54 protein-coding genes (1 of these 54 running past the window's edge) are annotated in these 55,560 nt (G+C 70.5%); 29 read left to right on the forward strand and 25 right to left on the reverse strand.

Annotation, left to right across the window (positions count from 1 at the left end; genetic code table 11):
* The first annotated feature begins 183 nt into the window (after positions 1-183).
* Positions 184-630: a MucR family transcriptional regulator gene (locus C5708_RS02090; RefSeq protein WP_242917320.1), complete on the forward strand. Its 447-nt coding sequence runs from the start codon at positions 184-186 to the stop codon at positions 628-630.
* Positions 631-706: 76 nt separating this feature from the next.
* Here the strand turns inward: C5708_RS02090 and hemA are convergent, their stop codons facing one another.
* Positions 707-1,933 (reverse strand): 5-aminolevulinate synthase, encoded by a 1,227-nt coding sequence (gene hemA / locus C5708_RS02095; protein WP_242918041.1) that lies wholly within the window; start codon positions 1,931-1,933, stop codon positions 707-709.
* A gap of 140 nt (positions 1,934-2,073) precedes the next feature.
* Positions 2,074-2,835: a methyltransferase gene (locus C5708_RS02100; RefSeq protein ID WP_242917323.1), complete on the reverse strand. Its 762-nt coding sequence runs from the start codon at positions 2,833-2,835 to the stop codon at positions 2,074-2,076.
* Between the two features lie 182 nt (positions 2,836-3,017).
* Here C5708_RS02100 and C5708_RS02105 point away from each other — a divergent pair, with 182 nt between their 5' ends.
* From C5708_RS02105 to C5708_RS02120, 4 genes are read left to right on the forward strand one after another with little or no spacing between them, the layout of a single operon-like run.
* Positions 3,018-3,500: a hypothetical protein gene (locus C5708_RS02105; protein WP_242917325.1), complete on the forward strand. Its 483-nt coding sequence runs from the start codon at positions 3,018-3,020 to the stop codon at positions 3,498-3,500.
* Between the two features lie 32 nt (positions 3,501-3,532).
* On the forward strand, positions 3,533-4,534 hold the full coding sequence (hemB, locus tag C5708_RS02110) for a porphobilinogen synthase (RefSeq protein ID WP_242917327.1): 1,002 nt from the start codon (positions 3,533-3,535) through the stop codon (positions 4,532-4,534).
* Complete coding sequence (locus C5708_RS02115; protein ID WP_242917329.1) at positions 4,477-5,403, forward strand: helix-turn-helix transcriptional regulator; 927 nt, start codon at positions 4,477-4,479, stop codon at positions 5,401-5,403. The genes hemB and C5708_RS02115 overlap by 58 nt, the downstream gene beginning before the upstream one ends.
* Before the next feature lie 36 nt (positions 5,404-5,439).
* The gene (locus tag C5708_RS02120; protein ID WP_242917331.1) at positions 5,440-6,570 is read left to right on the forward strand and encodes a serine hydrolase; all 1,131 of its coding nucleotides are present in this window, start codon (positions 5,440-5,442) and stop codon (positions 6,568-6,570) included.
* Here C5708_RS02120 and C5708_RS02125 read toward each other — a convergent pair whose 3' ends face one another.
* Together C5708_RS02125 and C5708_RS02130 are read right to left on the reverse strand one after the other, a co-directional pair.
* Positions 6,571-7,656: an alpha/beta fold hydrolase gene (locus C5708_RS02125; RefSeq protein ID WP_242917333.1), complete on the reverse strand. Its 1,086-nt coding sequence runs from the start codon at positions 7,654-7,656 to the stop codon at positions 6,571-6,573.
* A gap of 29 nt (positions 7,657-7,685) precedes the next feature.
* On the reverse strand, positions 7,686-8,540 hold the full coding sequence (locus tag C5708_RS02130; RefSeq protein ID WP_242917335.1) for an NAD(P)-dependent oxidoreductase: 855 nt from the start codon (positions 8,538-8,540) through the stop codon (positions 7,686-7,688).
* Positions 8,541-8,669: 129 nt separating this feature from the next.
* Here C5708_RS02130 and C5708_RS02135 point away from each other — a divergent pair, with 129 nt between their 5' ends.
* Entirely contained in the window at positions 8,670-9,572 is a 903-nt protein-coding gene (locus tag C5708_RS02135; RefSeq protein WP_242917337.1) for a flagellar motor protein MotB, read from the forward strand.
* Between the two features lie 117 nt (positions 9,573-9,689).
* Positions 9,690-10,451 carry an arginyltransferase gene (locus tag C5708_RS02140; RefSeq protein ID WP_242917339.1) on the forward strand — a complete coding sequence of 254 codons (762 nt, stop codon included), beginning with the start codon at positions 9,690-9,692 and terminating at the stop codon, positions 10,449-10,451.
* Positions 10,452-10,479: 28 nt separating this feature from the next.
* Here C5708_RS02140 and C5708_RS02145 read toward each other — a convergent pair whose 3' ends face one another.
* The 4 genes from C5708_RS02145 to parC form a co-directional block, all read right to left on the reverse strand.
* Entirely contained in the window at positions 10,480-11,571 is a 1,092-nt protein-coding gene (locus tag C5708_RS02145) for a M48 family metallopeptidase (RefSeq protein ID WP_242917341.1), read from the reverse strand.
* Between the two features lie 15 nt (positions 11,572-11,586).
* On the reverse strand, positions 11,587-12,147 hold the full coding sequence (locus C5708_RS02150; RefSeq protein ID WP_242917343.1) for a LemA family protein: 561 nt from the start codon (positions 12,145-12,147) through the stop codon (positions 11,587-11,589).
* 102 nt (positions 12,148-12,249) lie between these two features.
* Positions 12,250-13,578 carry a serine hydrolase domain-containing protein gene (locus C5708_RS02155; RefSeq protein ID WP_242917345.1) on the reverse strand — a complete coding sequence of 443 codons (1,329 nt, stop codon included), beginning with the start codon at positions 13,576-13,578 and terminating at the stop codon, positions 12,250-12,252.
* 59 nt (positions 13,579-13,637) lie between these two features.
* The gene (gene parC, locus C5708_RS02160) at positions 13,638-15,881 is read right to left on the reverse strand and encodes a DNA topoisomerase IV subunit A (protein ID WP_242917347.1); all 2,244 of its coding nucleotides are present in this window, start codon (positions 15,879-15,881) and stop codon (positions 13,638-13,640) included.
* Positions 15,882-16,011: 130 nt separating this feature from the next.
* On the opposite strand from parC, the gene C5708_RS02165 reads away from it, so the two are divergent.
* On the forward strand, positions 16,012-17,850 hold the full coding sequence (locus C5708_RS02165) for an alkaline phosphatase family protein (RefSeq protein WP_242917348.1): 1,839 nt from the start codon (positions 16,012-16,014) through the stop codon (positions 17,848-17,850).
* A gap of 4 nt (positions 17,851-17,854) precedes the next feature.
* Here C5708_RS02165 and recO read toward each other — a convergent pair whose 3' ends face one another.
* The 10 genes from recO to folK form a co-directional block, all read right to left on the reverse strand.
* Positions 17,855-18,586, reverse strand: a complete 732-nt coding sequence (gene recO / locus C5708_RS02170; RefSeq protein WP_242917350.1) for a DNA repair protein RecO — start codon at positions 18,584-18,586, stop codon at positions 17,855-17,857.
* 4 nt (positions 18,587-18,590) lie between these two features.
* On the reverse strand, positions 18,591-19,535 hold the full coding sequence (gene era, locus C5708_RS02175) for a GTPase Era (RefSeq protein WP_242917352.1): 945 nt from the start codon (positions 19,533-19,535) through the stop codon (positions 18,591-18,593).
* 11 nt (positions 19,536-19,546) lie between these two features.
* Positions 19,547-20,242 (reverse strand): ribonuclease III, encoded by a 696-nt coding sequence (gene rnc / locus C5708_RS02180; RefSeq protein WP_242917354.1) that lies wholly within the window; start codon positions 20,240-20,242, stop codon positions 19,547-19,549.
* On the reverse strand, positions 20,239-21,093 hold the full coding sequence (gene lepB, locus C5708_RS02185) for a signal peptidase I (protein WP_242917356.1): 855 nt from the start codon (positions 21,091-21,093) through the stop codon (positions 20,239-20,241). The genes rnc and lepB overlap by 4 nt, the downstream gene beginning before the upstream one ends.
* Before the next feature lie 111 nt (positions 21,094-21,204).
* Positions 21,205-21,615, reverse strand: a complete 411-nt coding sequence (acpS, locus tag C5708_RS02190; RefSeq protein WP_242917364.1) for a holo-ACP synthase — start codon at positions 21,613-21,615, stop codon at positions 21,205-21,207.
* On the reverse strand, positions 21,612-22,373 hold the full coding sequence (locus C5708_RS02195) for a pyridoxine 5'-phosphate synthase (RefSeq protein WP_242917366.1): 762 nt from the start codon (positions 22,371-22,373) through the stop codon (positions 21,612-21,614). Before C5708_RS02195 ends, acpS begins: the two co-directional genes overlap by 4 nt.
* Positions 22,370-22,954, reverse strand: coding sequence for an orotate phosphoribosyltransferase (gene pyrE, locus C5708_RS02200; RefSeq protein ID WP_242917368.1), 585 nt, complete (start codon positions 22,952-22,954; stop codon positions 22,370-22,372). The genes C5708_RS02195 and pyrE overlap by 4 nt, the downstream gene beginning before the upstream one ends.
* A 57-nt stretch (positions 22,955-23,011) precedes the next feature.
* Positions 23,012-25,162 (reverse strand): bifunctional (p)ppGpp synthetase/guanosine-3',5'-bis(diphosphate) 3'-pyrophosphohydrolase, encoded by a 2,151-nt coding sequence (locus tag C5708_RS02205; RefSeq protein ID WP_278253736.1) that lies wholly within the window; start codon positions 25,160-25,162, stop codon positions 23,012-23,014.
* Between the two features lie 140 nt (positions 25,163-25,302).
* Positions 25,303-25,662 (reverse strand): DNA-directed RNA polymerase subunit omega, encoded by a 360-nt coding sequence (rpoZ, locus tag C5708_RS02210; RefSeq protein WP_242917378.1) that lies wholly within the window; start codon positions 25,660-25,662, stop codon positions 25,303-25,305.
* Positions 25,663-25,760: 98 nt separating this feature from the next.
* Positions 25,761-26,300: a 2-amino-4-hydroxy-6-hydroxymethyldihydropteridine diphosphokinase gene (gene folK, locus C5708_RS02215; RefSeq protein WP_242917380.1), complete on the reverse strand. Its 540-nt coding sequence runs from the start codon at positions 26,298-26,300 to the stop codon at positions 25,761-25,763.
* 32 nt (positions 26,301-26,332) lie between these two features.
* On the opposite strand from folK, the gene C5708_RS02220 reads away from it, so the two are divergent.
* The gene (locus C5708_RS02220; RefSeq protein WP_242917382.1) at positions 26,333-26,932 is read left to right on the forward strand and encodes an NYN domain-containing protein; all 600 of its coding nucleotides are present in this window, start codon (positions 26,333-26,335) and stop codon (positions 26,930-26,932) included.
* Entirely contained in the window at positions 26,922-27,572 is a 651-nt protein-coding gene (locus tag C5708_RS02225; RefSeq protein WP_242917384.1) for a uracil-DNA glycosylase, read from the forward strand. The genes C5708_RS02220 and C5708_RS02225 overlap by 11 nt, the downstream gene beginning before the upstream one ends.
* Before the next feature lie 34 nt (positions 27,573-27,606).
* On the opposite strand, the gene smpB is transcribed toward C5708_RS02225, so the two are convergent.
* Both smpB and dapA read right to left on the reverse strand, forming a co-directional pair.
* A complete protein-coding gene (gene smpB / locus C5708_RS02230) occupies positions 27,607-28,080 on the reverse strand; it encodes an SsrA-binding protein SmpB (protein ID WP_242917385.1) in 474 nt (157 codons plus the stop codon).
* Positions 28,080-28,964, reverse strand: coding sequence for a 4-hydroxy-tetrahydrodipicolinate synthase (dapA, locus tag C5708_RS02235; RefSeq protein ID WP_242917387.1), 885 nt, complete (start codon positions 28,962-28,964; stop codon positions 28,080-28,082). The genes smpB and dapA overlap by 1 nt, the downstream gene beginning before the upstream one ends.
* 127 nt (positions 28,965-29,091) lie before the next feature.
* Here dapA and C5708_RS02240 point away from each other — a divergent pair, with 127 nt between their 5' ends.
* Positions 29,092-31,224: a lytic transglycosylase domain-containing protein gene (locus C5708_RS02240; protein ID WP_242917389.1), complete on the forward strand. Its 2,133-nt coding sequence runs from the start codon at positions 29,092-29,094 to the stop codon at positions 31,222-31,224.
* A gap of 35 nt (positions 31,225-31,259) precedes the next feature.
* On the opposite strand, the gene C5708_RS02245 is transcribed toward C5708_RS02240, so the two are convergent.
* Positions 31,260-32,246, reverse strand: a complete 987-nt coding sequence (locus tag C5708_RS02245; RefSeq protein ID WP_242917391.1) for a threonine/serine dehydratase — start codon at positions 32,244-32,246, stop codon at positions 31,260-31,262.
* A 58-nt stretch (positions 32,247-32,304) separates the two neighbouring features.
* The gene (locus C5708_RS02250; protein ID WP_242917393.1) at positions 32,305-32,940 is read right to left on the reverse strand and encodes a TetR/AcrR family transcriptional regulator; all 636 of its coding nucleotides are present in this window, start codon (positions 32,938-32,940) and stop codon (positions 32,305-32,307) included.
* Between the two features lie 130 nt (positions 32,941-33,070).
* On the opposite strand from C5708_RS02250, the gene C5708_RS02255 reads away from it, so the two are divergent.
* Entirely contained in the window at positions 33,071-33,985 is a 915-nt protein-coding gene (locus tag C5708_RS02255; protein ID WP_242917395.1) for a class I SAM-dependent methyltransferase, read from the forward strand.
* Positions 33,982-34,773, forward strand: a complete 792-nt coding sequence (locus C5708_RS02260; RefSeq protein WP_242917397.1) for an RNA methyltransferase — start codon at positions 33,982-33,984, stop codon at positions 34,771-34,773. The genes C5708_RS02255 and C5708_RS02260 overlap by 4 nt, the downstream gene beginning before the upstream one ends.
* Here C5708_RS02260 and hrpB read toward each other — a convergent pair.
* On the reverse strand, positions 34,770-37,238 hold the full coding sequence (hrpB, locus tag C5708_RS02265; protein ID WP_242917399.1) for an ATP-dependent helicase HrpB: 2,469 nt from the start codon (positions 37,236-37,238) through the stop codon (positions 34,770-34,772). The genes C5708_RS02260 and hrpB overlap by 4 nt on opposite strands.
* A gap of 302 nt (positions 37,239-37,540) precedes the next feature.
* On the opposite strand from hrpB, the gene C5708_RS02270 reads away from it, so the two are divergent.
* A complete protein-coding gene (locus tag C5708_RS02270; RefSeq protein ID WP_347566989.1) occupies positions 37,541-39,019 on the forward strand; it encodes an amino acid permease in 1,479 nt (492 codons plus the stop codon).
* Positions 39,020-39,138: 119 nt separating this feature from the next.
* Positions 39,139-39,810 carry an MBL fold metallo-hydrolase gene (locus tag C5708_RS02275; RefSeq protein WP_242917403.1) on the forward strand — a complete coding sequence of 224 codons (672 nt, stop codon included), beginning with the start codon at positions 39,139-39,141 and terminating at the stop codon, positions 39,808-39,810.
* Here the strand turns inward: C5708_RS02275 and C5708_RS02280 are convergent.
* The gene (locus tag C5708_RS02280; RefSeq protein ID WP_242917405.1) at positions 39,807-40,130 is read right to left on the reverse strand and encodes a heavy metal-binding domain-containing protein; all 324 of its coding nucleotides are present in this window, start codon (positions 40,128-40,130) and stop codon (positions 39,807-39,809) included. The two genes, C5708_RS02275 and C5708_RS02280, sit on opposite strands and share 4 nt — an antisense overlap.
* 126 nt (positions 40,131-40,256) lie before the next feature.
* Between C5708_RS02280 and C5708_RS02285 the strand changes: the two genes are divergently transcribed.
* The 5 genes from C5708_RS02285 (at position 40,257) to cysN (ending at position 46,158) form a co-directional block, all read left to right on the forward strand.
* The gene (locus C5708_RS02285; RefSeq protein WP_242917407.1) at positions 40,257-40,994 is read left to right on the forward strand and encodes a response regulator; all 738 of its coding nucleotides are present in this window, start codon (positions 40,257-40,259) and stop codon (positions 40,992-40,994) included.
* Complete coding sequence (locus tag C5708_RS02290) at positions 40,991-42,424, forward strand: HAMP domain-containing sensor histidine kinase (protein ID WP_242917409.1); 1,434 nt, start codon at positions 40,991-40,993, stop codon at positions 42,422-42,424. Before C5708_RS02285 ends, C5708_RS02290 begins: the two co-directional genes overlap by 4 nt.
* 28 nt (positions 42,425-42,452) lie before the next feature.
* Positions 42,453-43,205: an EF-hand domain-containing protein gene (locus tag C5708_RS02295; protein ID WP_242917411.1), complete on the forward strand. Its 753-nt coding sequence runs from the start codon at positions 42,453-42,455 to the stop codon at positions 43,203-43,205.
* Between the two features lie 122 nt (positions 43,206-43,327).
* Positions 43,328-44,275: a sulfate adenylyltransferase subunit CysD gene (gene cysD, locus C5708_RS02300; RefSeq protein ID WP_242917413.1), complete on the forward strand. Its 948-nt coding sequence runs from the start codon at positions 43,328-43,330 to the stop codon at positions 44,273-44,275.
* Positions 44,275-46,158 carry a sulfate adenylyltransferase subunit CysN gene (cysN, locus tag C5708_RS02305; RefSeq protein WP_242917415.1) on the forward strand — a complete coding sequence of 628 codons (1,884 nt, stop codon included), beginning with the start codon at positions 44,275-44,277 and terminating at the stop codon, positions 46,156-46,158. The genes cysD and cysN overlap by 1 nt, the downstream gene beginning before the upstream one ends.
* Positions 46,159-46,179: 21 nt before the next feature.
* Here cysN and C5708_RS02310 read toward each other — a convergent pair whose 3' ends face one another.
* A complete protein-coding gene (locus C5708_RS02310) occupies positions 46,180-46,848 on the reverse strand; it encodes a DUF1345 domain-containing protein (protein ID WP_242917417.1) in 669 nt (222 codons plus the stop codon).
* A gap of 277 nt (positions 46,849-47,125) precedes the next feature.
* Here C5708_RS02310 and C5708_RS02315 point away from each other — a divergent pair, with 277 nt between their 5' ends.
* From C5708_RS02315 to C5708_RS02355, 9 genes are all read left to right on the forward strand, one after another.
* On the forward strand, positions 47,126-47,671 hold the full coding sequence (locus tag C5708_RS02315; RefSeq protein ID WP_242917419.1) for a sigma-70 family RNA polymerase sigma factor: 546 nt from the start codon (positions 47,126-47,128) through the stop codon (positions 47,669-47,671).
* Between the two features lie 308 nt (positions 47,672-47,979).
* Entirely contained in the window at positions 47,980-48,672 is a 693-nt protein-coding gene (locus C5708_RS02320; protein ID WP_242917421.1) for a DUF969 domain-containing protein, read from the forward strand.
* Positions 48,669-49,622: a DUF979 domain-containing protein gene (locus C5708_RS02325; RefSeq protein WP_242917423.1), complete on the forward strand. Its 954-nt coding sequence runs from the start codon at positions 48,669-48,671 to the stop codon at positions 49,620-49,622. The genes C5708_RS02320 and C5708_RS02325 overlap by 4 nt, the downstream gene beginning before the upstream one ends.
* Complete coding sequence (locus C5708_RS02330) at positions 49,603-50,631, forward strand: DUF2891 domain-containing protein (RefSeq protein WP_242917425.1); 1,029 nt, start codon at positions 49,603-49,605, stop codon at positions 50,629-50,631. The genes C5708_RS02325 and C5708_RS02330 overlap by 20 nt, the downstream gene beginning before the upstream one ends.
* 100 nt (positions 50,632-50,731) lie before the next feature.
* A complete protein-coding gene (locus tag C5708_RS02335) occupies positions 50,732-51,148 on the forward strand; it encodes a MarR family transcriptional regulator (protein ID WP_242917427.1) in 417 nt (138 codons plus the stop codon).
* A gap of 7 nt (positions 51,149-51,155) precedes the next feature.
* The gene (locus C5708_RS02340) at positions 51,156-53,195 is read left to right on the forward strand and encodes an FUSC family protein (RefSeq protein ID WP_242917430.1); all 2,040 of its coding nucleotides are present in this window, start codon (positions 51,156-51,158) and stop codon (positions 53,193-53,195) included.
* Entirely contained in the window at positions 53,192-53,401 is a 210-nt protein-coding gene (locus tag C5708_RS02345) for a DUF1656 domain-containing protein (protein ID WP_242917431.1), read from the forward strand. The genes C5708_RS02340 and C5708_RS02345 overlap by 4 nt, the downstream gene beginning before the upstream one ends.
* Before the next feature lie 9 nt (positions 53,402-53,410).
* Positions 53,411-54,331, forward strand: a complete 921-nt coding sequence (locus C5708_RS02350; protein ID WP_242917433.1) for an efflux RND transporter periplasmic adaptor subunit — start codon at positions 53,411-53,413, stop codon at positions 54,329-54,331.
* Positions 54,328-55,560, forward strand: partial view of an efflux transporter outer membrane subunit gene (locus tag C5708_RS02355; RefSeq protein WP_242917435.1) — the 5' portion only. It continues 216 nt past the right edge of the window; only the first 1,233 of its 1,449 coding nucleotides appear in the window; its start codon is at positions 54,328-54,330; its stop codon lies beyond the right edge, outside the window. Before C5708_RS02350 ends, C5708_RS02355 begins: the two co-directional genes overlap by 4 nt.

Consider the following 55,560-nt stretch of genomic DNA (forward strand, 5'->3'; position numbering starts at 1 on the left):
GGGCCTCCGAGGGAGCGGCGAGCGATGGGCCTCTGTTTACTCGCCCGCGCGCGCCGATCAACCGTCGCAATGCGGATGTGACGGAACTCTCAACGGTTTTACGCGTTCGCCACCATCAAGGACGAGCGGTGCGCCCATGCGCCGCCCCCGGACAAAACGCTTAAGGTCGCTGGAACACTCCGCATGAACGCCGAATCAACCCCGAACGCGAACGCCGACCAACTTTCCAATCAGGAAGTTCTGAGGCTGAGCGCGGACGTGGTCGCTGCTTACGTGGCCCAGAACGCCGTCGCCGCCGGAGCCATCCCCGAATTGATCCGCTCCGTGCACGACGCCCTGGCCAACCTGGGACGGGCCGAACCCGCCCGGCCGACCGAAAAGCCGAAACCCGCCGTGCCGGTGGCCCGGTCGATCGGCGACGACTACATCATCTGCCTCGAGGACGGCAAAAAGCTGAAGATGCTCAAGCGCTACCTGCGCTCGCGCTACGACATGAGCCCCGAGGAATATCGCCGCAAGTGGGGCTTGCCGCCGGAGTATCCCATGGTCGCGCCGGCCTACGCCGCGCGCCGGTCGGACTTCGCCAAGCAGATCGGACTGGGTCGCGGCGTGCGTCGGCACAAGGCCTGACCGCTCCTCCTCCGCAACAGAAAAAGCCCCGCGCGTCGCGCGGGGCTTTTTGCTTGGGCCGCTCAGGCCGTCCCGATCAGGCCGCCTGGCCGCCGAGCCGTTTGACGTTGCAGTGCGACCACAGCCGGTCCATCGCCTTGACCAGGTCGTCCATCATGGCGTCGGTGTGGAACGGCGTCGGCGTGAAGCGCAGGCGCTCGGTGCCGCGCGGCACGGTCGGATAGTTGATCGGCTGCACATAGACGCCATGGTCTGCCAGCAGCATGTCCGAGATCAGCTTGCAGTGCACCGGGTCGCCGACCAGGACCGGAACGATATGGCTGACCGACGGCATCACCGGCAGGCCGGCTTCGCGGAAGCGGCGCTTGAGCGTCTCGGCGCGCTCCTGGTGGGCCTGGCGCACCTCGTCGTGCTCCTTGAGCCAACGCACCGAGGCGATGGCCCCGGCGGTCAGTGCCGGCGGCAGCGACGTGGTGAAGATGAAGCCCGAGGCGTGGCTGCGGATGGCGTCGACCAGATCGGCGTCGCCGGCGATGTAGCCGCCCATCACGCCGAACGCCTTGCCCAGCGTGCCCTCGATGATGTCGATGTCGGCCATGACGCCGTCGCGCTCGGCGACGCCCGCGCCGCGCCGGCCATAGAGGCCGACCGCATGAACCTCGTCGAGATAGGTCAGCGCGCCGTACTTGCGGGCCAGGGCGATGGTGCCGGCCAGGTCGGCGATGTCGCCGTCCATCGAATAGACGCTCTCGAAGGCCACCAGCTTGGGCGCATTGACCGGGGCGTCGGCCAGCAGCTGTTCGAGATGCTCGAGGTCGTTGTGCCGGAACACGTGGCGCTGGCAGCCGCCGTTGCGGATGCCGGCGATCATCGAGGCGTGGTTCAGGGCGTCGGAGAAGATGATCAGGCCCGGCAGGATCTTCTGCAGGGTCGACAGCGCCGCCTCGTTGGCCACGTAGCCCGAGGTGAACAGCAGCGCCGCGTCCTTGCCGTGCAGGTCGGCCAGCTCGGCCTCCAGCTCGACATGGTAATGGGTGGTGCCGGAAATGTTGCGCGTGCCGCCCGAGCCCGAGCCCGTGGCGTCGATGGCGGCGTGCATGGCGTCCAGGACGACCGGGTTCTGGCCCTGGCCGAGATAGTCGTTGGAGCACCAGACGACGACGTCGCCGGTCGAACCGTCAGGCCGCGTCCATACGGCCTGGGGAAACGCCCCCCGGCGCCGCTTGAGATCGGCGAAGACCCGATAGCGGCCCTCGGCCCTGACCTGCTCGACGGCGGCCTTGAAAGCGGCCTTGTAGTCCATGCTCTTGAACATCCCTGCCGTGGTCGGTCCTTGCAAGGGATCGGCCGGGTTCAAACTGCGGGCGTTATTGGCCCATCCCTCATCCTATGTCCACACGCGGGCCGTCAACAAATGGACATAATGACCAAGGGCCGCGCCGCCTAGCCCGGCTTGCGGAACTTGTAGACGAACTGGTCCGTCTTGCCGCGGATCGACGGGTCGAAGACGTTGGCGGTGTGGGGGTCGGCCGCCGAGCGCAGCACCGTGGTCTCGCCGACATAGACGAAGCCGGCCTTCTCGACCTCGGCGCGCACCGACTTGGGGTCGATGCGGTGCAGGGTGTCGGTGTCGCGCAGGCCCGAGCCGTCCGCGGCGGCATGGTCCAGCACCACATAGACGCCCCCTGGCTTGAGCGCGTCGAACACGCGCTTGTTCACCACGGCGAGATCGGCCGGCGCGGCGAAGCTGTCGTGCAGGTCGTGGTAGTTCTGCGAGGTCCACACCACGTCCAGCTTCTCCGGCGTCGCGAAGTCGTTCATCGGCGCGGTCAGGAAGGTGATGTTGGGGTTGGCGGCGTCCGGATGCGAGCCGGCGGCCGGCAGCGGCGTCTTGGAGAACTTGGCGAACTCGGCCGGCATGAAGGCGTAGACCGCGCCCTTGGGCCCGACCGCCTTGGCGAACAGGCGCGTGAAATAGCCCTTGCCCGGAATGAGGTCGGCGACCTTGTCCCCAGGCTTGACCCCGGCGAAGGCCAGCATCTCGGCCGGCTTGCGGGCGGCGTCGCGCGCCTTGTCGTCGGCGGGCCGGGCGGCGTCGGCCACGGCGGCGGCGACGTTGGCGGGAACGGATTCGGCCGCGAGGACGGCCGGCGCGGCGGCCAGCAGGGCCGCGGCCGCGGCCGCATGGGCGAGATGACGGAACATTGGAACTCCCCACATCTTCGTTGCGCCGGCCGTTCTCGGCCGGCGGGCGGCAACCTAGCATCGCGGATCGATCGGCGCAGCCGCCATGGCGTCGCGGCCGCGGGGGGTTGAGCCGCGGGCCGTGGTGGCGCACCCTGCCGCCACCAGAGGCCGGTTCGCCGGCGCCGGAGCATCACGCCGCCATGACCACGGCCTCAACGACCGCCTCTCGCGCCAACGACGAGGTCGACCGCAATCTGGCCTTCCTGACCTATGGGCTGCTGTTCTTCTCGATCTTCTTCGCCGGCGCGCCGGCGCTGATCGCCGCCGCCATCGCCTATTCGCGGCGGGGCGACGCGACGGCCCTGGCGCGGTCGCATCACCGCTTCCAGATCTTCATCTTCTGGGTCGGGTTCGGCTTCGCGCTGCTGGCCGGGGTGTCGGGCCTGGCGGCGGTGCTGGCGATCATCGGCGAGATGGTCCACGTGGCGGTGGGTTCGGACTTCGATCTCCTCGACGCGGTGTCGGTCCGCCTCGCCGACATCCATATCGGCCGGTGGGTGATCACCTTCATGATCGCCTCGGTGGCCTTGGGCGTGGCCAGCGCCCTGTGGCTGGTGATTTCGTCGGCCTACGGGTTCGTCCGGCTTGCATCCGGACGGCCGATAGGCCACGTGCGGGCCTGATCCAAACGCACCGCACGCCGCCGAGGCCCGTCATGTTCAATGCGCCGCTCGCGCCCTTCCCCGCCCTTCGTCCGCGCCGCCTGCGGCAGGCCGACTGGATTCGACGGCTGACGCGCGAGACGGTCTTCACCCCGGCCGACCTGGTGTGGGCCATCGTGGTGCATGACGGCGACGAGGCCCGCGTGCCCGTGCCCTCCATGCCCGGCGTCGCCCGCCTGTCGGTCGCCGAGGCGGCCCGCACCGCCGTCGAGGCCCGCGCGCTCGGCATTCCGGCCATCGCCGTCCACCCCCATGTCGACGGCGCCAAGAAGGACGCCCTCGGAACCGAGGGCCATAATCCCGACGGCCTGGTGGCCCGCGCGCTGAAGGCCATGAAGGACGCCGCCCCCGAGGTCGGCCTGATGTGCGACCTGGCCCTCGATCCCTTCACCGACCACGGCCACGACGGCCTGATCGAGGACGGCCGCATCCTCAACGACGCCACCATCGAGCGCCTGGTCGAGCTGGGCCTGATGCAGGCCGAGGCCGGCGCCGACGTGCTGGCCGCCTCGGACATGATGGACGGCCGGGTCGGCGCCCTGCGCGCCGCGCTCGAGGCCGCCGGCCGGACCGACACCATGATCATGGCCTATGCGGCCAAGTACGCCTCGGCCTTCTACGGCCCCTATCGCGACGCCATCGGCACCGCGGTCGCGCTCAAGGGCGACAAGAAGACCTATCAGATGGACCCGGGCAACACCGACGAGGCCCTGCGCGAGGTCGCCCTCGACATCGCCGAAGGCGCCGACCTGATCATGGTCAAGCCGGGCATGCCCTATCTCGACATCGTCCGCCGCGTGGTCGAGACCTTCGCCATGCCGACCCTCGCCTTCCAGGTCTCCGGCGAGTACGCGATGATCACCGCCGCCGCCCAGAACGGCTGGATCGACGAGGACCGCGCCATCCTGGAAAGCCTGACGGCGTTCAAGCGGGCCGGTTGCTCGGGCGTGGTCACCTATTTCGCGCCCCGCGCGGCGCGGCTGCTCGGGGCCTGACGCCGATCGCTCCGGACGCGCCCCTGCTGCGGCGTTCGGGCCAGTTCTACGGTCGCGGCGAGGCCGCGCGCCAGGCCGCGGGGCTCGGCTTCGCCCGGCTGGCCGCCACGGCCCCCGAGGAGGAGGTCCGCACCCACACGCACGAGGACGCCCATTTCGTCCTGGCGCTGTCGGGGGTCTATCTGTCGACGGCCCGTTCGGCGCCGCCCCTGGCCTGCGCGCCGTTCCTGGTGTTCAACCCGGCCGGCGTCACCCATCGCGACCGCTTCCTGCACGGCCAGGGGCGCTTCGTCGCCCTGACCGTGCCGCGCGGCGTCGAGGGCGGCCTGATCGCCGACGCGCCGCGCCTGGGCCCGGCCGTCCGGCTGCACGATCCCTACGCCGTGCACGCCGCCCGGCTGATCGCCCGCGAACTGGGCGGCCCGTGCGGCGACTTCGCCCTCGAAGCCCTGGCCATGCAACTGTTCGGCAGCCTCGTTCCCGACCGGGCGCGGGCGAACCAGCCCCCCGCCTGGCTGGCCAGGGCGCACGAGATGATCTGGGAAGCCGACGATCCCGAACTGAGCGTGGCCACGGTGGCCCGCGAGGTCGGCGTGCATCCGGTGCATCTGGCGCGGGTGTTCCGGCGCTATCTGGGTTGCGCGCCGGGGGAATACCTGCGCGGGCGCAGGCTGGAGCGCGCGGCCTCCCTGCTCGGGCGGGCGCGGGCCTCGCTCGCCGAGGTGGCGGCCGAGACCGGCTTCGTCGATCAGAGCCACCTGCACCGGGCGTTCCGCTCCGCCTTCGGGGTGACGCCCGGCCGCTACCGCCGCCGGGGCGGCGGCGAAGATGTTGCGCCGATACAAGACCGCCGCCCGCGGCGGAGCTAGAGACCGCCTCGCAATCGTCCGTCCGGGGAGACATTCATGAAGCGCGTCGCCGTTCTGGTCTTGGCCGCCGCCCTGTCGCAGGCCGCGCCCGCGTCGGCGGCCCCCGCCGCGCCCGAGCCCGCGCGCCGCGCCATGCTGGACGACGCCCAGCCCACGCCGCCCGCAAGCCAGGGCCTGTCCGCCGACCGCCTGGCGGCGATGGACGCGGCCGTGCGCAAGGGCGATTTCCAGCAGATCACCAGCGTGCTGATCGCCCGCCACGGCCGGCTGATCCACGAGGCCTATTACGACGCCGGCGGCCGCGACGCGCGGCGCAACACCCGTTCGGTCACCAAGACCGTGACCAGCATGCTGGTCGGGATCGCCATCGATCGAAAGGCCATCCCGGGGGTTCAGGCCCGCGTCCTGCCCTATTTCCCCGACAAGCAGCCGCTGGCCAACCCCGACAAGCGGAAGGACGATATCTCCGTGGAGGACCTGCTCAGCATGAGCTCCCTCCTGGAGTGCGATGACAACAATCAGTTTTCGCGCGGCAACGAAGAGCGGATGTACCTCATCGAGGACTGGGTGAAGTTCGCCCTCGACCTGCCGGTCAAGGGCTTCCCGAGCTGGGAGCCCAAGCCCAAGGACGCCCCATTCGGCCGCAGCTTCAGCTACTGCACGGCCGGCGTCACCACGCTTGGGGCCCTGTTGGAACGGGCGACCAAGACGCCGCTCCAGGACTACGCCGAACGCAACCTGTTCACGCCCCTGGGGATCGACAAGCCCGAATGGCAGCTTTCGCCGCTGGGCCTGCCCCAGGGCGGCGGCGGCCTGGGCCTGCGCAGCCGCGACCTGCTCAAGCTCGGCCAGCTCTATCTCGACGGCGGCGTCTGGAACGGCCGGCGCGTCGTGCCGGCCGAATGGGTCAAGGCCTCGACCTCGCCGCACGCCCAGGTCGACGACCAGACCAACTATGGCTATCTGTGGTGGCTCAAGAGCTTTCCGGCCAAGGGGAAAGCCCATCCGGCCTGGATCATGAGCGGCACCGGCGGCAACAAGGTGATCGTCGCGCCCGACCTCGACCTGACGGCGGTGATCACCACCACCAACTACCAGATCCGCGGCGCGCACCCCTTGTCGGAAAAGCTGCTGACCGACTTCATCCTTGACGCCGTCGAGGACTGATCAGCGTTCCGACGTCTTCAGCAGTTCGGCCAGCCTGTCCTTCCAGATCGCCGCCCAGGTGTGGGTGCCGTGGCCGTGGGTGTTCTCGCCGACCGGGATCAGCACGAAGCGGCCGTTCTTGAGCCGCCTGGCCGCCGGCTCGGCGATCCCCAGCTCGGGCGGATTGATGAAATCGTCGGCCGAGTTGATCCACATCACCGGGGCGACGATCTTCTCCAGTCCCGCCGAGGGATCGTAGTCGCGCGAGGCGTCGACCTGATAGAGCAGGTCGTTGGCGTCCAGCGCGGCCGACCTCTGGGCGAAGTACTCGTCCAGATATTTGTCCGCCGCTTCGCGGGTTGGCAGCGCCTTCTGCATCGGCAGCGGCGAGGCGCCTGCGATCAGCAAGAGGTCGAGCGCCGTGCGCAAACCCTCCTTCGGCTGTTCGGCATAGTCGCCGCCCTTCCAGGCCGGGTCCTTGACTATGGCGTCCATCAGCATCTTGCGCCAGGTGCGGTTGCGGCCGGCGATCTCGGTCGGCAGGCAGGCCAGCGGCATCAGGGCGTCGGCGAAGGCCGGATAGGTTTCGCCCCAGACGAAGCCGTGCATGCAGCCCATCGAGGTGCCCATCAGCAGCCGCAGATGATCCACCCCAAGGCCCTTGGTCAGCAGTTCGTGCTGGGCCAGCACCATGTCGTCGTAGTCGTAATGCGGGAAGCGGGCGCGCAGGCCGTCGCTGGGCTTGGAGGATTTCCCGTGCCCGATCCCGTCCGGCAAGATCACGTAGTACTTGGCCGGGTCGAGCAGGCCGCCCGGCGCGAACAGCACGTCGGCGAACTGCGGGGCGAAGAACTGCCGCCCCGTCCCCCCGGTGCCATGCAGGACCATCACCGCGTTGGTCACGCGGCCCTGGGCGTCGCGCCTGGGCTGGCCCAGGGTGGTGTAGTGCAGCCGCAGCTCCGGCCGGCTTTCGCCGGACCTGAACCGGAAGTCGCGGACGACGAAGTCGCCTTCCTTCGCCTGGGTCAGGGCGGGAACCTCAGCCTTGGCCGCGCCGAGCGAAAACGCCGCCAGAATTCCGGCCAAGGCCATTGAAAAAACACGCATATCCCGTCCCTATTTAATCTTTTGTCCGCTCAGCGGTCCAGCCGCGCCGCGAGGCTGGAGGTGTCCCAACGCCGCCCGCCCATGGCCTGGACCTCGGCGTAGAACTGATCGACCAAGGCGGTCACCGCCAGCTGCGCGCCGTTGGCGCGCGCCTCTTCCAGAGCGATGCCCAGGTCCTTGCGCATCCAGTCGACCGCGAAGCCGAAGTCGAACCGGCCCTCGACCATGGTCTTCCAGCGGTTCTCCATCTGCCAGGACTGCGCCGCGCCCTTGGAGATCGCCTCCAGCACGGCGTCGGTGTCGAGACCGGCCTGTTTGGCGAAGTGGACGGCCTCGGCCACCCCCTGCACCACGCCGGCGATGGCGATCTGGTTGCACATCTTGGCCTGCTGGCCGGCGCCGACCCCGCCGATGCGGCGGATGGCCTTGGCGTAGGCCTCCAGGACCGGCCGCGCCCGTTCGAACGCCGCCTCGTCGCCGCCGACCATGATGGTCAACTGGCCGTTCTCGGCCCCGGCCTGGCCGCCGGAGACCGGCGCGTCGAGGAAAGTCCTGCCCTGGGCCGCCGCCGCCTCGGCCGCCTCGCGCGCCAGCTTGGCCGAAGTCGTGGTGTGGTCGACGACGATCCCGCCCGCCGCCATGGCCGGCAGCGCCTCCTTGAGCACGGCGCGGACGTCGTCGTCATTGCCGACGCACAGGGCGACCAGTTCGCAATCCCTCACCGCCTCGGCGATGGTCGCGCCCGCCCGGCCGCCATGGGTCTCCACCCAGCGCCCGGCCTTGGCCGGGCTGCGGTTGAACACCGAGACCTCGTGCCCGGCCTTGGCCAGATGCCCCGCCATGGGAAAGCCCATGACGCCCAACCCGACGAACGCGACCTTCATCACCGCACACCCCAGTTCATGAACCCGTGCCTGGGGATTAGGCCGCCACGCGCCGGCGCCGCAACCCCATCTTAACGTCCGCCGGGCACTTTCATCCCAACTGAGGTTAATCGCGCTTAAGGACGGGTCATGGCGGTCGGCGACGGGTCGGTGACCATCCGCAAGGTCAAGAAGGTGATGGGGCACGGCCACCATGGCGGCGCCTGGAAGGTGGCCTATGCCGACTTCGTCACCGCGATGATGGCCTTCTTCCTCCTGATGTGGCTGATCAACACCACCAGCCCCGAACAGAAGCGCGGCATCGCCGACTATTTCGCGCCGGCCAGCGTCTCGCAGTCGACCAGCGGCTCGGGCGGCATCCTCGGCGGCACCGCCCTAGGCGACGACGGGGTCAAGAGCAACGGCTCGATGACGGTGATCGACCAGATCGCCCCCGACAGCCAGCCGGCCGGCCAGACCGGCCGCGGCGACGGCAAGCCCCAGGACGCCAAGACCGCCCAGCAGGCGGCCATGGAGAAGGCGCTGGAGCGGCGCGAGGACCAGGCCTTCCAGAGCGCGGCCCAGTCGCTGCGCCAAGCCTTGCAGGACATGCCCGAACTGGCCGAGCTGTCCAAGCAGGTGCTGATCGACCAGACCCCCGAGGGCCTGCGCATCCAGCTCGTCGACCAGGACGGCCGGTCGATGTACAAGGAAGGCTCGGCCGCGCCCAACGACCGCGCCAAGATCCTGCTGCGCGCCATCACCAAGATCGTCAACCAGCTGCCCAACCGCATCACCATCTCGGGCCACACCAGCGCCAACGCCGACGGCTCGAAAACCGAGAACGACTGGCAGCTCTCGGCGGCGCGGGCCAACGCCGCCCGCCAGATCATGCAGGCGGCCGGCGTCGACGCCGACCGGGTCTATCAGGTGTCGGGCAAGGCCAATTCCGACCCGCTCTATCCGGACGATCCCACCCTGCCCGGCAACCGCCGCATCGCCATCGTGCTGCTGCGCGAGGCGCCCGTGCTGCCGCCCGACCACAGCCTCTGAAGCTTCAGGCCGCCCTGGGGCCTGCGGCGCAAGCGACGCTTGCGTGAAAGCTCGGCTTGCGTCCTAATCCGAGACAGCGCCGGCCCGGTTGGGGGCCGTCTGGGATGACGCCCGTCCGTGACACACCACTTTGCGACGCGCCAGTTACGCTTCTTCCTGACGGCGGCGTCGCCCTGCCCCTATCTGCCCGGCCGCCAGGAGCGCAAGGTGTTCGCCCACCTGCCGCTGAACGACGGCCCCAGCGTCAACGACGCCCTGACCCAGGTCGGTTTCCGCCGTTCCCAGAACATCGCCTACCGCCCGGCCTGCGAGGCCTGCGAGGCCTGCGTCTCCGCCCGCATCCCGGCCGCCGACTATCGGTTTTCGCGCTCCGAGCGCCGCATCCTCGACCGTAACGGCCACCTGCGCCGCCACATCGTCGAGGCCGAGGCGACGATGGAGCAGTTCGACCTGCTGCGCCGCTACCTCCTGGCCCGCCACGCCGAAGGCGGCATGGCCGACATGACCTGGCCCGACTATGTGGCCATGGTCGAGGACACCGCGGTCCGCACCCATATCGTCGAGTACCGCGCCCCTTCGACCGACGGCGGCCCGGGCGACCTGATCGCCTGCGTGCTGGTCGACATGCTCAACGACGGCCTGTCGCTGGTCTACAGCTTCTACGATCCAGCGATGACCAAGCTCAGTCTCGGCTCGTTCATCATCCTCGACCACGTCATCCAGGCGGTGCTGACCAGCGCGCCCTACGTCTATCTCGGCTATTGGGTCAACGGCAGCGTCAAGATGGCCTACAAGGCCCGCTTCAACCCGATCGAGATCCTGCGTCCCGGGGGCTGGGTGCTGATGTCGCGCCGCGACCGCGAGCCCGCCGCCGAATAAAGGCCCGGCAAGTCTCGCCTTCCCCGCCTCAGCCCCAGGGACCGCGCTGGCCGCCGTCGTCCGGCGGCGGCGGCCCCCACGGCCATTCCTGATCCTGCCGTGACGCCGGCGGGGGCTCGGCGGCCGGGACGGCCGGGCGGTCGGGAGTCACCGGCAGGTCGAGGCCGCCGGCGAAACGCACCAGCGCGGCCACCCGCTTCTCGACCGGGGGGTGGGTGGTGAACAGGCCCATCACGCCCTCGTCGTCGTTCTCCAGGAACATGCCGCGCACCTGCCGCGGCGCTTCGAGGTGCGAACGCCCGCTGATCTTGCGCAGGGCCGAGATCATGGCGTCGGGGTTCTTGGTCAGCTCGACCGCCCCGGCGTCGGCGATGTATTCCCGCTGACGCGAGATGGCGAACTGGATGACGATGGCCAGCGCGTAGCCGACCGCCACCACGGCCAGGGCCAGCAGCACGAAGACGGCGTTGCCGCCGCGCCGGCCGTCGTCGCGCGAGCGCCGGCCGAGCCCGCCCCACAGCACCGCCCGATAGACCACCTGGGCCAGCAGGGTGATGATGCCGGCGAACACCGAGGCGATGACCATGGTGCGGACGTCGCGGTTGATGATGTGGGTTAGTTCGTGGCCGAGCACGGCCTCGATCTCGTCGCGGTCCAAGGTCTGGATCAGGCCGCGGGTGACGCTGACGCAGAACTGGCCTTCGTGCAGGCCGCTGGCGAAGGCGTTCAGGGCGTCGGTCTCGATGATCTGCAGGGTCGGCGTCCGCATGCCCCGCGAGATGCAGAGGTTTTCCAGAAGGTTGTAGAGCTCGGGCTCGTCCTTCCGCGTCACCGGCTGCGCGCCGGTCGCCAGGTTGATGATGAGCTGGTTGGAGAAATAGGCGATGACGAACCAGACGCCAGCCACGACCAAGGCCAAGGGCGCCGAGCCGATCAGCAGGCGCAGGGAATAGCCCAGGTCGCCGTTCAGGCTGCCGGTCGACGGCAGGTAGCCCGCCCCCATCAACCCCAGCTGCAACACGTAGATCATGCCGATCAGCAGCAGGGGGAAACCGATCAGCAGCAGGGTCGATCGGAGGTTGTTGTTCCAGATGTAGGTCTGGAGGCCGACGGCCTGCACGACGACGAACCTTGCCTAGAACTTCACCTGCGGCGCGACGTTGAGGGCGGCGCGCTCCTCGCCGACGTCGAAGAAGTCGCGCTGGGCGAAGCCGAACATGCCCGCGAACAGCACGGCCGGGAACGCCTGGACCGAGGCGTTGTACTCGCCGACCGAATTGTTGAAGAACCGCCGGGCGGCAGCAAGCTTGTTCTCGATGTCCGACAGTTCGCCCTGCAGGCTGAGGAAGTTCTGGTTGGCCTTGAGGTCGGGATAGGCCTCGGCCACCGCCATCAGCCGGCCGAGGGCGCCGGTCAGCACGTTCTCGGCCGAGATCTTGTCGTCGACCGTGCGGGCCGCTCCGGCGGCGTTGCGGGCGGCGACCACGGCCTCCAGCGTCCCGCTCTCGTGGGCGGCATAGCCCTTCACCGTCTCGACCAGATTGGGGATCAGGTCCTGACGCTGCTTGAGCTGGACGTCGATGTCGGCGAAGGCCTGGTTCGCGTTCTGCCGCAGGGCGACCAGCCGGTTGTAGGTTCCGGCCAGCAACAGGGCCAGAACGCCGAAGACGACAAGAACGATGACAAGCGGGAGCATGGAGTTTCCTTGAAGGCGTCGCCGTCAGGCTAACCGAAGCGCACGCCTCCCGCCACTTAAACGGATTTCACCCGATTTCGCGGACCAGGGCGCCGGCGCGGATCATCGCGCCGGATCGACCAGGGCCCTGTAGACGAATCCCTGGCTGAACTCGGTGAGGTCCGGGGTCTTGGGCCGGCCGATCACCTGGATCATGCCCAGGAAGAACAGGTCGTTCTCCGGATCGATCCAGAACCAGGTGCCGGCCGCGCCGCCCCAGCTATAGGTCCCCCGCCCCGCGCCGGTCTTGGCCTTGGCCGGGTCGGTGACGACGGCGAAGTCGAGGCCGAAACCGACGCCCGGTCCCAGCGGCGTCGATCCGTCGGGCCCGGCCAGCACGGCCTCGCTCAACTGGTTGGTGCGCATCAAGGCCACGGTCTCCGGCTTGAGCAGGCGCGCGCCGCCCAGCTCGCCGCCGTTGAGCAGCATCTGGCAGAACCGGGCGTAGTCCGCGGCGGTCGAGACCAAGCCGCCGCCGCCCGAGGCCGCCGTCGGCGGCTTGGTCACGTCCAGCACCATGAAGCCGGTGGCCGGCGCGATGACCTTGCGCTTGGGATCGAAGGCGTACAGCGCCGCCTGCCGGGGCTGCTTGCCGGCAGGGACATAGAAGCCGGTGTCCTTCATGCCGAGGGGGCCGAAGATGCGGTTCCGCATGAAATCGGCCAAGGACTGGCCCGACAGCTTCTCGACGATATAGCCCTGGATGTCGACGGCGACGCTGTACTTCCAGCGCACGCCGGGCTGGTCGGCCATGGGCAGCTTGGCGACGCCGACGACCATGTCGTGCAGGCTCTTGGAGCCCAGCAGGCCGGAGTCGCGATAGGCCTTGTCGATCGGGTTGTCGATCACCAGCCCGTAGGCGAAGCCGGCGGTGTGGGTCATCAGCTCGCGCATCGTCGGCGGCCGCGCGACCGGCTCGACCTGAATCTCGCCGTTCGGCCCGACCGCCTTGAACACCTTCAGGTCGGCGAACTCCGGGACGTACTTGGTGACCGGGTCGTCCAGGCTCCACTTGCCCTCTTCGTAGAGCATCATCATCGCCACGCCGGTGACCGGCTTGGTCTGGGAGTACATGCGGAAGATGGTGTCGCGGGCGATCGGCGCGCCGGTGGCGAGGTTCTTCTTGCCGTAGGTCTGGACGTCGACGACGCGGCCGTGCCGGACCAGCATGGTCATCACGCCGGGAAAGGCGCCCTTGTCGACCAGGCCGCGCATGGCGGCGTTCATCTCGGCCAGCGTCTGCGGCGAGAAACCCTCGGCCGCCGGCGGGGCCGGCCGCAGCAGGGCGGCCCTGGGCGGCTCGCGGGCGTCCGACAGCCCGCCGCATCCGATCGCCAGAACGCCCGCCGCCGCGAGCGTCGCCTTCCAGCCCATCGCCGCTCTCCCGTCCATGGCGCAAGCCGGCCGAGCCTAAGGCGTCCGGCGAGCCTGGCAAGGCCCGCCGCGAAGGCTCAGCGCGGCCGGAAACGCTTGCTGGTCGGGAAGCCCTTGGGCGCCAGCCTGCCGGCCCCGGCCCGCTTGCCGACCCATTCGGCCCATTCCGGCCAGGCGCGGGTGCGGCCGGCGGTGTCGATCCAGGCCGCGCCCTGCTCCTTGTCGAACACCAGGGCGTCGCGCAGGCCGCCCTCGCGATAGGCCTGCAGCTTGACGCCCTTGCCGCGCGGCATCTCCGGCAGCTCGTCGGCCTGGAAGATCAGGATCTTGCCGTTGTCGCCGACCACGGCGACCCGGTCGCCGGTCATCTCCAGCGACACCGCCGCGCCCTTGTCGTCGACCGTCAGCACCTGCTTGCCGGCGCGGCGGTTGGCCAGGGCCTCGTCCTCGGGAAGGACGAAGCCGTAGCCGGCCTTCGAGGCCAGGAAGCGTTTGCGGCCCGGCTTGTGCGGGAACATGTCGACGATCTTCACCCGGTCGTCGAGGTCGATCATCAGCCGCAAGGGCTCGCCGTGCCCGCGCGCCGACGGCAGCTTGTCGCAGCCGATGGTGAAGAAACGGCCGTCGGAGGCGAAGATCAGCAGCTTGTCGGTGGTCTCGGCCGGGACCAGGAAGGCCAGCTTGTCGCCCTCCTTGAACTTCAGCTCCGAGGGGTCCTCGACCTTGCCCTTGGCGGCGCGGATCCAGCCGCGATCAGACATGATGATGGTGATCGCCTCGCGCACGATCATCGCCTCGACGGCGGCGGTGGCGTCGACGGCCGGGGCCTCGCCGAAGGTCGAGCGGCGCTTGCCGACCGCCGTGCCGGGGCCCAGCGCCGTGCGGACGTCGCGCAGGCCGACGCCGACCAGGCTCCATTGCTTCTGGTCCGAGGCCAGCAGGCCGACGATGCCGTCGCGTTCTTCCGACAGCTCGGCGTGCTCGCGGCGGATCTCCATCTCCTCCAGCTTGGCCAGCTGGCGCAGCCGGGTGTTGAGGATGGCGTCGGCCTGGATGTCGCTCAGCTCGAAGGTCGAGATCAGCTTGGCCTTGGGCTCGTCCTCGTAGCGGACGATGCGGATCACCTCGTCCAGATTGAGATAGACGACCAGCAGGCCTTCCAAGATGTGCAGGCGCTGCTCGATCTTGGCCAGCCGCCACTTGGCCCGCCGCACCAGCACTTCGCGGCGGTGCGCCAGGAAGGCCAGCAGGGCCGGCTTCAGACCCATCACCCCCGGCGTGCCGCGCGCGTCGAGCACGTTCATGTTGACCGGGAAGCGGCTTTCCAGGGCCGAGAGCTTGAACAGGCTCTCCATCAAGACTTCCGGCTCGACGTTGCGCGACTTGGGCTCGAGCACCAGCCGCACGTCCTCGGCCGACTCGTCGCGCACGTCCCCCAGCAACGGGGCCTTCTTGTTGTCGATCAGCTCGGCCAGCTGTTCGACCAGATCGGCCTTCTTCACCTGATACGGGATCTCGGTGATGACGATCTGATAGCCGCCGCGCTGCAGATCCTCCCGGGTCCAGCGCGCACGCACGCGCACGCCGCCGCGGCCCGTCTCGTAGGTCTCCAGCAGCGAGGCGCGCGGCTCGACGATGACGCCGCCGGTCGGGAAATCGGGGCCCTGCACCCGCTCCATCAGGTCGGCCGTCGTCGCCTCGGGCCGTTGCAGCAGCAGCAGACAGGCGTCGATCAGCTCGGCGGCGTTGTGCGGCGGGATCGAGGTGGCCATGCCGACGGCGATGCCGGACGAGCCGTTGGCCAAGAGGTTCGGGAAGCCGGCCGGCAGCACGACCGGCTCTTCCTCCTCGCCGTCATAGGTCGGCCGGAAGTCGACGGCGTCCTCGTCAATGCCGTCGAGCAGCAGGCTCGCGGCCTCGGTCATGCGGCATTCGGTGTATCGCATGGCCGCGGCGTTATCGCCGTCGATGTTGCCGAAATTGCCCTGGCCGTCGATCAGCGGATAACGCTGGGCGAAGTCCTGGGCCAGGCGGACCAGGGCGTCATAGACCGCCGTATCGCCGTGCGGGTGATACTTGCCGATCACGTCGCCGACGACGCGGGCGCACTTCTTGGCGGTCGTGGTCGGGTCCAGCCGCAGCTGGCGCATGGCGTACAGCAGCCGGCGGTGCACCGGCTTGAGGCCGTCGCGCACGTCCGGCAGGGCGCGGTGCATGATGGTCGAAAGGGCGTAGGCGAGATAACGCTTGGACAGCGCCTCGCTCAACGGCTCGTCGACGATGCGGTCGCCGTCATCCGGCGGATCGAAATGCTTGGTCATGGGTCAGTCGGGGAATCGCTCTTTCGCAGCATAACGTCAACGCCCCCGAGGCGCATCCGCGCCGCGCCCGTCGTCAGACCGTCATGGAAGCCGGCCATAAGGCGCCCCGTTCGACAATCGGGGGATGACAGTGGCCGGCTTATTCGAGAAACGACGCATCCTGATCGCCGCGGCGGCGCTGGTCGCGGCCCTGGTCGCCGGCGGGTTGATCTGGCGCGGGACGGCGGGACGGCCGAACAACGTCATCATCTTCGTGGCCGACGGCCTGCGTTCCGGCGTCGTCACGCCCGAGACCGCTCCCGAACTCGCCGCGGTGCGCGCCGAGGGCGTCGATTTCCAGAACAGCCACTCGCTCTACCCCACCGTCACCACGCCCAACGCCTCGGCCATCGCTACCGGGCACCGCCTGGGCGACACCGGCGATTTCGGCAATGCGCTGTTCGTCGGCGCGCCGCTGGGCTTTCCGGTGATGAGCCCGGCCCCGTTCATCGAGGACAATGCGGTCATCGGCCTGCTCAACCAGCGCTTCGGGGGCAATTTCCTGAACGAGACCAGCCTTCTGGAGGCGGCGCGGGCCAAGGGCTATTCGACTGCGGCGATCGGCAAGCTGGGGCCGGTGGCCATCCAGTCGGCCGCCGCCCGCGACGGCAAGGGGACCATCGTCCTCGACGACGCCTTCCCGCCCGACGACTTCCCCCTCCCCGCCGACGTCAAGGCGGCGATCAGGGCCGCCGGCCTGCAGGCGACGCCGCCGGACCGGGGGCTGAACAGCTGGCCCGGCACCTCGATCATGCCCGGCGTGCGCGTCGCCAACGTCGAGCAGCAGGACTGGTTCACGGCGGTGGCGACCAAGGTGCTGCTGCCGCGCTTCAAGGCGGCGAACAAGCCGTTCGTGATGGTGTTCTGGTCGCGCGACCCCGACGGCACCCAGCACAATCAGGGCGACAGCCTCAACACCCTGGCGCCCGGCATCAACGGGCCGACGGCGATGGCCGCGATCCGCAACGCCTCCAAGGACCTGGGCGAACTGCGCAAGGCGCTCAAGGACCTCGGGCTCGACAAGACCACCAACATCGTCGTCACCGCCGACCACGGCTTCTCGACGGTGTCCAAGGCCAGCGCCACCTCGGGCGCGGCCAAGATGCGCTTCGACGACGTGCCCGCCGGCTTCCTGCCGCCCGGCTTCCTGGCCATCGACCTCGGCAAGGCGCTCGGTCTGCCGATCTTCGAGCCCAACGGCCTGCCGGTGCTGCTGGAGGACGGCCATCCGCCCCATAGCGGCAGCGCCCTGCTCGGCGCCGATCCGGCCAAGCCCAAGGCGGTGATCGCCGCCAACGGCGGTTCGGACCTGATCTATCTGCCGGACGCCGACGCCAAGACCCTGGCCCCGCGCGTGGTCGAGGCCCTGACCCGACAGGACTATGTCGCGGCGATCTTCGTCGACGACGCCCTGGGCGCCGTCCCCGGAGCCCTGCCCCTCAGCGCCATCAGCCTGAAGGGGTCGGCCCGCACGCCGACGCCGTCGATCGTGGTCAGCTTCCGCAGCTTCCAGGTTCCCGGCTGCCCCAAGGCCGAGCTGTGCGCCGCCGAGGTGGCCGACACCACCCTGCAGCAGGGCCAGGGCATCCACGGCGCGTTCAGCCGCGCCGACACCCACAACTTCATGGCCGCCGTCGGACCGGACTTCCGCAAGGGCTTCGTCAGCCCGGCCCCGGTCAGCAACGCCGACTGGGCGATCACCCTGGCGCGCCTGATGCGGATCGACCTCAAGGCCAAGGGCGAGCTGACCGGCCGGGTGATGAGCGAGGCCCTCAAGGGCGGCCGTCCGACCGCCTTCAAGGCCCGCACCGTACGCTCGCAGCCGGCGGCCAACGGCTTCGTCACCGTGCTCAACATGCAGGAAGCGGCCGGAAAGCCCTATTACGACGCGGCCGGCGCGCCGGGGCGGACGGTCGGGTTGAAGCCCTGAGCCGTCAGAGCCGCCCCGCCTCGCCCAGCCGCTCGACCAGCCACACCCGGGCGGGCGGCAGGGGCCGGTTCATCACCGAGAACACGAAGGCCTCGAGGAAATGGCCGGTCAGGTCCAGGCCGAGGCGGATGTCGCCCTCGGCCAGGCCGCCCTGGGCCGACAGCAGGAACGGCGGCAAGGGCAGCAGGCGGTCCCTGTAGGGCTCGCCCGCCGCGCGGCTCACCGCCCGGCCGGTGCGCGGGCTGACATAGATCAGGTCGTCGGTCGAGCCGGTGGCCGCGCATTTCGACAGGTCGAGGCCGAAGCCCAGGTCCTGCAGCAGGCCGGCCTCGAACCGCACGAACACCGCCGGCCAGACGGCGGGCAGCCGCAGGGCCTCGGTCAGCGCCTCGAAGGCCAGATAGGCGCCGGGATGCGGTTCGCGCTCGGGCAGAGCGCCGGCGGCCACGGCGGCGGCGGCGGCCAGGCCGTTAAGCGCCAGGGCGTCGTCGAACAGTTCCGACGGCCCCTCGCCCATCGGCTCCAGCGACGCCGAGCCCAACTGGTCGGACACCCGCGCCCGATAGCGCGCGATCACCTTGGCCCCCGGCTGCAGGAACGGGCGCATCCGGCGCGAGGCGCCGCCGGCCACATGGGCGGCGAACTTGCCGTGATGGCAGGTCAGAAGCTCGACGATGGCCCCGGCCTCGCCGTGGGCGCGGGCCGACAAGACGAAGGCTTCGTCCTCCCACTCCATCCGGTCAGACGTCGAAGTCCAGGCCGAGATCGGAATAGAGGCCCCGTTCCTCGGCCCAGTTCTCCTTGACCTTGACGTGCAGGAACAGGTGGACCGGCCGGTCGAGGATCTCGGTCAGCTCCTTGCGGGCGTTCTCGCCGATCCATTTCAGGGTCTGGCCGCCCTTGCCGAGGATGATCGCCCGCTGGCCCTCGCGCTCGATGAAGATGGTCTGCTCGATGCGCACCGAGCCTTCCTTGGCGTCGGCGAAGCTGGTGGTCTCCACCGTCGCCGCGTAGGGCAGCTCCTCATGGACGCGCAGATAGATCTTCTCGCGGGTGATCTCGGCCGCCAGCAGGCGGCTGGGCAGGTCGGCGGTCTGGTCTTCCGGATAGAGCCATGGCGACGGCGGCATCAGCTCGGCCAGCCGGTTCTTCAAGTCCTCGACGCCCGAGCCGTTGGCGGCCGAGACCATGAACACCTCGTCGTAGACGCCGGTCTCGAACAGGCGGCCGGCCAGGCCGAGCAGGTTGTCGCGCTTGACGACGTCGATCTTGTTCAGCGCCAGGATCGCCTTGCGCTTGGCGCCCTTGAGGCCGGCCACGATGGATTCGACGTCGTCGGCCGATTTCTTCTCCGCGCCGGTGGCGCGGCCGCCGGCGACGGCGATCTCGGCCTGGGCGTCGACCAGATGCACCACGGCGTCGGCGTCCTCGGCGCCGCCCCAGGCCGAGCGGACCATGGCCCGGTCGAGCCGGCGGCGCGGCTTGAAGATGCCGGGGGTGTCGACCAGCACGATCTGGACGTCGCCGGCCAGGGCCACGCCCTTCACCGGAAAGCGCGTGGTCTGCACCTTCTGGGTGACGATCGAGACCTTGGCCCCGACCAGGCGGTTGACCAGGGTCGACTTGCCGGCGTTCGGCGCGCCGATGATGGCTGCGAAGCCGGCGCGGGTGTTGTGTTCGTTCATCGTTCTCGTACTCAAGACTGGCCTTCGCGCTGGAGCAGCGTCGCCGCCGCGGCCTTCTCGGCCTCCTGGCGCGAACGTCCCTCGGCGCGGACAGGTTCGAGGCCCAGCACCGTCACCTCGACCGTGAAGCGCGGCGCATGGTCCGGTCCCTGCCGGTTTATCACAGAATAGGCCGGCAGCGGCTTCTTCTGGCCCTGGGCCCATTCCTGCAGGGCGGTCTTGGGGTCGCGTGGCCTGGGCGCGCCCAGGCTGGCGGTCTCTTCCTCCCAGAACGCCAGGAACACCGCCCGGGGAGCCTCCAGGCCGCCGTCCTGATAGAGGGCGGCCATCACCGCCTCGCAGGCGCCGGCCAGGATCGAGTCCTTGTCCCGGCCGCCGGTCTTGGTCTCCGAACCCGACAGCCTCAGCGCCGGCCCCAGCTCCATGCGGCGGGCGACGCGGGCGCAGGTCTCGCGGCTGACCAGGGCGTTGAGGCGCGGGGCGAGATCCCCCTCCGGGGCCTTGGGATAGAGCACGGCCAGCCGCTCGGCGGCCAGCAGGCCCAGCACGCGGTCGCCGATGAACTCCAGCACCTCGTTGTCGCGCACCCGCTTGGCCCCGTCGCCGACGCTGGCGTGGGTCAGCGCCCGGTCGAGCAGCTCGCGGTCGGAGAAGACGTGTTTGAGACGCCGCTCCAGCGCGGCGACGGCGGCGTCTCGCAGGCTCATTTGATCGGGCGGAAGAAGCGGTCGAAATGCGCCTCGGTGAACCAAGTCCAAGGCTTGAACAGCGACGCTTCCCGGCCCCAGGACAACAGGACGATCTGCGCCTTGCCGACGAGGTTCTCCTCGGGCACGAAGCCGACGCCCAGTTCGCCGCCGGTGGCGGCGTCGGCGGCGCTGTTCCAGGCGCACACGCCGGGGCCGGACACGCCCGGCGGCAGGCCGGGATCGAAGCGGCTGTCGGCCGAGTTGTCGCGGTTGTCGCCCATCATGAAGTAGCAGTTCGGCGGCACCACGTAGGTCACGGTGTCGTCGCCCAGGCCATGGTCGTCGAAGTCGGTGTTGATCAGGTGGGTGCGGCCGTTGGGGAGGGTCTCCTCATAGGCGCGGACCGGCTTCTGCAGACCGTAGGGCGGGGTCTCCTGGCTGCTGTCGGGCAGCCGCTTCATGCCGACCGCCTTGTCGTTGATGTAGAGCACGCCGGCCTTCATCTGGATGCGGTCGCCCGGCAGGCCGACCAGCCGCTTGATGTAGTCGATGTGCCCGTCGCGCGGCAGCTTGAAGACGATGACGTCGCCCCGTTCCGGCGTGCGGTTCATGATCCGGCCGTGGAACAGGGGCGGACTGAACGGGATCGAGTTCTTGGACCAGCCGTACGAGAACTTGGAGACGATGATGTAGTCGCCCTCCGACAGGGTCGGGACCATCGACGCCGAGGGGATGGTGAAGGGCTGGAACAGCAGGACCCGCAGAACGAGGGCGATGCCGAGCGCATAGGCGATGGTCTTGACGATCTCGACCGTCTCTTTGACGGCGCCGGGCTTTTCGGACGGCTCGGGCTTGGCGGTGGCGGTCATGCGGAAGCGGTCTCTCGAATGGCCTGTCGGCGGATCGCGGTTAGGCCTTGCTAGACTTTCGGCAGGGCCGGAGCAAGCGGGTCGCCCGCCGTCCAAAGGCCCCAGGCGGCGTCAAGCCTGCGGCTCGACGGGCACGGCCTCGATGACGACGAACGCCTGGGCGTAGGGATGGTCGTCGGTGAGGCTGAGATGGATGATCGGGCGGAAGCCGGGCGGCGCCAGTTCGGCCATGCGTTCGGCCGCGCCGCCGGTGAGCGCCAGGGTGGGCTGGCCGGAGCGAAGATTGACCACGCCCATGTCCCGCCAATAGACGGCGCGGCGCATGCCGGTGCCCAGCGCCTTGGCGCAGGCTTCCTTGGCGGCGAACCGCTTGGCGTAGCTGGCGGCGCGGTCGGCCTTGCGCTCGGAGCGCGTCCGCTCGGTCTCGGTGAACACCCGGTGGGTGAAGCGTTCGCCGAAGCGGTCCAGCGAGTTCTGGATGCGGCGGATGTCGGTGAGGTCCGAGCCGATGCCGAGGATCACGCCGCGACCTCCGCCCGAGCCTCGTCCATCAGCGCGCGCATGCGATGGATGGCGGCGGACAGCCCGGTGAAGATCGCCTCGCCGATCAGGAAATGGCCGATGTTGAGCTCGACCACCTGGGAGATGGCCGCGACCGGCTTGACGCTATGGAAATCGAGGCCGTGGCCTGCATGGACCTCCAGGCCCCGCCGCGCAGCCTCCTCCGCCGCCGAGGTCAGACGCGCCAGCAGCGCGGCCGCCTCGTCGACCCGGCCATGCTGGACGGCCTCGCAATAGGCGCCCGTATGCAGTTCGACCACCTGGGCGCCGATCGCCTCGGCCACCGCCACCTGCACCGTGCTCGGCTCGATGAACAGCGACACGCGCACCCCGGCCTCGCGCAGGCGGCGCACCACGGGCGCGACGGCGTTGTGGCCGCGGGCGACGTCCAGTCCGCCCTCGGTCGTGCGTTCCTCGCGGCGCTCGGGCACCAGGCAGGCCGCGTGCGGCCGGTGGTCCAGGGCGATGGCCAGCATCTCGTCGGTGACGGCCATCTCGAAGTTCAGCGGGCGCGAGACCTTGCGGCACAGGGCGGCGATGCGGTCGATGTCGGCGTCCGAAATGTGCCGGCGATCCTCGCGCAGGTGGGCGGTGATGCCGTCGGCGCCCGCCTCTATCGCCAGTTCGGCCGCCCGCGCCGGATCGGGATGGGCGCCGCCGCGCGCGTTGCGGATGGTGGCGACGTGATCGATGTTGACCCCGAGGCGCAGCCTGCTCATTTGGCCAGCCTGCGGCTGCCCGGGTCTTCCACCGGGATCGCCGCCAGCTCGGGCGGCAGGGCGTCGGCCGGATAGGCCGGAACCTCCAGCGAGGCCAGGGCGATCAGCGGCACGCCGACATCGGCCTTGCCGCCCGAACGGTCGACGATGCAGGCGGCGGCCACGACCTCGGCGCCGGTCGCCCGGATGGCGGCGATGCATTCGCGCGACGACAGGCCGGTGGTGACGATGTCCTCGACCATGACCACGCGGGCGCCCGGCTCGACCGAGAACCCTCGCCGCAGCTTGAAGGCCCCGCCCTCGCGCTCGACGTACATCGACGCGACGCCGAGCTGCCGCCCGGTCTCGTAGCCCGGGATGATGCCGCCGACCGCCGGCGAGATGACCACGTCGACCGCGCCCACGGCGGCGCGGATCTTGTCGGCCAGGGCCTTGCACAGACGCTCGCAGCGGGCGGCGTCCATGAAGACCAGGTTCTTCTGCAGGAAGGTCGGGCTGTGCAGGCCCGAGGACAGGACGAAATGGCCTTCGCGCAATGCGCCGGCCGCGCGGAATTCGTCGAGGACGTCGTCAGTGTTCATGGCGATCCCATACATCGAACCGGCGGGAGTCGCCTCCCCAAATCGCGCGAGGCGCCGTCAGCCCCGGGCGCGGTCCACCGTCTCGACCGAGGGGCAGGCGCGCAGGGCTGCGGCGATGTTGGTCAGGTGCTTGGCGTCGCGGACCTCGAGGTCGATGTCGACGTCGAAGAAGTCCGACTGGCGGTGATGCATGCGCAGGTTGACGATGTTGCCGCCGGCCTCGCCGATGATGGTGCAGGCTTGGCCCAGCACGCCCGGCGCGTTGCGGATGGTGGCCCGCAGCTTGGCCTGGGAGACGGTGTTGCGGTCGGCCTCGGGCGTCCATTGCAGGTCGCGCCACAGGTCGTCGCGGTCTTCGTAGTCGGCCAGATGCGGGCAGTCGATGGTATGGACGGTCAGGCCTTGCCCGTCCGGCTCCAGAATGCCGACGATGCGGTCGCCCGGCACCGGGCTGCAGTCCGGGTCGAAGTGCAGGGTGACGCCGGCGGTCAGGCCGCCGCCGCGCACATAGAGCCGCGCGCCCTTGCCGCCCTCGATGCGCCGGCGGGCGGCGGCGGCGGCCTTCTCGGTGTCCTTGAGGCCGGGGAACACCGTCTCCAGCACCTGGTTGGGGGCCACCCGCCCGCGCCCGACGGCGTCGAACAGCTCGTCCTCGACGGCCAGGGCGAAGCGGTCCAGGGCCGGCCGCAGCGAGACGTCCTTCAGCGACTTGCCGGCGCGCTCGAACATCTGGTCGATGGAGGCGCGGCCCAGGCGGGCGAACTCTTCCTTCTCGCTCTGGCGGATATGGCGGCGGATGGCCGAACGGGCCCGGCCGGTCACTGTCAGCGACCGCCAGTCGGGCGGCACCACGGGCTTGGCGCCGCGGATCACCTCGACGACGTCGCCGTTGTTCAGAGCGGTGCGCAGCGGCTTCAGCTCGCCGTTGACCTTGACGCCGATGGTGGTGTCGCCGACGTCGGTGTGGACCGCATAGGCGAAGTCCAGCGGCATCGCCCCGCGCGGCAGGCTGATCAGCTTGCCCTTGGGGGTGAAGACGAACACCTGGTCGAGGAACATCTCCATCTTGGCGTGTTCGACCAGTTCCTCGACGTCGCCGCCGTGCTCCAGCACCTGGACGAGGTGGCGCAGGTTGACCAGCGGGTCGCGGCCGCCGGCGGCCTCCTGGGCCTCGGCGTCGAAGCCGTAGGACTTGTCCTTGTAGCGCCAGTGCGCCGCCACCCCCTCCTCGGCGATGCGGTCCATCGCCTCGGTGCGGATCTGCATCTCGATGCGTATGCCCTTGGGGCCGACGACCGTGGTGTGCAGCGAGCGGTAGTTGTTGCGCTTGGGCGTCGAGATGAAGTCCTTGAACCGCTCCGGCACGCAGGGCCAGGCGTGGTGGATCAGGCCGAGCGCGCGGTAGCAGTCCTCCTCGGTGTCGACGATGACCCGGAAGGCGTAGATGTCGGACAGCTGCGAGAAGCCGATCGATTTGCGCTGCAGCTTGCGCCAGATCGAATAGGGATGCTTTTCCCGGCCGAACACCCGGGCGTGCATGCCCACCGCCTCGAGCTCGTGGGCGATCTCGGCGCTGACCACGGAGACCGCCCCGCCCTGCTCGGCGCGCAGCGCTTCCAGCCTGCGGACGATGGCGTCGCGGGCCACGGGGTTGAGGTGCTTGAAGGCCAGCTCCTCAAGCTCGGAACAGATGCGATGACAGCCGATCGAGCGGGCCAGGGGCGCATAGATGTCCAGCGTCTCGCGGGCGATGCGCTCGCGCTTCTCCTGCTTGGGGATGAACTGCAGGGTGCGCATGTTGTGCAGGCGGTCGGCCAGCTTGACCATCAGCACCCGCACATCCTTGGAGATGGCCAGGATGAACTTGCGCAGGTTCTCGGCCTGGCGGGTGTGTTCGGAATTCAGCTCCAGGCGCGACAGCTTGGTCACGCCCTCGACCATCTCGCCGATCTCCTCGCCGAAGAGCTGGTCGATCTCTTCGCGGGTGACCGGCGTGTCCTCGATCACGTCGTGCAGCAGGGCGGTGACGATGGTGGCGGTGTCGAGCCGGTAGTCGGTGAGGATGCCGGCGACTTCGATCGGGTGGGCGAAATAGGGGTCGCCCGAGGCCCGGGTCTGCGACCCATGCATCCGCATGGCGTAGACATAGGCGCGATTGAGCAGCGCCTCGTCGGCCGTCGGGTCGTAGGAGCGGACCCGCTCGATCAGTTCATATTGCCGAAGGAACTTCGGACGCGCCGCCTTGGCGGCGGCCCGAGCCTGATCGACAGATTCGTCTTCAGGCGCGCTTTTTTCGGGGGCGGCGGTCTCCGCCGCCTCCAGGATGAGAGGGTCTGCGCCCGGGGGGCTCAGTACCGCTCCTCCTGACCGCCGTCACGGTCGCTCTGCAGGGCGCGGACCAGTTCCTGCTCGCTCATGTGCTGGTGCTGCGGATCGGCGAGCAGGGCCAGGGTCTCGGCTTCCTCTTCGGCCTCGGTGCGCTCGTCGACGCGTTGCAGCGTGCCGATCAGGTTTTCGCGGAGGCTCTCGGCGTCGACCACGTCGTCGGCGATCTCGCGCAGGGCGACGACGGGGTTCTTGTCGTTGTCGCGGTCGACCAGCAGCGCCGACCCGGCGGAAATCGAACGCGCCCGATGCGCCGCCAACAGCACGAGGCTGAAGCGGTTGGGGACCTTCTCGACGCAATCTTCGACGGTGACGCGGGCCATGGAGTCCTCGAACCTACAGCGGAACGCATTGAAAATAAGGATTTCGACGACGTTGTGCAACGCCGTCGGCCTCGCGCGCCGCTTTCGCAGGGCGCCGCTTATGCGGGAGGTTCGGCTGTTTGTCCAGTCGCTTGTTCGGCCACGGGACAGGCGTCCAGGCCGACGCTGGCCCGGCCGGCCAGTTCGCGGGCGCTGAGCCCGCTCGACGGATGGCGCCAGTCCGGCGCGATCTCGGCCAGCGGCCCCATGACGAACAGCCGCTCGGCGGCGCGCGGGTGCGGCGTCGAGAACCCCGGTTCGTCGACGATCAGCCGGCCATAAGCGACCAGATCGAGGTCGAGCGGCCGCGCCGCGTTGACCCGCCGGCGCTCGCGGCCGAACCCGGCCTCGATGTCGTGCAGCGCGGCCAGGACCGCCCTCGCCTCCAACGCCGTCTCGACAAGCACCACACCGTTCAGATACTCAGGCTGAGCGGGGTCGGGCCACGCCATCGAACGCCACCAACCAGAACGCGCGGTCACACGCAGACCGGCCGCAGGAAAGCGCGACAGCGCCGCCTCCAGCGCCGCGATGGGCGGACCGGCGGGGCCTGCGAGGTTGGCGCCGAGGGCGACAATGACCGCCTCGTCCAGATTCATTCACTGCACTTTTTCATCAAGAGGTTGATTTTATGACGTTTTATCCGACAGATCGGATAGCCTTGTTCATCGACGGAGCCAATCTCTACTCCGCCGCTCGCGGCCTGAACATCGACATCGATTACAAGAAGCTGCTCGACGAGTTCAAGAAGCGCGGCGTCCTCGTCCGCGCCTACTACTATACCGCCCTGGTTGAGGACGACGACTACTCCCCGATTCGCCCGCTGGTCGACTGGCTCGACTACAACGGCTTCGCCGTGGTGACCAAGGCCGCCCGCACGTTCACCGACGCTCAGGGCCGCAAGCGTTTCCGCGGCGACGTCGACGTCGAGATCACCGTGGACATGCTGGAGATGGCCGCGCACGCCGACCATCTGGTGCTGTTCTCCGGCGACGGCGACTTCCGCCGCGTCGTCGAGGCGGTGCAGCGCAAGGGCGCCCGCGTCACCGTGGTCTCCACGGTCAAGTCGCAGCCGCCGATGGCCTCGGACGACCTGCGCCGCCAGGCCGACGCCTTCGTCGACCTCAGCGACCTGGCCAACGTGGTCGGCCGGCCGCGCCAGTCGCCGTTGCCCCGCTTCATCCAGGGCGACCAGACTCCCGCCGAGCTCGACGCCGAAGATGAGCTATAGCGCCGCCACGGCCGAGCCGCCCCGCGACTGCCCGCTCTGTCCCCGGCTGGTCGCCTATCGCGACGAGAACAGGGCCGAGCACCCGGACTGGTACAACGGCCCGGCCCCGACCTGGGGCGATCCCGACGCGCGGCTGATCGTGGTCGGGCTCGCTCCCGGCCGCTCCGGGGCCAACCGCACCGGCCGCCCCTTCACCGGGGACGGCGCGGGCTGGCTGCTCTACGCCACCCTGCTGAAGATGGGCTTCGCCTCGGGCGTCTACGAAGCCCGGCCGGACGACACCCTGAAGCTGGTCGACTGCGTCATCACCAACGCCGTGCGCTGCGCGCCGCCGGGCAACAAGCCGACCACCCAGGAAGAGAACGCCTGCCGGCCGTTCCTGCTATCGACGCTGCGGGCGCTGCCGCGCCTCAAGGCCGTCGTCACCCTGGGCGACGTGTCGCGCAAGAACGTGCTGAAAGCCCTCGGCGCCAAGGCGTCGGCGGCCCCGCCGGGCCACGGCGTCGAGATGGACGTCGGCCCGTACCGCATCTTCAACAGCTATCACTGCTCGCGGCTGAACACGAACACCGGCCGCCTGACGCCGGCGATGTTCGAGGACGTCTTCCGCGCGGCCCGCGCCCACATCGAGCGGAACTGAGGGCCGGCCGCGAGCCTGCCCCGGCCCGACCCGCTCAGCCCTTGTCGCGCATCAGGCGGCCCTGCTCGCGCTTCCAGTCGCGATCGGCCTCGGTGGCGCGCTTGTCGTGCAGCTTCTTGCCCTTGGCCAGGGCCAGTTCAAGCTTGGCCCTGCCCTTTTCGTTGAAATAGAGCCGGGTCGGGATCAGGGTCCGGCCCTCGCGCTGGATCGACCCCAGCAGGCGGTTGATCTCGCGGCGATGCAGCAGCAGCTTCCGAGGCCGGCGCGGCTCGTGGTTGAACCGGTTGGCCGGGCCGTATTCGGGAATGTAGGCGTTGATCAGCACGATCTCGTCGCCCTCGGTCGAGGCGTAGGATTCGGCGATATTGGCCCGGCCCTCGCGCAGCGCCTTGACCTCGGTGCCCGTCAGGGACAGGCCCGCCTCGAACGTCTGCTCCAGGAAATAGTCGAAGCGGGCGCGGCGGTTCTCCGCGACCAGCTTCTGGGCCAGGGGCTTCTTCTCCGCCATCAGATCACGCCGGCTTCCTTCATGGCGTCCAACACCGCCGGCCGCACGGCTTCGGCGCAGGGCGTGATGGGCAGGCGCACGTCCTCGGCGCACAGGCCCAGATGGGCCAGGGCGAACTTGGTCGGCGCCGGCGAGGCGTCGAGGAACAGCGCCTTGTGCAGCCGCACCAGACGGTCCTGCCACTCCAGCGCCGTGGTCCAGGCGCCCTGCAGGCAGGCGTTGAAGAAGGCGGCCATCCCTTCGGGGGCGACGTTGCTGGTCACCGAGATGCAGCCGTGGCCGCCGTGGGCGATATAGCCCAGGGCGGTCGGGTCGTCGCCCGACAGCATGGTCCAGTGCTCGCCGCAGACCAGACGCTGCAGGCTGGCGCGGGCCAGGTCGCCGGTGGCGTCCTTGACGCCGACCACGTTGGGCAGCCTGGCCAGGCGGGCCAGGGTGTCGTTGCCGATGTCGATGCTGGTGCGGCCGGGCACGTTGTAGACCAGGACCGGCAGCTGGACGGCGTCGTTGATCGCCTCGTAGTGTCGATAAAGGCCTTCCTGGTTCGGACGGTTGTAGTAGGGCGTGACCACCAGCGCGGCGTCGGCGCCGACGGTCTTGGCGTGGCGGACCAGCTCGATGGCCTCTTCGGTCGAGTTGGAGCCGGCGCCGGCGATCACCGGCACCCGGCCCGCCGCCGTTTTGACGCAAAGCTCGACCACACGACGGTGCTCGTCATGGCTGAGGGTGGCGGTCTCGCCGGTGGTGCCGACAGGCACCAGGCCGTGGATTCCGGCGGCGATCTGACGCTCCACGAGCTTCGTGAAGGCGGCCTCGTCGACGGCGCCGTCACGGAAAGGGGTGATGAGCGCGGTGAGCGCGCCCTGGAACAACGGTTGGGACATCGGGAGCAACAAGCCGTGATATGGGGCCGCTTTGAGTTGCGGCGTTGTGACCGGGCCGGACAATATGGCGGCGCGGGGCCTGGCCGCAACAGGCCATCCACGTGCGAGCGGGAAGCGGGAGCATCTATTGTCGTCTTTGTTGCGTAATGCGTTGTTGGTCGGGACCTGCTGCGTCCTCGCGGGGTCGGTCGCGGCTGCTCAGACGGAGGACGACACCCCGCCCCCCGCGCCGCAGGCGGCCCCCACGGCGGCTCCGGTCGCGCAACCGACGGCGACAGGCTACCAGCAGGCCGTTTCGGACGCCGACTTCGGCTATCTGCGCACGGCCATCGCCGCCGCCCGCAGCGGAGACGGGACCCGCGCGCGCGGCGCCATGGATTCGCTGACCAGCCCGACGGCCAAGAAACTGGCCCTTTGGGCCCTGACCGACAGCGCCGGCGAACAGCTGTCCTTCTTCGAGATCGATCAGGCGCGCCGCACGCTGTCCGGCTGGCCGCGCCCGAATCGCCGGCAGGCGGTGGCCGAAAAGCTGCTGGAGACCTCGGGCTACAGCCCCAGCCAGACCATCGCCTGGTTCGGCGGCGAACAGCCCCAGACCGCCCAGGGGGCGATGGCCCTCGCCGCCGCCTACCGCGCCAGCGCGCGGCAGGCCGACGCCAAGGCGCTGATCCAGCGGTTCTGGCGCGACGAACTGTTCGAGGCCGACGTCCAGCGCACCATGCTGGCGCGCTTCGGCGACATGCTGACCGTGGACGACCACATCCAGCGCGAGGACATCCTGCTCTATGGTCCGCAGGGACCGGCCGCGCGCGACCTGCTGCCGTTGCTGCCGCCCGACCAGCAGGCCGCCGCCCAGGCCCGCATGGCCTTCCGCGCCGACGCGGCCAACGCCAACGACGTCGCCGCCCAGACGCCGGCGGCGCTGCAGGCCTCGCCGGGCTTCGCCGTCGAGAAGGCCCGCTACCTGCGCAAGCACAATCTCGATTCGCTGGCCCTGGCCCTGGTCCGGCAGTTCCCCTCGTCCAGCCTGCACGACCAGGGCGCCAAGCTGGTCTGGGGCGAGCGCAAACAGCTGATCAACGCCGCGCTGCGGGCCGGCGACTACCGTTCGGCCTACGCGGCGGCCAACAACACCGGCCTGAGGGCCGGGACCGACTATACCGAAGCCGAGTTCTACGCCGGCTGGCTGGCCCTGGCCAAGCTCAAGGACCCGGCCGAGGCCGACAGGCACTTCGCCAACATCCAGAAGGTCGGCGCGACGCCGATCACCCTGGGCCGCGCCTTCTACTGGCGCGGGCGGGCGGCCGAGGCGCGCGGCGACAAGGCCGCCGCCAAGGCGTTCTACGCCCAGGGCGGGCAGTACTACACCACCTTCTACGGCCAGCTCGCCCGCGAAAAGGCCGGCCTCGGCCCCATCACCCTCGGCCGCGACCCTGCCCCGACCGCCGCCGACCGCGCCCGCTTCGAGGGTCGCGACCTCGTGCAGTCCGCCAGGATGCTGGCGGCGATCGGCCAGCGCGACCTGTTCCGCAGCTTCGTGCTGACCATCGACGACACCCTGCCCAACGCCGAGGAATGCGCCCTGCTGGTCGATCTGGCCCGCGGCTACGGCGACCAGGACCTCGGCATGCGGGTGGTGCGGGCCTGCGCCCAGCGCGGCTTCGTCCTGCCCGAGCGCGGCTATCCGGTCCGCGTCACCCCGACCGGCCCCGAAGCGCCCGAACCGGCCATCGTCTTCGGCATCACCCGCCAGGAAAGCGGCTTCGATCCCGGCGTGCGCTCGCCCGCCGGCGCCCGCGGCATGATGCAGCTGATGCCCGCCACGGCCCAGTCGCTCGCCCGCCGGGTCGGCGTCGGCTATTCGGCCGAGATGCTCTACGACCCCGACTACAACATGAAGCTGGGGGCGACCTTCCTCGGCCACATGATCAACGACTTCAGCGGCTCGTACGTGCTGGCCGCCGCCGCCTACAACGCCGGCCCCGGCCGGCCGGCGACCTGGATCACCTATTGCGGCGACCCGCGCACTTCCAGCACCGACCCGGCCGACTTCATCGAGTGCATCCCGTTCTCGGAGACCCGCAACTATGTGATGCGGGTGCTTGAGGCCACCCAGGTCTATCGCGCCCGCCTGAACAACGGCACGGCCCCGGTGATGCTGGCGGCGGACCTCAAGCGCGGCGGCTACGTCTATTCGGGGCCGACGCCGGCCTCGTCGCAACCGGCCGCCGCTCCGGCCTCGCCCATGGGGCGGCGCTGAGCCGCCCCGATCAGGCCCCTCGATAAGGGCTCAGCTCAGACCAGGGCCAGGGCCAGGGCGTAGACCGCCGGATCGACGTTGCCGCCGGACGCCACGACCACGGCGGTCCGGCCGTCAAGGGCGAGCTTGCCGCTCAGCAACGCGGCCAGCGCCGTCGCCCCGCCCGGTTCGATCACCAGCTTGAGATGGCGGAAGGCGAACGCCATCGCCGCCAGGGCCTCGTCGTCCGACACCGTCAGCGCGCCGCTGAGCTTGCGCTTGTTGAGCGGGAAGGTCAGCGCCCCCGGCCGCGTCATCAGCAGGGCGTCGCACAGGCTGGGCCCGGGCGGGACGATCTCGACGATCTCGCCGGCCGCCAGGCTGCGGCCGTGGTCGTCGTAGCCCTCGGGTTCGACGGCGTAGAGCGCGGTCGCCGGGGACAGGGCGTCAAAGGCCAACCCGACGCCGGCGATCAGGCCGCCGCCCGAGGCCGGGCTGAGCAGCAGATCGGCCTTGGTCTCCAGGGCCTCCAGCCGCCGCGCGACCTCCAGGCCGATGGTGCCCTGGCCGGCGATGACGTAGGGGTCGTCATAGGAGGGCACCACGACCGCGCCCGTCTTGGCGGCGACGGCGGCGGCGATCACCTCTCGCGATTCGGTGAAGCGGTCGTAGGTGACGATCTCGGCGCCCCAGGCGCGCGTGGCGTCCATCTTGATCGTCGGGGCATCCGCCGGCATGACGATCACCGCCTTGATCCCCAGCAGGTGCGCGGCCGCGGCGGCGCCCTGGGCGTGGTTGCCGGACGAGAAGGCGACGACCCCGCGGCCGCGCTCCTCCTCGGTCAGGCTGGACAGGCGGTTGAACGCGCCGCGGAACTTGAACGATCCGGTGCGCTGGAGGGTTTCGGCCTTGACGAAGACCTTGCCGCCGACGGCGGCGTCGAGGACGTCGGAGCGCAGCAGCGGCGTTTCGACCGCGAAGCCGCGCAAACGGTCGGCCGCCGCGAGAACGTCGGCGAAGGCGGGAAGCTGAACTTGAGGCATGGCGCAGTTCTAGCGCCCCGCCCCGGCCTGGCAAGGGCCGATCGGCGCGGCGGACGCCTCAGTCGATCACGAGACCGTATAGCAGGCCGTCGAGCATGACGCGCTCCAGCTCGTCCTGCGGCGACCAGTTGAAGTCCGGCCGTGCGATCAGCAGCGCCGCCAGCCCGTGGACGGCCGCCCACAGGGTCTGGGCCGCGCTTTCGACCGTGCCGGTGCGCAGGCGGCCGCTGGCGGCGATCTCGGCCACCACGCCCTTGAACCGCTCGAAGCAGAGCTCGCCCAGGTCGGTGACGAGGTCCTTCTTTTCGCCGACGATCTCGCGCGGCGTGGCGCAGAACACGATCAGGTAGGCGTTCGGATTGTCGAGCGCGAAGCGCATATAGGCCTCGAGCATCAGCCGCACGCGGGCCACCGGGTCGACCGGGCGGGCGGCGATCTCGGTGTTGATGGTCAAAAGACTGCGGATCGACTGCTCGCAGATCTCCATGAGGATTTCCGCCTTGTCGCGGAAATGCATGTAGAGCGCCGTCGAAGACACTCCGACCTCGTCGGCGATCTTGCGGATGGTGGCGCCTTCGTAGCCCTCGGCGATGAAGATACGCTCCGCCGCCTCGAGGATCTCCGCGCGGCGCAGATGACCGTCGCCCTTCGCCTTGCGGGCCGATTTGGCAGGTTTCTTGAGCGTGATGGTCACGAAAACGGCTCCCTCCCACCGATGGACCTTCAACTAAACGGGAATCACGCTGTTGTCGCAAGGTGAACATGCCGCAGGTCACGTTCGCGACGACTGGACTTGCCCGCCCCCCCGGGCTTAAGGCGGACGCATGACCGCTTCCGCCCGCCCGCCCGCCGTCGCCCCCGCGCCGATCGTCATGCGCACGACGGCCTGGAAGGACTACGCCCTGATCGACAGCGGCGACGGGCGCAAGCTGGAGCGCTACGGACGCTACCGCGTGGTCCGCCCCGAGCCGCAATGCCTGTGGCGGCCCCGCCTGGACGCCGCCGCCTGGGCCGGGGCCGACGCCGTCTTCGACCCCACCGACGAGGACGAGGCCGGCCGCTGGCGTTTCTCCCGGCCGCCGGCCGAGACCTGGCCGCTGGCCTGGGGGGACGTGCGCTTCCACGGCCGCTTCACCGCCTTCCGCCACCTGGCCTTCTTTCCCGAGCAGGCCGCCAACTGGTCATGGCTGGACCAGCGGGTCAGAAACTCAAAAGAGCCTCTGAAAATATTGAATCTGTTCGGCTATACCGGCGTCGCCAGCCTGGTCTGCGCCGCCGCCGGCGCCGCGGTCACCCATGTCGACGCCTCCAAGAAGGCCATCGGCTGGGCGCGCGAGAACGCCGCGCTGTCCAAGCTGGAGGACCGGCCGATCCGGTGGATCTGCGAGGACGCCCGACGCTACGTCCAGCGCGAGGTCAAGCGCGGCTCGCGCTATGACGGCGTCATCCTCGACCCGCCGAAATACGGGCGCGGCCCGACCGGCGAGGTCTGGCGGCTGTTCGAGGATCTTCCCGAACTTCTTGGCCTATGCGCCGAGCTTCTTTCAGAAAAAGCGTCGTTTCTCATCCTCAACGCCTATGCCGAGCGCATCTCCGGCCTGTCCCTCGCCGGCCTGATGGCCGGGCATGCGGCCGGGCGCGGCGGCGCGATCGACTGGGGCGAGCTGGCGCTGATGGAGGAAGGCGGCGAGCGCGGCGTCGGCCTGTCGTTCTTCGCCCGCTGGAGCGGCCAGCCATGACCGTGCGCCAGATCACCTCGCTGTCGAACCCCACCGTCAAGTCCGTCCGCGCCCTGCACATGCGCAAGGAGCGCGAGGAAAGCGGCCTGTTCCTCGCCGAGGGCCTGAAGATCGTCGTCGAGGCCCTCGACACCGGCCACGCCCCGCAGATCCTGCTCTACGGCCCCGAGGCCAGGGACCATCCGGTGCTCAGGCGCGCCGTCCAGGCCGCCGTCGCCGCGGGCGGCGAGGTGATCGAGGTCAACCGCGACATTCTCGAAAAGGTGTCGCGGCGCGACAACCCGCAGACCGTCGTGGCGGTGTTCAGGCAGGCGTTCGTCCCGCTGGAGGCCCTGCGCCCGCACAGCGCCAAGTGCTGGGTGGCGCTGCAGGCGGTCCGCGATCCCGGCAACCTGGGCACCATCGTGCGGACGGCCGACGCGGCCGGCTGCGGCGGGGTCATCCTGGTCGGCGACTGCTGCGATCCCTATTCGGTCGAGGCGGTGCGGGCCACCATGGGTTCGATCTTCGCCGTGCCGCTGATCAAGACCGGCGTCGCCGAGTTCATCGCCTGGCGCCAGTCGTGGCCTGGCTCCGTGGTCGGCACCCTGCTGACCGCCTCGGTGGACCATCGCCACGCCCAGTACCAGCACCCCGCCCTGATCCTGATGGGCAACGAACAGGCGGGCCTGCCGCCCGAGCTGGCCGCCGTCTGCGACGTCAACGTCAAGATCCCGATGCGCGGCCGCGCCGACAGCCTCAACCTGTCGGTCGCCACCGGCGTCATGATCTACGCCGCCACGGACTAGGTTCCGCGCGGCTTGGCGCGGGTGGTGGGCGCGGCGGCGGCCGGGTCCTCGGGCCAGACGTGACGGGGATAGCGCCCCTTCATCTCGACGCGGACCGCCTTCCACGAGCCCGCCCAGAAGCCAGGCAGGTCCTTGGTCACCTGCACCGGCCGCCGCGCCGGCGACAGCAGCGCCAGCGTCAGCGGCGCCCGGCCGTCGGCCACGGCGGGATGCGCGGCCAGCCCGAACAGCTCCTGCACCCTGATCTCGATGCGCGGACCGCCCTCGGCGGCGTAGTCGATCGACGCCCGCGTGCCGGTCGGCGCGGTCCAGGCCGCCGGGAGCAGCCGGTCGAGCCCTTGCCGTTCGGGCCAGGACATCAGCCCAGCCAGCGCCCCGGCGAGGGCGTGGTCGTCCAGGCCGGCCAGCGTCGAGCGGCCGGCGACCAGCGGCGCCAGCCAGTCGTCGAGCCGGGCGATCAACGCCGCCTCGCTCATGTCGGGGGCGGCCGATTCGTCCAGGCCGCGCGCGAAAGCGACCCTGGCCCGCAGGGCCTGGCTCTGCTCGCCCAGATTCAGGGCCGAGAGCCCTTCGTGGCGCACCCGGTTCAGCAGCACCTCGGCAATCAGGGCGGGATCGGGCCGGTCCAACAGCCTCTCCTCGACGATCAACCGCCCAAGACGGCGGACCCGGCGGGCGCGCACCCGCCCCTTGGGGTCGGTCTCGACGCGGTCCTCCTCGATGATCTGGCCGGCGAAGGCCTCGGCCAGGGCGGCGGGCTCCAGCGGCGCGGCGAGCAGGACGCGGTCGCGGCTGGCCCCGCCGCCCAGTTCGGCCACCGCCAGCCAGGGCTCGCGCGCAAGCGCGTCGGTCGGCTCGACATAGACGCCGCGGCCGGTGACCAGCTGGAACTCGCCCGCGCCGCCGCGAGCCTTGGCCACCCGTTCGGGATAGGCCTCCGCCAGGAGCAGGCCGTCGTCGGGCGGTTCGGCCTCCTTCGTCCCGCCTCCAGGCCCGCGCGCGGCCTCGCCCGCCGTCCGGGCCCAGCGGTCGGCCAGCGCCCGCGCGTCGCGCGCCCGGGGACCGCTCTCGCGCTCGAACCGCTCCAGCCGGCGACGCAGGTCTGCGTCGGCGCCGCCCAGCCCCCGCTCGGTCAGCAAGGCGGCGACCAGGGCCGCCCTGCGGCCGGCGCCGCGCCGGGCGCCCCACACCACCATGTGCGCCAGCCGGGGCGGCAGCGGCAGGCCGGCGATCGCCCGGCCATGCGCCGTCAGACCGCCGGCCGCATCGAGGGCGTCGAGCCGGAACAGCAGGTCTCGCGCCTCAGCCATCGCCGCCGCCGGCGGCGGATCGAGGAAGGCCATGCCGTCGGCGTCCCGCGCGCCCCAGCGGGCGAGGTCGAGCGCCAGCCGGGCCAGGTCGGTTTCGAGAATCTCCGGACGGGCGAACGCCGGCAGCGCCCGGGTCTCCGGCTCGTCCCACAGGCGGTAGCAGACGCCTGGGCCGGTGCGGCCGGCCCGTCCGCGCCTCTGGTCGGCGGCGGCCTGCGACACGCGAACGGTCTCCAGCCGCGTCAGCCCGCTGGCCGGATCGAAGCGCGGCGCGCGGACCAGGCCGCAGTCGACGACCGCCCGCACCCCCTCGATGGTCAGGCTGGTCTCGGCGATCGAGGTGGCCAGCACCACCTTGCGCACGCCCGGCGCGGGCGGGGCCACCGCCCGGTCCTGGTCGCGCACGTCGAGCGCGCCGTAGAGGGGCGCGATCTCCAGGCCCGGCAGGCGGACAGTGTCGCGCAACACCTGCTCGACGCGGCGGATCTCTCCCTGCCCCGGCAGGAAGACCAGGACGCCGCCCTCCTCCTCGGCCAGGGCCTTGCCGACGGCGCGGGCCGCCTGGTCCTCGATGCGCCGCTGCGCGTCGCGCCCCAGATAGCGGGTCTCGACCGGGAACATGCGTCCCTGGCTCTCGATCACCGGCGCCTCGCCCAGCAGCCACGCGACCCGGGCGCCGTCCAGCGTCGCCGACATCGCCAGCAGGCGCAGGTCGTCGCGCAGCAGCGTCTGGCTCTCCCGGGCGAAAGCGAGACCCAGGTCGGCGTCGAGGCTGCGTTCGTGGAACTCGTCGAACAGCACGGCGGCGACGCCGTCCAGGCCGGGATCGTCCAAGATCATGCGGGTGAAGACGCCCTCGGTCACCACCTCGACGCGGGTCCGGGCCGACACCTTGGACTGCATGCGCACCCGGAAGCCGACCGTCTCGCCGACAGGCTCGCCCAGGGTGCGGGCCATGCGGTCGGCCGCCGCCCGTGCGGCCAGACGCCGCGGCTCGAGCACGATGATCCTGCCGCCCGCCGCCCAGGGCTCGTCCATCAGCGCCAACGGCACCACGGTAGTCTTGCCCGCTCCGGGCGGAGCGACCAGAACGGCGGCGTTCCGGCCCCGCAAGGCCGCTTTCAGGGACGGCAGGGCGTCGTGGATCGGCAGCATGGCGATGCAATAGCCTCGCCCTCCGGCCGCGTCACCTCTGCCTGCAAACCCGGCGCGGGCCGCACAATCCTTGCAGGGCTCCTCGCGATGATCGCGAAAGCGTTGCGCCGCGCCGCGCGTCTCACTAACGTCCCGCGCCACAGTAACCACACGCGCAGCGTCCGGGGGCGTCATGCGCTTTAGGGGGAACCCCAATGGCCGAAAACAGCGCTAGGCGCGGAAACAGGCTCTTTATAAAGAAATCCGTCGATCAAATTCAGCGCGAGGCCAATACTCACGCGCTGAAGCGGACCCTGGGGCCTGTGAACCTCGTGTTCCTAGGCATCGGCTGCATCATCGGCGCCGGCATCTACGTCATGACCGGCAACGCCGCGGCGAACTTCGCCGGACCGGGCGTCATGCTCTCCTTCGTGATCGCGGGCGTCGCCTGCGCCCTCGCCGGCCTGTGCTACGCCGAGCTGTCCTCGACCATGCCGGTCGCCGGCTCGGCCTACACCTATTCCTACACCACCCTCGGCGAGGTGTTCGCCTGGGTGATGGGCTGGCTGCTGGTGCTGGAATACGGCGTCGCGGCGGCCACGGTGGCGGCGGGCTGGACCGGCTACGCCACCAGCCTGCTCAAGGACGTCGGGATCATCATCCCGCCCCACCTGTCGACTTCGTTCATCCAGTCGGTCGCCCAGCCGGACGGCTCGCTGCAGTTCGTCACCAGCCACAGCTTCAACCTGGTCGGCGCGGCGGGCATCCTGCTGGTCACCGGGCTGCTGGTCATCGGCGTCTCGGAATCGGCGACCGTCAACAACGTCATCGTGCTGGTGAAGGTCGGCATCCTGCTGCTGTTCCTCGGCTTCGGGGTCTTCTACATCAACACCGCCAACTGGCACCCCTTCATCCCGCCCAACCAGGGCGGCTTCACCTACGGATTGCCCGGGGTCTTCCGCGCCGCCTCGGTGATCTTCTTCGCCTATGTCGGCTTCGAGGCGGTATCCACCGCCGCCGCCGAGGCCAAGAACCCGCAACGGGACATCCCCGTCGGCATACTCGGCTCGCTGGTGGTCTGCACCCTGATCTACATGGCCGTCGCCGCCGTGCTGACCGGCGTGGTGCCGTTCAAGCAGCTCGGCGTGCCCGAGCCCATCGCCGTGGCCGTCGACGCCATGCACCTTCCCTGGTTCGCCAAGCTGATCAAGATCGGCGCCATCGCCGGCCTGTCCTCGGTGATGCTGATCCTGACCTACGGCCAGACCCGGGTGTTCTTCGCCATGGCCCGCGACGGCCTGCTGCCCAGCGTCTTCGCCCGGCTGCACAAGAAGTTCCGCACCCCCTGGATCGGCACCCTGCTGCTCGGCTCGGCCATCGCCGTCGCCGCCGGCCTGCTGCCGATCACCATCCTGGGCGACCTCGTCAGCCTGGGCACCGCCACGGCCTTCGCCATCGTCTGCATCAGCGTCATGTACCTGCGCAGCCAGCGTCCGGACCTGGAGCGTCCGTTCAAGGTGCCCGGCGGCGGCTTCTGGATCGGCAAGGCCTGGATCGGCGTCGTGCCGGTGCTCGGCATCCTGGCCTGCGGCGTGCTGGCCTATCCGCTGATCGCCGACATCATCATCAAGGCCACCCACGGCGACGCCATCCCGGCGATCCTGCTGTGCTCGTACCTGGCCATCGGCGCGGTGATCTATCTGAGCTACGGCCTGTGGAACTCGCGCCTGGCCAAGGGCCTGGACATCCTGGAGGTCGGACAAGGGCCGGTGGACGCCATCGCCCACGGGGTCGAGAAGTAGCACCCGTCCGTCGCAAGGCGAGATCGAAGCCCGGGCCTCGCGCCCGGGCTTTTTTCTTTTCGGGCCTTTTCTAGCGGCTCCTGAACGCCGATCATGCGCGGCCATTCCAAGGAAACGCCGTGGACGCTTCTCCCATCAAGGCGCTGATCGCGCCGGTCACGCCCTTGCAGCAGAACTGCACGATCGTCTGGTGCGCCAAGACCAACAAGGCGGCGATCATCGATCCCGGCGGCGAGGTTCCCCGCCTGCTCAAGGCCCTGGCCGACCAGGACCTGACGCTGGAGAAGATCTGGATCACCCACGGCCACCTCGACCACGCCGGCGGCGCGGCGGCCTTGCAGGAGGCTACGGGCGTCCCGATCGAGGGCCCGCATCCCGACGATCAGTTCTGGATCGACGACATCGGCGTCAACGGCGCGCGCTGGGGCATGCCGGACGCCCGCAGCTTCACGCCCGACCGCTGGCTGGGCGACGGCGACGTCGTCACCCTGGGCGAGACCGAGTTCGAGGTGGTCCACTGCCCAGGCCACACGCCCGGACACGTGGTGTTCTTTCATCGCCAGGCGCGTTTCGCCCAGGTTGGCGACGTGCTGTTCAAGGGCTCGATCGGCCGCACCGATTTCCCGCGCGGGAACTTCGACGACCTGATCGCCTCGATCACCGGCAAGCTCTGGCCGTTAGGCGGCGAGGTCCAGTTCGTGCCTGGCCATGGCCCGATGTCGACGTTCGGGGCCGAACGGAAGTCGAACCCCTACGTCTCGGACCTCGCCGTCGAATCGATGGAGGTCTAGGCCGCCGGCTCGACCACCACGGCGGTGCCGTAGGCCAGGACCTCGGTGATGCCCTCCATGATCTCGTTGGCGTCGTAGCGCATGGCGATGACGGCGTTGGCGCCCTGTTCCTGGGCGTGCTGGATGAGGTGCTCATAGGCCTCCTGGCGCGCCTGCTCCGCCAAGTTCACGAAGACCGACAGCTTGCCGCCGAACAGGCTCTGAACGCCGCCGGCGAAATTGCCGAGGACGCTGCGCGAGCGGACCGTGATGCCGCGGACGACGCCGATATGCCGGACGACGCGATAGCCCGGCAGATCGTTGGTGGTGGAGACGAGCATTGACGATTGTCCTTCATCCAAATTGGAGGGTGCGCCGCATTTGACCTGTTGCGCCGCGTTTCCTCCAGTAGCGTCCGTGTTACGAGTCTGAAATCGGCCGGCCATCCGGCGCTGACACAAGACGGTATGGACGACATGGACATCGGCGCGCAGCGGAGCGCCCGCATTCTGATGGTGGACGACGACCCCGGCATCCGGGATGTCGTCTCCGACTTCCTGATCAAGCACGGCTACACGGTCGAGACCGCCGCCGACGCGGCCGGCATGGAGCGCGTGCTGAACCAGGGCCCCGTGGACCTCTTGGTCCTCGACATCATGCTGCCGGGCGAAGACGGTCTGGCCATCTGCCGGCGGCTGGCCCGCCCGGAGGGCCCGGCGATCATCATGCTCTCGGCCATGGGCGAGGAGACCGACCGCATCGTCGGCCTCGAGCTCGGCGCCGACGACTACCTGCCCAAGCCCTGCAATCCGCGCGAGCTGCTGGCCCGCATCCGGGCGGTGCTGCGCCGCCGCCAGGAACCGCGCGGCGGCGAAGGCGCCCTGGGCGCCGGGGTCGAGTTCGCCGGCTGGCGGCTGGACCTGGTGCGCCGCGAGCTGCGCACGCCGCAGGGCGTGGTGGTCAACCTGTCGAGCGGCGAGTTCTCGCTGCTGCGCGCCTTCGTCGAACGGCCGCAACGGGTGCTGACCCGCGACCAGCTGCTCGATTTCGCCCGCGGCCCCGACACCGAGGCCTATGACCGGGCCATCGACGTGCAGATCAGCCGCCTGCGCAAAAAGCTGGAGGACGGCGCCGGCGGCCAGGAGCTGATCCGCACCATCCGCAACGAAGGCTACATGTTCACGGCCAAGGTGACGCGCACGTGAGCGAAGCCCCGCGCGTCAATCGGCTGCGGCCGAAGACCGCCCCCCTGTTCGCCCAGGTCCTGGCGCTGATCATCCTCAGCCTGGTCGCGGCCACGCTGCTCAACATCTGGATCATCCTCGCCCTGCCGCCGCCGACGCCGGACTTCTACCGGCTCAGCGAGGTGGTCCAGGCCTATCACGGCGGCTCGGTCGTCGCCCGCGACGGCCGGCCGCTGGTGCTGCGGGTCGCCGACAAGCCCCCGACCATCGATCCCGCCGACCGCCGCGCGCGCTCGATGGCCCACGACTTCGCCGAGAGCGCCGGCGTCGCGCCCGACCGGGTGGTGGTGGTCGCCCACCGCGTCCGCCTGTTCCCCGAGCGCCGCCCGCCGCCGCCGGGCGGTCCCGAGGGCGACCGCCCGGCCGGGTCCGCCGCCGCCGCGTCGCCGCCCGGCGATCGCGGCTGGTCCCGCGCCCAGCGCGCGCGCCGGCCGGCCGAGTTTCGCGGCGAGCGCATCCTGGTCTCCCCCTTCAAGGTCGGCGTCCGTCGCGACGACGGCCGCTGGACCATCGTCGAGCCCAAGCCGTCGCTGGCGCCGGACCCCTGGCAGCTGCGGACGTTGCTGTGGCTGGCCTTGGCCGTCGTCGCCCTGGCGCCGGTGGTCTATCTCTTCGTCCGCCGCCTGACCGCGCCGATCGCCCTGTTCGCCGAGGCCGCCGAGCGCCTGGGCCGCGACCCGCGCTCGCCGCCGCTGTCCATCCGCGGGCCGGCCGAGGTCGGCGTGGCGGTCAGCGCCTTCAACGACATGCAGGAGCGGCTGCGCCGCTATGTCGAGGACCGCACGGCCATGATCGGGGCCATCGCCCACGACCTGCGCACCCCGCTGACCCGCCTGCGCTTCCGCATCGAGGCCGTTCCCGAAGAGGTGCGGGCCAAGATGAGCGAGGACATCGACCAGATGGAGGCGATGGTCGCCGCCACCCTGTCCTTCGTCCGCGACGCCACCCGGCCGGGCGAGCGCACCCGCCTTGAGCTTTCGTCCCTGCTGGAGAGCCTGACCGACGAAATGGCCGAGACCGGGGCCGACGCGGCCATGGACAGCGCCGAGAAGGTGGTGATCGAGGGCGATCCGCTCGGCCTGCGCCGGCTGTTCTCGAACCTGCTCGACAACGCCGTCAAGTTCGGCGGATCGGCGCGGGCGCGGGTGTTCGTCGAGGACGGCTCGGCCGTCGTCGAGATCGACGACCATGGTCCGGGCGTGCCGGACGAGCAGCTGGAGCGCGTCTTCGAGCCGTTCTACCGTCGCGAGCCCTCCCGCTCGCGCGAGACCGGGGGGATCGGCCTCGGCCTGGCGGTGGTCCGCTCCATCGCCCGGGCCCATGGCGGCGACGCCGAGCTGCGCAACCGCGCCGGGGGCGGCTTGACCGCCCGCGTCCACCTGCCCCTATGACGACCGACCTGTTGGAGACGGCGCGCCCATGATCCGCCCTTTGATGCTCGCCGGCGTCTGCGCCGCCCTGGCCTGCGGCGGCGCGGCGTCGGCCCAGCCCGCGCCGGCGCCCGGCGAAGACGGCCGCGACGCCGGCCATCAGGGCGATCGCCGTCGCCCGGCGCGCGAACAGGTGTTCATCAGCCCCAGCGGCGAGCCCTTCCGCGCGCCCATGGACCAGCCCTATCCCGTGGTCCAGTGGTTCCAGCGCGCCGACGCCGACCACGACGGCGTGCTGACCTTCGAGGAGTTCAAGGCCGACGCCATGGCCTTCTTCGACAAGCTGGACACCGACCACGACGGCGTCATCGACGGCTTCGAGACGTCCGACTACGAGCAGAAGGTCGCGCCGGAGATCATTCCGCGCATCGCCCGCGACGACGAGGAGGACGCCCCGCCCAAGGCCGAACGCGGCCGCAGCGGCCGGGGCGGCGGCTTCTGGAAGGGCGGCGGCGACCGCGCCCAGGCCGGCGGCCTCGGACGGCTGCAGGGCGCAGCGCCCTACAGCCTGCTCAACGAGCCCGAGCCGGTGCGGGCGGCGGACGCCAATTTCGACCAGAGGATCACCCGGGCCGAATGGCTGGCCGCCACCCGGCAACGCTTCCAGCTTCTCGACAAGAAGGGCGACGGCCGCCTGACCCTGGCCGACCTGCCGAAGACGCCGGCGCAGCAGCTGGCCGAGCGCGCCAGGGACGGACGCGACAAAGCCGGACGCGACAGGCGGAGCGACGGCGGCCGATAAGGTTCTCTATCAACCGCGTAAGATAAGATGCGCTGCGCCGGCCGGCCTGTGTATGTATTGCGACAGCCTGACCGGAATGGCGCGAGGCCGTTTCGCATAGGCCGTTGGGCATGACCGCGCCAGTGAACAGAACCACGTTCCAAACCCTTTCGCCGGACGCCGACCGGCGGCCGCTTTCAGCGCACCTGAAACGGTTGGAAGCGGAATCGATCGAGATCATCCGCGAGGTCGCCGCCGCCTTCGACAACCCGGTGATGCTCTATTCGATCGGCAAGGATTCCGGCGTCATGCTGCACCTCGCCGCCAAGGCGTTCTATCCGGGCAAGCCGCCCTTCCCGCTGCTGCACGTCGACACCACCTGGAAGTTCGCCGACATGATCCGCCACCGCGACACGGTGGCCGAGCGCTACGGGATCAAGCTGCTGGTCCACATCAACGAGGAAGGCCTGGCGCGGGGCGTCAACCCGATCGCCTCCGGCTCCTCGCTGCACACCCAGGTGATGAAGACCGAAGGGCTGAAACAGGCCCTCGACCGCTACGGCTTCGACGCGGCCTTCGGCGGCGCCCGCCGCGACGAGGAAAAGAGCCGCGCCAAGGAACGCATCTTCTCGTTCCGCTCGGCCGGCCACGTCTGGGACCCGCGCAACCAGCGGCCCGAGCTCTGGCGGCTGTACAACACCCGGGTCAACAAGGGCGAGACCATCCGCGTCTTCCCGCTGTCCAACTGGACCGAGCTCGACATCTGGGAATACACCCGCGCCGAGGCCATTCCGATCGTGCCGCTGTATCTGGCCGCGCCGCGCCCCGTCGTGGAGCGCGACGGCCTTTTGATCCTGCGCGACGACGACCGCATGCCGCTGCTGCCGGGCGAGGTCGAGGAGACCCGCTGGGTGCGGTTCCGCTCGCTGGGCTGCTACCCGCTCAGCGCCGCCGTGGAATCCCAGGCCGCCACCCTGGACGACATCATCGCCGAGATGCGCGCCAGCCGCACCTCCGAGCGCCAGGGCCGCCTGATCGACAGCGACGAGTCCGCCTCGATGGAGAAGAAGAAGCGCGAGGGCTATTTCTGATGGACGACGCGCCCCGCGCCTCCGACTTCCAGGCTGACGCCGACGGCAAGAGCCTGCTGCGCTTCCTGACCTGCGGCTCGGTCGACGACGGCAAGTCGACCCTGATCGGCCGACTGCTCTACGAATCGAAGCAGATCTTCGACGACCACCTCGCCGCCCTGGAGCGCGACTCCAAGAAGCATGGCACCACGGGCGAGGACATCGACCTGGCCCTGCTGGTCGACGGCCTGGAGGCCGAGCGCCAGCAAGGCATCACCATCGACGTCGCCTACCGCTTCTTCGCCACGGCGCGCCGCTCGTTCATCGTCGCCGACACCCCCGGCCATGAGCAGTACACCCGCAACATGGCCACCGGCGCCTCGAACGCCGACCTGGCCATCATCCTGATCGACGCGCGCAAGGGCGTGCTGACCCAGACCAAGCGGCACAGCTACATCTGTTCGCTGCTGGGCGTGCGCCACGTGGTCGTGGCGGTGAACAAGATCGACCTGCTGGACTACGACCAGGCCGCCTTCGCCCGCATCGTCGCCGAGTACCAGGCCTTCGCCGACAAGCTCGGCTTTGCGTCGATCACGCCGATCCCGCTGTCGGCCCGGTTCGGCGACAACGTCACCGTCCGCTCGCCCCAGACCGGCTGGTATCAGGGACCGACCCTGGTCGAGCATCTGGAGACCATCGACGTCGAGAGCGACGCGGCCGCCAAGCCGTTCCGTTTCCCCGTGCAATGGGTCAACCGGCCCAACCTCGACTTCCGGGGCTTCGCGGGCACCATCGCCTCGGGCGCGATCAAGGCCGGCGATCCCATCGTCGTCGCCGCCTCCGGCAAGCAGACCCGCGTCGAACGCATCGTCACCGCCGACGGCGACCTTGCCGAGGCCCGCGCCGGCGACGCCGTGACCCTGACCCTGGCCGACGAGGTCGACGTGGCGCGCGGCGACGTGCTGGTCCCGCCGACCGAGCGGCCCGAGGTCGCCGACCAGTTCGCCGCCCACGTGCTGTGGATGGCCGAGGAGGCCCTGCTGCCCGGCCGCCCCTATCTGATGCGGATCGGCACGAGCTATACGCCGGTCAAGATCACCGCGCTGAAGCACAAGGTCGACGTCGACACGCTCGAGCATCTGGCCGGCAAGACCCTGGCCCTGAACGAGATCGGCTTCTGCAACCTGTCGACGGCGACGCCGGTGGCGTTCGACGCCTATGCCGACAACCGCGAGACCGGCGCCTTCATCCTGATCGACCGCTACACCAACGCCACGGTCGGCGCGGGGATGATCAGCTTCGGCCTGCGCCGGGCCGCCAACATCCACCGCCAGGACCTGATGGTCAGCCGCCCCGAACGCGAGGCTCTGAACGGCCACAAGCCGGCGGTGTTGTGGTTCACTGGCCTGTCGGGCTCGGGCAAGTCGACCATCGCCAACCTGGTCGAGCGCGAACTGCACGACCGCGGCGTGCGCACCTTCCTGCTCGACGGCGACAATGTCCGCCACGGACTGAACCGCGACCTGGGCTTCACCGACGAGGACCGGGTCGAGAACATCCGCCGCGTCGGCGAGGTGGCCAAGCTGTTCGTCGAGGCGGGCCTGGTGGTGCTGTGCTCGTTCATCTCGCCGTTCCGGGCTGAGCGCCGCATGGTGCGCGAGCTGTTCGGCCAGGACGAGTTCATCGAGGTCTTTGTCGACACCCCGCTGGAGACCTGCATGGCGCGCGATCCCAAGGGGCTGTACGCCAAGGCCAAGGCCGGGCAGATCGCCCACTTCACCGGCGTCAACTCGCCGTACGAGGCGCCGGACGCGGCCGAGCTGACCCTGTCCACCGCCGAGGCGACGCCGGCCGAGGCGGCGGCGGCGGTGATCGAGGACCTGACGGCGCGGGGCGTGCTCTAGCCTCCCCGCTCCGATGGCGCCTCACCCGCCGCCGATCAGGCCGGCGATGATGTTGATCCCCAGGGCCAGCACGGCGGTGTTGTAGATGTAGGCCACGGCGGCGTGGGCGGTGATCAGGTTGCGCAGCCGCGCGGTCAGGACATTGGTGTCCGACACCTGGAAGGTCGCCCCGATGCAGATCGACAGATAGACGAAGTCCATATAGGTGCGCGCCGGCTCGCCGGGAAACTCGAACCCGCCGTTGATCGCGCCGTCCCGGTTGCGGTCGCCGAAGTGCCGGTGGGCGTAGTGCAGGACGAACACCGTCTGCAGCACCAGCCATGACACCACTAGGGCCGCCCCTGCCAGGCCCGCCGCCGGCGCCCGCGCCGCCTCGCCCGCCCTGTGGGCCGCGCCCAGCAGCAGCACGATGCCGACCAGACCGGCCGCGACCGCCGCCAGCACGATGCCGAGCAGGGCCAGGGGCGGCTCATCCTCGGCCGCCGCCCTTCGTCGCAGGACCTGGCCGTCGTCGGTCAGGAACAGCCGCCAGCAGACCGCGAGGTAGATCAAGGCGCCCCCGATCCAGCCGATCAGGAACCGCGCCGCGGGCGGCGCGCCGAACAGGGGCGCCGCGCCCCAGATCGCCACCCCGGCCGCGAGGCCGACGATCAGCCGCCAGTGCAGCTTGACCGGCGTGAGCATGCGCATGTCTCGGCCTCCGATTTGCCCGGCCATCTAACGCCGATTCCCGATTCCAGGTTTTCAAGGAAACCAGTTCGCCGCCGCGCGGGTTTGACTCTTCGTCCTCACCTCATAGGCGTCGCCATGCCCGATCCCGAACCGCCGGATCCGCCCGCGCCCGAAACGCCGCCCGAAGCCCCGCCCGAGCCCGAGGAGATTCCACCGCCGGCGCCGTTTCCGGGCGAGCCAGGCGACGACCGGCCCCACGACCGCCGCGCCCGGTCCGCACGCTAGGAGCAGACGGATGGACGCCTCCGGCCGACGATGGCGCGACGACGTTGTAGCCCTGATCCCCACCCTGCGGGCCTTCGCCTGGTCGTTGTCGCACAACGCCGCCGACGCCGACGACCTGGTGCAGGAGACCCTGGCCAAGGCCTGGATCAACCGCGACCGGTTCGAGGATGGCAGCAACCTGCGCGCCTGGCTGTTCACCATCCTGCGCAACACCTTCTACACCTCGGCGGCGCGGCGGCGGCGGGAGGTGGGCGACCACGACGGCCTGCACGCCGCCGGCCTGAGCGCCGAACCGGGCCAGGAATGGCGGCTGGAGCTGCAGGACCTGCGCGAGGCCCTGGCCCGGCTGCCCGACGAGCACCGCGAGGCGCTGGTGCTGGTCGGCGGCGCCGGCCTGACCTACGAGGAAGCGGCGGAGGTCTGCGGCTGCGCCCTCGGCACGATCAAGAGCCGGGTCAACCGCGCCCGCAACCGGTTGAAACAGGCCCTGGAGGAACCGGCCGTGTCTTCTCAGGATTCCGAGGCCGGCTCGTCGCCCGCCCGTTCGCGGCGATAGGCGTCCTCCAACTGGTCGGCCAGGTCTATGAGGTGATCGGGAGCCGGCGTTTCGGCGACAGTATCGAACATCGCCTTCAGACGCCGGTCGGCCCTGGCGCCCCTGTCCCTGGAACTACCGATCCCGCGTGCGCCCTTGGCCATGCCCAAGCCCGTGAGTCCTTGCGCTCACTGTCGCGCCTCCATCGAGGTTTGCAAGCCGGTTCGCGCGGCGGGCGACGTCGAAACCGCGGACGAGGTTTCAAGGCGTTGGCGTCGGCCCGCCGCTTGGCCTAGCCTTCCAGCAAAACAGGGCGAGGGGATTCTGGGATGTGGCCGCTGATCGGCGTCGCCGTCGTGGTCGCGGGCTTCGTGGCCCGCGTCAATCCGTTGCTGGTGGTCGCCGCCGCCGTGCTGGCCACCGGCCTGGCCGCCGGGATGACGCCGGTGGAGGTGGTCTCGGCCTTCGGCAAGGCCTTCAACGAGAACCGCTATGTCGGCTTGGTCTGGCTGGTCGTCCCGGTCATCGGCCTGCTGGAGCGCGCCGGCCTGCAGGAACGGGCCAAGCACCTGATCGGCAAGGTGCAGGCCGCGACCACGGGCCGCCTGCTGCTGCTCTATCTGTTCCTGCGGCAGGTCACCGCCGCCTTCGGGCTCAACTCCCTGGGCGGGCACGCCCAGATGGTGCGCCCCCTGATCGCGCCGATGGCCGAGGCCGCCGCCGAGAACCGTCACGGCCCCCTGCCCGCGAGAGCCCGCGAACTGATCAGGGCCAACGCCGCGGCGGCCGACAACATCGGCGTGTTCTTCGGCGAGGACATCTTCATCGCCATGTCCTCGATCCTGCTGATCCGCGGCGTGCTCGAACATAGCGGCGTCATGGTCGAACCCCTGCACCTGTCGGTCTGGGCCATACCCACCGCCGTCGCCGCCCTGTTCATCCACGGCGCGCGGCTGCTGCTGCTCGATCGCCGGCTGGCGCGGACGCTGGCGGCGCAGGGTCCGGCGGAGAAGGCCGAATGATCCGCCTGGAGCATGTCTACGCCCTGGCCGGGCTGATGTTCGCGGCCATCTCGATCCTGAACCTGCGCGACCGGTCGAATTCCAAGCGGTTCAAGACCGCCCTGTTCTGGGCCCTGGTGGCGGCCAGCTTCCTGTTCGGCGCCCGCCTCGGCGACTTCGCCAACGGCCTGGTCGCCCTGGCCCTCGCCGCGCTGGCCGGCTTCGGCGGCCTGGGGCGCGGCAGCATCGCCACCACCTCGCCGGAAGAGCGCCGCGAAGGCGCGCGCCGCCATGGCGACCGGCTGTTCATCCCGGCGGTGATCATCCCCGTCGTCGCCCTGCTCGGCTCGCTATTCCTCAAGCAGGTTCAGTGGGGCGGGACCCCGCTGCTGGAGCCCAAGCAGGCGACGCTGATCTCGCTGGCCCTCGGCGTGCTGCTGGCGCTCGCCGTCGCCCTGCCGATGCTCAAGGCCCCGCCCGCCGCGCCGGTTCGCGAGGCCGCCCGGCTGATGGACGCCGTGGGCTGGGCGGCCATGCTGCCGCAGATGCTGGCCGCCCTGGGCGCGGTGTTCGCCATGGCCGGCGTCGGCCGCATCGTCGGCGACCTCACCGTGCAGTGGCTGCCGCTGGACACCCGCCTCGCCGCCGTCTGCGCCTACGCCGTCGGCATGGCCCTGTTCACCGTGATCATGGGGAACGGCTTCGCGGCCTTCCCGGTGATGACGGCGGCCATCGGCCTGCCGCTGATCGTCGGCAAGTTCGGCGGCGACCCCGCCGTCATGGGCGCTATCGGCATGTTGTCGGGATTTTGCGGAACGCTGATGACGCCGATGGCCGCCAATTTCAACATCGTGCCCGCCGCGCTGCTGGAGCTGAAAGACCGCAACACGGTCATCCGGGTCCAGACGCCGACCGCGTTGCTGCTCCTGCTCGTCAATATCGGATTGATGTATGTCCTCGCCTTCCACTGAGCGTTTTCCCGTCCTCACCGTCGAGACCGCCGGACGGTTCGCCGCCATCGCGCTGGGCCACGTCGGGCGGGAGTTCCCGAACAAGCTGGACCACGTCATGGACGGCCCGCAGGACGCCCTGACGCCCCGCGCCCTGCATCCGGTCTTCTTCGGCAGCTACGATTGGCACTCGTGCGTGCACGGCTACTGGCTGCTGGCCCGCCTGCTGCGGCTGCGGCCGGACATGGCCGAGGCCGGCGCCGTCCGCGCCCTGTTCGACGAGGCCTTCACCCCCGCCAAGGTGGCGGTCGAGACCGCCTATCTCGATCGGCCCGCCAGCCGGGGCTTCGAGCGCCCGTACGGCTGGGCCTGGCTGCTGATGCTGGCGGCCGAGCTGCGGCGTGGCGACGCGCCCGAATTCGCCGGCTGGTCGGAGACCCTGGCCCCGCTGGCCGAAGCCTTCGCCGACCGGTTCAAGGCGTTCCTGCCCAAGGCGACCTATCCCGTGCGGGCCGGCGCCCACACCAACACCGCCTTCGGCCTGCGCCTGGGCATGGAATACGCCCGCGCCGCCGGAGACGCCGGCCTGGACGCCCTGTTGAGCGCCAAGGCCCGGGAATGGTACGCCGCCGACGTCGACTGCCAGGCCTGGGAGCCGAGCGGCGACGACTTCCTCTCGCCGGCGTTGGTCGAGGCCGAGTGCATGCGCGCAGCCCTTCCGGCCGACGACTTCGCCGAGTGGTTCGGCCGCTTCTTGCCGCGCCTTGAGGCCAGGCAGCCGCAGACCCTGTTCCAGCCCGCCACGGTCAGCGACCGTTCGGACGGCAAGATCGCCCATCTCGACGGCCTCAACCTCAGCCGGGCCTGGTGCTGGCGCGGTCTGGCCGAGGCCGCGCCCGCCGGATCGGCCTTGCGGGGGATCGGCTTCGAGGCGGCCAGGGTCCACCTCGACGCCAGCCTGCCCCACGTCGCCGGCGACTATATGGGCGAGCACTGGCTGGCCAGTTTCGCGCTGCTCGCCCTCACCTGACCCCGCGCCCTCGAAATTCGCCGACGGGAGGCCTTGCATATTTTAGATAGTTTGCTACCTATCTTTTATGGATGAGGATCGGATTCTTCGCGAGGCCGGCGTGACGCGCGGTTTTACGCGCCTGGCGCGGATCTACCGGCGTGAGATCAACCACGCCCTGGCCGAGCATGGCCTGTCCGACGCCAAGGCCATGCCGGTCCTGCACGTCAGCCGTCTGGGCGAAGGCGTGCGCCAGGGCGTGCTGGCCGAGGACATGGGCCTGGAAGGCCCCTCGCTTGTCCGGCTGCTCGACCAACTCTGCGCCGCCGGCCTGATGGAGCGCCGCGACGATCCCGCCGACGGCCGCGCCAAGCTTCTCCACCTCACCGACGACGGCCGCGCCATGGTCGCGATCATCGAGGACGCCCTGCAACAATTGCGCAGCCGGCTGCTTAGGGAGGTCTCCGACGCCGACCTCGAGGCCGCGATCAGGGTGTTCGACGCGCTGGAGACGGCCACGGGAGCAGGCCCCGCCTGACCCGCCCATGAAGATCAAGATCGACCGCGCGGCGGCGCTGTTCTCGGCCAACAGCTTCGCCGCCGCCATGCTGGCCCTGTTCATCGGCTTCAGCCTGGGCCTGCCGCGTCCCTACTGGGCGATGACCACGGCCTATATCGTCAGCCAGCCCCTGTCCGGCGCGGTCCGCTCCAAGGCCGTCTACCGGGTGGCCGGCACCCTGCTCGGCGCCGCGGCGGCGGTGGCCCTGGTCCCCAACCTGGTCAACTCCCCGCTCCTGCTCAGCCTGGCCCTGGCGATCTGGGTCGGCGGCTGCCTGGCGGTGTCGCTGCTGGACCGCACGCCGCGCAGCTACGTGCTGATGCTGGCCGGCTACACCGCGGCGATCATCGGCTTTCCCAGCGTCGGCGCGCCGGCCGGCGTGTTCGACGCCGCCGTGGCCCGGACGGTGGAGATCACCCTGGGCATCCTCTGCGCCGGCCTGATCCACAGCCTGGTGTTTCCGCGCCCGGTCGGCGCGGTGTTGTCGGCGCGGATCGGGACATGGCTCGACGACGCCGACCGCTGGGCGCTCGACCTGCTGACGCGGCGTCCCGACGGCGAGGTCGATCGCGACCGCCGCCAGCTGGCGGGCGCCGCCACCGACATCCACCTGCTGTCGACCCACCTGCCCTTCGACACCTCGCGCCTGCGCGAGACCACGGCCGCCGTCCGCGTCCTGCACGAACGCATGCTGCTGCTGGTGCCGGCCCTGTCGGGCCTTTCCGACCGGCTGGCCGCCTTGCGGGCCGAGGGCCGCGAGCCGGGGCCGGAGACCGCAGCCCTGATCGACGAGGCCGCCGCCTGGATCGGCGCCGGTTCCGGCTGGGACGAAGCCGCTCCCCTGCTGGCGCGGCTGCGGGCTCGGGCCGACGCGCTCTCCCCCGACGCGGCCTGGCCCGCCCTGCTCGAGGTCAGCCTGACCGCCCGGCTCCACGACGTCGTCGAGCGCCTGCGCGACGCCCGCGCGGCGCTGGGCCACATCCGCGAACGCTCCCCCCTTCCGGCGCCCCTGGCCGCCGCGCCGGACGTCGCGGCCAAGCGCCGCCTGCACCGCGACTACGGCCTGGCCGCCCTGTCCGGCCTCGCCGCCGCCGTGGCGGTGTTCGGCGTCTGCGCCGCCTGGATCGGGACCGGCTGGCCCGACGGCGCGGCGGCGGCGGTGATGGCGGCGGTGTTCTGCTGCTTCTTCGCCTCCCAGGACGATCCGGCCCCGGCCATCGCCAATTTCGGCCTGTTCACCCTGGTGTCGTTGCCGATAGCCGCCGCCTACCAGTTCGCCGTCCTGCCCCGGATCGACGGCTTTCCCATGCTGGCCATGGTCCTGGCCCCCACCTTGCTGGCCCTGGGCGTGTTCGTCGCCAGCCCGCGCCACGCCGGTTCGGCCATGGCGGTGCTGATGGGCTTCTGCAACGCCTTGGCCCTGCAGGAGACGTTCAACGCCGATTTCGCCGGCTTCCTCAACGCCAACCTCGCGCAGTTCGTCGGCCTGTTCGCCGCCATCGGCGTCACCCGGCTGATGCGCTCGATGAGCGTCGACGCCTCGGCCCGCCGCCTGCTGCGCCAGACCTGGCGCAACCTGGCCAGGCAGACGCGGCGCAACGACGTGCCGACGCCGGCGGCGTTCGCCGACATCCTGGTCGACCGTCTCGGCCTGCTGACGCCAAAGCTCGCCGCCGGCGGCGGCCGGGGCGACCTCGTCGGCGTCGACGCCCTGCGCGACCTGCGCATCGGCATGAACCTGATGGCCATCCAGCGGGCCCGCCCAAGCCTGGGCGCGGCCGCCGATCCCGCCGGCCGCCTGCTCGCCGCCGTCGGCGACCATTTCGCCGGCCTGGCGGCCCGGCCCGGACGACGCCAGCCCCCGCCGCCGACGCTCGACGCCCTCGACGAGACCCTGCGGCAGGCCGTCCGGCGGCCGCCCTCCCCGGAAAGGCTCGGCGGCGTCAGCGGCCTGATCGGCCTGCGCCGCAACCTGTTCCCCGACGCCCCGGCCTATCGGGCCGACGCCCCGGAGCCGACCCCATGATCCGAGAATTCGACGTCCAGGGCGTGCTGCTCTCATCCGTGCTGGTCTCGGCCCTGATCGCCTTCGCCGGCTCCTTCCTGCTGCGCAAGGCGCTCTCGCGCCTGGGCGCCTATCGCTTCGTCTGGCACCCCGCCCTCTTCGACGTGGCGCTGTTCGTCATCCTCTGGGGCCTCGTGGTCTGCCTCCCCCTGCCCCTCCTTTCCTGATCGATCGCCATGAAGACCTATCTCACCAACGCCCTGCGCATCGCCGTCACCCTGGCCTTCGTCGCCGCCGCCGTCTTCGCGGGAAGCAAGCTGTGGCGGCGCTATCAGGTCGAGCCGTGGACCCGCGACGGCCGCGTCCGCGCCGACGTCGTGCAGATCGCCCCGGACGTCTCGGGCCTGGTCACCGACGTGGCGGTGGCCGACAACCAGCCGGTCAAGCGTGGCCAGGTGCTGTTCCATGTCGACCGCGCCCGCTACGCCATCGCCCTGCGGCAGGCCCAGGCCGCCGTCGCCGCCCAGGGCGCGGCGCTCGACCAGGCGCGCCGCGAGGCCGCCCGCAACCGCGCCCTCGGCGACCTCGTCGCCCAGGAGACCGCCGAACAGAGCCGCGCCCGGGTCGAACAGGCCGCCGCCGCCCTCGCCCAGGCCGAAACCAGCCGCGACCTCGCCGCGCTGAACCTGCAACGCACCGTCGTCGTCGCGCCGATGGACGGCTATCTCAGCGACCTGCCGCTGCGGGCCGGCGACTATGTCACGGCGGGCAAGCCGGTGATGGCCCTGGTCGACGTCGCCTCGTTCCATGTCGAAGGCTATTTCGAGGAGACCAAGCTGAAGGGCGTGGCCATAGGCCAACAAGTCAGTATACGGATCATGGGCGACGGGCGTCCCCTTCGCGGCCACGTCCAGAGCATCAGCGCCGGCATCGAGGACCGCGAACGCACCAGCGGCGCCAACCTGCTGCCCAACGTCAACCCGACCTTCAGCTGGGTGCGGCTGGCCCAGCGCGTCCCGGTGCGCATCGCCCTCGACGAGACGCCGAACGACCTGCGCATGATCGCCGGGCGCACGGCCACGGTCGCGATCGTCGGCGGCCCGGGCGACGGCCGGCGCGCCGCCGAGGCCGCCCAGGCCGGGGGCATCGGCCGATGAGCGCCCTTCGCCGCCTGCTGGCCGTCGCGGGCGCGGCGGCCCTCACCGCCGCCTGCGCCGCGGTCGGTCCGAACTATCGCCTGCCCGAAGGGGCCGTGGTCAACGCGCCGGCCGCCAAGGCGGCCTTCGTCGGTGCCGATTTCGCCGCGGTCAACCAGGCTCCGGTTCCTGACGACTGGTGGCGGCTCTACGACGACCCGGTCCTCGACGGCCTGGTCGAGCAGGCCCTGGCCGCCAACGCCGACCTGCGCGTCGCCGCGGCCAACCTGGAGCGGGCGCAGGCCGCCGTCAGGGAGACCGTCGCGGCCGGCGAGCCGCAGGGCGGCCTATCCGCCACGGCGGCCCGCGACCAGGCGTCGGGCGAGTCGTTCCTGCTGCCGCACGCGCTTCCCGCCGAAAACCTGGCCGACGCGGGCTTCAAGGTCTCCTACCAGATCGACCTGTTCGGCCGGTTGCGCCGCGCGGCCGAGGCGGCGAAGGCCGACGCCGACGCCAGCCAGGCCGCGCTGGAGGCGGCTCGCGTGACGACCGCCGCCGAGACGGCTCGCGCCTATGTCGAGGCCTGCTCGGCCGGCGAACAGGCCGCCGCCGCCGGGCGCCTGCTCGACCTGCAGCAACGCGCCGTCTCGGTCGCCGAACGGATGGAGCGGGCCGGACGGGGCGCGCCCATCGACGTGCTCCGGGCCAAGGCCCAGGCCGACCAGCTGCGCGCCGAGCCGCCGGTCTTCGAAGCCCAGCGCCGCGCCGCCCTCTACAAGCTGGCCGTTCTCACCGGCAAGCCGCCGGCCGAGTTTCCCAAGAGCGTGGCGGCCTGCTCGCGCCCGCCCGCCCCGAGCGGCCCGATCCCCGTCGGCGACGGCGCCGGCCTGTTGAAGCGCCGCCCCGACGTGCGGCAGGCCGAACGCGTCCTCGCCGGCTCCACGGCCCGCATCGGCGTCGCGGTGGCCGCCCTCTATCCCAGCGTCAGCCTCGGCCTGTCGGCTGGGGCCACCGGCCTGCTGGCCGACATCGGCCAACCCGCCACCCAGCGCTGGAGCTTCGGGCCGTTGATCTCGTGGACCTTCCCCGGCGGCGGCGAGCGGGCGCGGATCGCCGAGGCCGAGGCCGGCCAGAAGGCCGCCCTCGCCCGCTTCGACGGCGTCGTGCTCAACGCCCTGCGCGAAACCGAGACCGGCCTGACCCTCTATGCGCACGACCTCGACCGTCACGCCGCGCTCAAGGCCGCGCGC

Origin of the sequence: Caulobacter sp. CCUG 60055 (assembly GCF_022750545.1) — a bacterium.
GTDB lineage: Bacteria > Pseudomonadota > Alphaproteobacteria > Caulobacterales > Caulobacteraceae > PUIC01.

Bases quoted from the DNA above. Each gene is read 5' to 3' on its own strand.
- C5708_RS02090 (WP_242917320.1), top strand. From the start codon at position 184: ATGAACGCCGAATCAACCCCGAACGCGAACGCCGACCAACTTTCCAAT.
- hemA (WP_242918041.1), bottom strand. From the start codon at position 1,933: ATGGACTACAAGGCCGCTTTCAAGGCCGCCGTCGAGCAGGTCAGGGCC.
- C5708_RS02100 (WP_242917323.1), bottom strand. From the start codon at position 2,835: ATGTTCCGTCATCTCGCCCATGCGGCCGCGGCCGCGGCCCTGCTGGCC.
- C5708_RS02105 (WP_242917325.1), top strand. From the start codon at position 3,018: ATGACCACGGCCTCAACGACCGCCTCTCGCGCCAACGACGAGGTCGAC.
- hemB (WP_242917327.1), top strand. From the start codon at position 3,533: ATGTTCAATGCGCCGCTCGCGCCCTTCCCCGCCCTTCGTCCGCGCCGC.
- C5708_RS02120 (WP_242917331.1), top strand. From the start codon at position 5,440: ATGAAGCGCGTCGCCGTTCTGGTCTTGGCCGCCGCCCTGTCGCAGGCC.
- C5708_RS02125 (WP_242917333.1), bottom strand. From the start codon at position 7,656: ATGCGTGTTTTTTCAATGGCCTTGGCCGGAATTCTGGCGGCGTTTTCG.
- C5708_RS02130 (WP_242917335.1), bottom strand. From the start codon at position 8,540: ATGAAGGTCGCGTTCGTCGGGTTGGGCGTCATGGGCTTTCCCATGGCG.
- C5708_RS02135 (WP_242917337.1), top strand. From the start codon at position 8,670: ATGGCGGTCGGCGACGGGTCGGTGACCATCCGCAAGGTCAAGAAGGTG.
- C5708_RS02150 (WP_242917343.1), bottom strand. From the start codon at position 12,147: ATGCTCCCGCTTGTCATCGTTCTTGTCGTCTTCGGCGTTCTGGCCCTG.
- C5708_RS02155 (WP_242917345.1), bottom strand. From the start codon at position 13,578: ATGGACGGGAGAGCGGCGATGGGCTGGAAGGCGACGCTCGCGGCGGCG.
- parC (WP_242917347.1), bottom strand. From the start codon at position 15,881: ATGACCAAGCATTTCGATCCGCCGGATGACGGCGACCGCATCGTCGAC.
- recO (WP_242917350.1), bottom strand. From the start codon at position 18,586: ATGGAGTGGGAGGACGAAGCCTTCGTCTTGTCGGCCCGCGCCCACGGC.
- era (WP_242917352.1), bottom strand. From the start codon at position 19,535: ATGAACGAACACAACACCCGCGCCGGCTTCGCAGCCATCATCGGCGCG.
- rnc (WP_242917354.1), bottom strand. From the start codon at position 20,242: ATGAGCCTGCGAGACGCCGCCGTCGCCGCGCTGGAGCGGCGTCTCAAA.
- lepB (WP_242917356.1), bottom strand. From the start codon at position 21,093: ATGACCGCCACCGCCAAGCCCGAGCCGTCCGAAAAGCCCGGCGCCGTC.
- C5708_RS02195 (WP_242917366.1), bottom strand. From the start codon at position 22,373: ATGAGCAGGCTGCGCCTCGGGGTCAACATCGATCACGTCGCCACCATC.
- pyrE (WP_242917368.1), bottom strand. From the start codon at position 22,954: ATGAACACTGACGACGTCCTCGACGAATTCCGCGCGGCCGGCGCATTG.
- rpoZ (WP_242917378.1), bottom strand. From the start codon at position 25,662: ATGGCCCGCGTCACCGTCGAAGATTGCGTCGAGAAGGTCCCCAACCGC.
- folK (WP_242917380.1), bottom strand. From the start codon at position 26,300: ATGAATCTGGACGAGGCGGTCATTGTCGCCCTCGGCGCCAACCTCGCA.
- C5708_RS02220 (WP_242917382.1), top strand. From the start codon at position 26,333: ATGACGTTTTATCCGACAGATCGGATAGCCTTGTTCATCGACGGAGCC.
- C5708_RS02225 (WP_242917384.1), top strand. From the start codon at position 26,922: ATGAGCTATAGCGCCGCCACGGCCGAGCCGCCCCGCGACTGCCCGCTC.
- smpB (WP_242917385.1), bottom strand. From the start codon at position 28,080: ATGGCGGAGAAGAAGCCCCTGGCCCAGAAGCTGGTCGCGGAGAACCGC.
- dapA (WP_242917387.1), bottom strand. From the start codon at position 28,964: ATGTCCCAACCGTTGTTCCAGGGCGCGCTCACCGCGCTCATCACCCCT.
- C5708_RS02245 (WP_242917391.1), bottom strand. From the start codon at position 32,246: ATGCCTCAAGTTCAGCTTCCCGCCTTCGCCGACGTTCTCGCGGCGGCC.
- C5708_RS02255 (WP_242917395.1), top strand. From the start codon at position 33,071: ATGACCGCTTCCGCCCGCCCGCCCGCCGTCGCCCCCGCGCCGATCGTC.
- C5708_RS02260 (WP_242917397.1), top strand. From the start codon at position 33,982: ATGACCGTGCGCCAGATCACCTCGCTGTCGAACCCCACCGTCAAGTCC.
- hrpB (WP_242917399.1), bottom strand. From the start codon at position 37,238: ATGCTGCCGATCCACGACGCCCTGCCGTCCCTGAAAGCGGCCTTGCGG.
- C5708_RS02280 (WP_242917405.1), bottom strand. From the start codon at position 40,130: ATGCTCGTCTCCACCACCAACGATCTGCCGGGCTATCGCGTCGTCCGG.
- C5708_RS02285 (WP_242917407.1), top strand. From the start codon at position 40,257: ATGGACGACATGGACATCGGCGCGCAGCGGAGCGCCCGCATTCTGATG.
- C5708_RS02295 (WP_242917411.1), top strand. From the start codon at position 42,453: ATGATCCGCCCTTTGATGCTCGCCGGCGTCTGCGCCGCCCTGGCCTGC.
- cysN (WP_242917415.1), top strand. From the start codon at position 44,275: ATGGACGACGCGCCCCGCGCCTCCGACTTCCAGGCTGACGCCGACGGC.
- C5708_RS02310 (WP_242917417.1), bottom strand. From the start codon at position 46,848: ATGCGCATGCTCACGCCGGTCAAGCTGCACTGGCGGCTGATCGTCGGC.
- C5708_RS02315 (WP_242917419.1), top strand. From the start codon at position 47,126: ATGGACGCCTCCGGCCGACGATGGCGCGACGACGTTGTAGCCCTGATC.
- C5708_RS02320 (WP_242917421.1), top strand. From the start codon at position 47,980: ATGTGGCCGCTGATCGGCGTCGCCGTCGTGGTCGCGGGCTTCGTGGCC.
- C5708_RS02325 (WP_242917423.1), top strand. From the start codon at position 48,669: ATGATCCGCCTGGAGCATGTCTACGCCCTGGCCGGGCTGATGTTCGCG.
- C5708_RS02330 (WP_242917425.1), top strand. From the start codon at position 49,603: ATGTCCTCGCCTTCCACTGAGCGTTTTCCCGTCCTCACCGTCGAGACC.
- C5708_RS02340 (WP_242917430.1), top strand. From the start codon at position 51,156: ATGAAGATCAAGATCGACCGCGCGGCGGCGCTGTTCTCGGCCAACAGC.
- C5708_RS02345 (WP_242917431.1), top strand. From the start codon at position 53,192: ATGATCCGAGAATTCGACGTCCAGGGCGTGCTGCTCTCATCCGTGCTG.
- C5708_RS02350 (WP_242917433.1), top strand. From the start codon at position 53,411: ATGAAGACCTATCTCACCAACGCCCTGCGCATCGCCGTCACCCTGGCC.